48 protein-coding genes and 1 pseudogene (2 of these 49 cut by a window edge) are annotated in these 57671 nt (G+C 54.6%); 28 read left to right on the plus strand and 21 right to left on the minus strand.

The features are described from left to right. Positions 1 to 675, minus strand: the 5' portion of a protein-coding gene (locus HV213_RS05820; RefSeq protein WP_181484999.1) for a LacI family DNA-binding transcriptional regulator. Its footprint begins 321 nt before the window's first position; only the first 675 of its 996 coding nucleotides appear in the window; its start codon is at positions 673 to 675; its stop codon lies beyond the left edge, outside the window. 240 nt (positions 676 to 915) lie between these two features. On the opposite strand from HV213_RS05820, the gene HV213_RS05825 reads away from it, so the two are divergent. From HV213_RS05825 to HV213_RS05835, 3 genes are all read left to right on the plus strand, one after another. Further along, complete coding sequence (locus tag HV213_RS05825; RefSeq protein WP_181485000.1) at positions 916 to 2157, plus strand: MFS transporter; 1242 nt, start codon at positions 916 to 918, stop codon at positions 2155 to 2157. Positions 2158 to 2175: 18 nt separating this feature from the next. Continuing rightward, a complete protein-coding gene (locus tag HV213_RS05830; protein WP_181485001.1) occupies positions 2176 to 3609 on the plus strand; it encodes a glycoside hydrolase family 32 protein in 1434 nt (477 codons plus the stop codon). 113 nt (positions 3610 to 3722) lie between these two features. Then, positions 3723 to 5066, plus strand: coding sequence for a carbohydrate porin (locus HV213_RS05835; RefSeq protein ID WP_181485002.1), 1344 nt, complete (start codon positions 3723 to 3725; stop codon positions 5064 to 5066). Between the two features lie 127 nt (positions 5067 to 5193). On the opposite strand, the gene HV213_RS05840 is transcribed toward HV213_RS05835, so the two are convergent. From HV213_RS05840 to HV213_RS05865, 6 genes are all read right to left on the minus strand, one after another. Next, positions 5194 to 6324, minus strand: coding sequence for an oligogalacturonate lyase family protein (locus HV213_RS05840; protein ID WP_181486339.1), 1131 nt, complete (start codon positions 6322 to 6324; stop codon positions 5194 to 5196). A gap of 63 nt (positions 6325 to 6387) precedes the next feature. After that, positions 6388 to 7674: an ABC transporter substrate-binding protein gene (locus HV213_RS05845; RefSeq protein ID WP_181485003.1), complete on the minus strand. Its 1287-nt coding sequence runs from the start codon at positions 7672 to 7674 to the stop codon at positions 6388 to 6390. A gap of 16 nt (positions 7675 to 7690) precedes the next feature. Beyond that, entirely contained in the window at positions 7691 to 8818 is a 1128-nt protein-coding gene (locus HV213_RS05850) for an ABC transporter ATP-binding protein (RefSeq protein ID WP_181485004.1), read from the minus strand. 12 nt (positions 8819 to 8830) lie between these two features. Continuing rightward, positions 8831 to 9733 (minus strand): carbohydrate ABC transporter permease, encoded by a 903-nt coding sequence (locus HV213_RS05855; RefSeq protein ID WP_110276430.1) that lies wholly within the window; start codon positions 9731 to 9733, stop codon positions 8831 to 8833. Beyond that, positions 9726 to 10616, minus strand: coding sequence for a carbohydrate ABC transporter permease (locus tag HV213_RS05860; protein ID WP_110276431.1), 891 nt, complete (start codon positions 10614 to 10616; stop codon positions 9726 to 9728). The genes HV213_RS05855 and HV213_RS05860 overlap by 8 nt, the downstream gene beginning before the upstream one ends. Before the next feature lie 493 nt (positions 10617 to 11109). After that, positions 11110 to 11436, minus strand: coding sequence for a cupin domain-containing protein (locus HV213_RS05865; RefSeq protein WP_110276432.1), 327 nt, complete (start codon positions 11434 to 11436; stop codon positions 11110 to 11112). Between the two features lie 139 nt (positions 11437 to 11575). Here HV213_RS05865 and HV213_RS05870 point away from each other — a divergent pair, with 139 nt between their 5' ends. Continuing rightward, positions 11576 to 12268 carry an aspartate/glutamate racemase gene (locus tag HV213_RS05870; protein WP_181486340.1) on the plus strand — a complete coding sequence of 231 codons (693 nt, stop codon included), beginning with the start codon at positions 11576 to 11578 and terminating at the stop codon, positions 12266 to 12268. Here the strand turns inward: HV213_RS05870 and HV213_RS05875 are convergent. Beyond that, complete coding sequence (locus HV213_RS05875) at positions 12255 to 13181, minus strand: LysR family transcriptional regulator (RefSeq protein WP_181485005.1); 927 nt, start codon at positions 13179 to 13181, stop codon at positions 12255 to 12257. The genes HV213_RS05870 and HV213_RS05875 overlap by 14 nt on opposite strands. A 134-nt stretch (positions 13182 to 13315) precedes the next feature. On the opposite strand from HV213_RS05875, the gene lysA reads away from it, so the two are divergent. Next, positions 13316 to 14578: a diaminopimelate decarboxylase gene (gene lysA, locus HV213_RS05880; protein ID WP_181485006.1), complete on the plus strand. Its 1263-nt coding sequence runs from the start codon at positions 13316 to 13318 to the stop codon at positions 14576 to 14578. Between the two features lie 136 nt (positions 14579 to 14714). Here lysA and HV213_RS05885 read toward each other — a convergent pair whose 3' ends face one another. Continuing rightward, the gene (locus HV213_RS05885; RefSeq protein WP_181486341.1) at positions 14715 to 15716 is read right to left on the minus strand and encodes a LacI family DNA-binding transcriptional regulator; all 1002 of its coding nucleotides are present in this window, start codon (positions 15714 to 15716) and stop codon (positions 14715 to 14717) included. A 303-nt stretch (positions 15717 to 16019) separates the two neighbouring features. On the opposite strand from HV213_RS05885, the gene HV213_RS05890 reads away from it, so the two are divergent. The 4 genes from HV213_RS05890 (at position 16020) to HV213_RS05905 (ending at position 20109) form a co-directional block, all read left to right on the plus strand. Further along, on the plus strand, positions 16020 to 17357 hold the full coding sequence (locus HV213_RS05890) for a PTS sugar transporter subunit IIC (RefSeq protein WP_110276437.1): 1338 nt from the start codon (positions 16020 to 16022) through the stop codon (positions 17355 to 17357). 7 nt (positions 17358 to 17364) lie between these two features. Further along, complete coding sequence (locus tag HV213_RS05895; RefSeq protein ID WP_181485007.1) at positions 17365 to 18792, plus strand: glycoside hydrolase family 1 protein; 1428 nt, start codon at positions 17365 to 17367, stop codon at positions 18790 to 18792. 67 nt (positions 18793 to 18859) lie between these two features. Beyond that, complete coding sequence (locus tag HV213_RS05900) at positions 18860 to 19633, plus strand: GntR family transcriptional regulator (RefSeq protein ID WP_181485008.1); 774 nt, start codon at positions 18860 to 18862, stop codon at positions 19631 to 19633. Then, positions 19630 to 20109 carry a GNAT family N-acetyltransferase gene (locus tag HV213_RS05905; RefSeq protein ID WP_181485009.1) on the plus strand — a complete coding sequence of 160 codons (480 nt, stop codon included), beginning with the start codon at positions 19630 to 19632 and terminating at the stop codon, positions 20107 to 20109. The genes HV213_RS05900 and HV213_RS05905 overlap by 4 nt, the downstream gene beginning before the upstream one ends. Here HV213_RS05905 and galR read toward each other — a convergent pair. Beyond that, complete coding sequence (gene galR, locus HV213_RS05910) at positions 20070 to 21086, minus strand: HTH-type transcriptional regulator GalR (RefSeq protein WP_181485010.1); 1017 nt, start codon at positions 21084 to 21086, stop codon at positions 20070 to 20072. The genes HV213_RS05905 and galR overlap by 40 nt on opposite strands. Positions 21087 to 21707: 621 nt before the next feature. Here galR and aas point away from each other — a divergent pair. Together aas and lplT are read left to right on the plus strand one after the other, a co-directional pair. Then, entirely contained in the window at positions 21708 to 23867 is a 2160-nt protein-coding gene (aas, locus tag HV213_RS05915) for a bifunctional acyl-ACP--phospholipid O-acyltransferase/long-chain-fatty-acid--ACP ligase (RefSeq protein ID WP_181485011.1), read from the plus strand. Continuing rightward, positions 23860 to 25053, plus strand: a complete 1194-nt coding sequence (lplT, locus tag HV213_RS05920) for a lysophospholipid transporter LplT (protein ID WP_181485012.1) — start codon at positions 23860 to 23862, stop codon at positions 25051 to 25053. Before aas ends, lplT begins: the two co-directional genes overlap by 8 nt. 186 nt (positions 25054 to 25239) lie before the next feature. Here lplT and HV213_RS05925 read toward each other — a convergent pair whose 3' ends face one another. The 5 genes from HV213_RS05925 to HV213_RS05945 all read right to left on the minus strand — a co-directional run bounded on the left by HV213_RS05925 (position 25240) and on the right by HV213_RS05945 (position 28554). Continuing rightward, positions 25240 to 26280, minus strand: coding sequence for an NADP(H)-dependent aldo-keto reductase (locus tag HV213_RS05925; RefSeq protein WP_181485013.1), 1041 nt, complete (start codon positions 26278 to 26280; stop codon positions 25240 to 25242). Between the two features lie 237 nt (positions 26281 to 26517). Further along, positions 26518 to 26736, minus strand: a complete 219-nt coding sequence (locus tag HV213_RS05930; RefSeq protein WP_004867116.1) for a YgdI/YgdR family lipoprotein — start codon at positions 26734 to 26736, stop codon at positions 26518 to 26520. 128 nt (positions 26737 to 26864) lie between these two features. Further along, positions 26865 to 27578 (minus strand): TerC family protein, encoded by a 714-nt coding sequence (locus tag HV213_RS05935; RefSeq protein WP_112213964.1) that lies wholly within the window; start codon positions 27576 to 27578, stop codon positions 26865 to 26867. Between the two features lie 81 nt (positions 27579 to 27659). Continuing rightward, positions 27660 to 28355, minus strand: coding sequence for a DNA mismatch repair endonuclease MutH (mutH, locus tag HV213_RS05940; RefSeq protein ID WP_181485014.1), 696 nt, complete (start codon positions 28353 to 28355; stop codon positions 27660 to 27662). Positions 28356 to 28479: 124 nt separating this feature from the next. Continuing rightward, positions 28480 to 28554 carry a hypothetical protein gene (locus tag HV213_RS05945; RefSeq protein WP_275944292.1) on the minus strand — a complete coding sequence of 25 codons (75 nt, stop codon included), beginning with the start codon at positions 28552 to 28554 and terminating at the stop codon, positions 28480 to 28482. Here HV213_RS05945 and HV213_RS33540 point away from each other — a divergent pair. The 5 genes and pseudogenes from HV213_RS33540 to thyA form a co-directional block, all read left to right on the plus strand. Beyond that, positions 28542 to 28613, plus strand: a pseudogene (locus HV213_RS33540) (hypothetical protein); the annotation flags it as partial. The gene HV213_RS05945 and the pseudogene HV213_RS33540 sit on opposite strands and share 13 nt — an antisense overlap. A gap of 424 nt (positions 28614 to 29037) precedes the next feature. Next, complete coding sequence (gene rppH / locus HV213_RS05950; protein WP_112213962.1) at positions 29038 to 29568, plus strand: RNA pyrophosphohydrolase; 531 nt, start codon at positions 29038 to 29040, stop codon at positions 29566 to 29568. 12 nt (positions 29569 to 29580) lie between these two features. Then, entirely contained in the window at positions 29581 to 31827 is a 2247-nt protein-coding gene (gene ptsP, locus HV213_RS05955) for a phosphoenolpyruvate--protein phosphotransferase (RefSeq protein WP_181485015.1), read from the plus strand. Between the two features lie 220 nt (positions 31828 to 32047). Then, positions 32048 to 32923, plus strand: coding sequence for a prolipoprotein diacylglyceryl transferase (lgt, locus tag HV213_RS05960; protein WP_181485016.1), 876 nt, complete (start codon positions 32048 to 32050; stop codon positions 32921 to 32923). A gap of 6 nt (positions 32924 to 32929) precedes the next feature. Continuing rightward, positions 32930 to 33724: a thymidylate synthase gene (gene thyA / locus HV213_RS05965; RefSeq protein WP_181485017.1), complete on the plus strand. Its 795-nt coding sequence runs from the start codon at positions 32930 to 32932 to the stop codon at positions 33722 to 33724. A gap of 211 nt (positions 33725 to 33935) precedes the next feature. Here thyA and HV213_RS05970 read toward each other — a convergent pair whose 3' ends face one another. Next, complete coding sequence (locus HV213_RS05970; RefSeq protein WP_181485018.1) at positions 33936 to 34376, minus strand: helix-turn-helix domain-containing protein; 441 nt, start codon at positions 34374 to 34376, stop codon at positions 33936 to 33938. 683 nt (positions 34377 to 35059) lie between these two features. On the opposite strand from HV213_RS05970, the gene HV213_RS05975 reads away from it, so the two are divergent. The 10 genes from HV213_RS05975 to recD all read left to right on the plus strand — a co-directional run bounded on the left by HV213_RS05975 (position 35060) and on the right by recD (position 51520). Then, positions 35060 to 36343, plus strand: coding sequence for an HAAAP family serine/threonine permease (locus tag HV213_RS05975; RefSeq protein WP_181485019.1), 1284 nt, complete (start codon positions 35060 to 35062; stop codon positions 36341 to 36343). A gap of 63 nt (positions 36344 to 36406) precedes the next feature. Continuing rightward, on the plus strand, positions 36407 to 37774 hold the full coding sequence (locus HV213_RS05980) for an L-serine ammonia-lyase (protein WP_181485020.1): 1368 nt from the start codon (positions 36407 to 36409) through the stop codon (positions 37772 to 37774). Between the two features lie 228 nt (positions 37775 to 38002). After that, on the plus strand, positions 38003 to 38470 hold the full coding sequence (locus HV213_RS05985) for a prepilin peptidase-dependent protein (protein ID WP_181485021.1): 468 nt from the start codon (positions 38003 to 38005) through the stop codon (positions 38468 to 38470). After that, entirely contained in the window at positions 38461 to 39024 is a 564-nt protein-coding gene (locus HV213_RS05990) for a prepilin peptidase-dependent protein (protein ID WP_181485022.1), read from the plus strand. The genes HV213_RS05985 and HV213_RS05990 overlap by 10 nt, the downstream gene beginning before the upstream one ends. Then, entirely contained in the window at positions 39021 to 39428 is a 408-nt protein-coding gene (locus HV213_RS05995) for a DUF2509 family protein (RefSeq protein ID WP_181485023.1), read from the plus strand. Before HV213_RS05990 ends, HV213_RS05995 begins: the two co-directional genes overlap by 4 nt. Beyond that, entirely contained in the window at positions 39413 to 39736 is a 324-nt protein-coding gene (locus HV213_RS06000) for a prepilin-type N-terminal cleavage/methylation domain-containing protein (RefSeq protein WP_110276454.1), read from the plus strand. Before HV213_RS05995 ends, HV213_RS06000 begins: the two co-directional genes overlap by 16 nt. A gap of 12 nt (positions 39737 to 39748) precedes the next feature. Beyond that, positions 39749 to 43123 carry an exodeoxyribonuclease V subunit gamma gene (gene recC / locus HV213_RS06005; protein WP_181485024.1) on the plus strand — a complete coding sequence of 1125 codons (3375 nt, stop codon included), beginning with the start codon at positions 39749 to 39751 and terminating at the stop codon, positions 43121 to 43123. Between the two features lie 128 nt (positions 43124 to 43251). Further along, positions 43252 to 46137 (plus strand): pitrilysin, encoded by a 2886-nt coding sequence (gene ptrA / locus HV213_RS06010; protein ID WP_181485025.1) that lies wholly within the window; start codon positions 43252 to 43254, stop codon positions 46135 to 46137. Continuing rightward, a complete protein-coding gene (gene recB / locus HV213_RS06015) occupies positions 46134 to 49679 on the plus strand; it encodes an exodeoxyribonuclease V subunit beta (RefSeq protein WP_181485026.1) in 3546 nt (1181 codons plus the stop codon). The genes ptrA and recB overlap by 4 nt, the downstream gene beginning before the upstream one ends. After that, positions 49676 to 51520, plus strand: coding sequence for an exodeoxyribonuclease V subunit alpha (recD, locus tag HV213_RS06020; protein ID WP_181485027.1), 1845 nt, complete (start codon positions 49676 to 49678; stop codon positions 51518 to 51520). The genes recB and recD overlap by 4 nt, the downstream gene beginning before the upstream one ends. A gap of 12 nt (positions 51521 to 51532) precedes the next feature. Here recD and HV213_RS06025 read toward each other — a convergent pair whose 3' ends face one another. The 3 genes from HV213_RS06025 to argA form a co-directional block, all read right to left on the minus strand. Continuing rightward, the gene (locus HV213_RS06025) at positions 51533 to 51844 is read right to left on the minus strand and encodes a hypothetical protein (protein WP_181485028.1); all 312 of its coding nucleotides are present in this window, start codon (positions 51842 to 51844) and stop codon (positions 51533 to 51535) included. 42 nt (positions 51845 to 51886) lie between these two features. Further along, complete coding sequence (locus HV213_RS06030; protein WP_181485029.1) at positions 51887 to 52201, minus strand: hypothetical protein; 315 nt, start codon at positions 52199 to 52201, stop codon at positions 51887 to 51889. A gap of 152 nt (positions 52202 to 52353) precedes the next feature. Next, positions 52354 to 53685, minus strand: a complete 1332-nt coding sequence (argA, locus tag HV213_RS06035) for an amino-acid N-acetyltransferase (RefSeq protein ID WP_110276460.1) — start codon at positions 53683 to 53685, stop codon at positions 52354 to 52356. Between the two features lie 227 nt (positions 53686 to 53912). On the opposite strand from argA, the gene amiC reads away from it, so the two are divergent. Both amiC and cobD read left to right on the plus strand, forming a co-directional pair. After that, entirely contained in the window at positions 53913 to 55166 is a 1254-nt protein-coding gene (gene amiC / locus HV213_RS06040) for an N-acetylmuramoyl-L-alanine amidase AmiC (protein ID WP_112213947.1), read from the plus strand. Positions 55167 to 55182: 16 nt separating this feature from the next. Continuing rightward, complete coding sequence (gene cobD, locus HV213_RS06045; RefSeq protein WP_181485030.1) at positions 55183 to 56262, plus strand: threonine-phosphate decarboxylase CobD; 1080 nt, start codon at positions 55183 to 55185, stop codon at positions 56260 to 56262. A gap of 230 nt (positions 56263 to 56492) precedes the next feature. Here cobD and HV213_RS06050 read toward each other — a convergent pair whose 3' ends face one another. After that, positions 56493 to 57359 carry an L-threonine kinase gene (locus tag HV213_RS06050; protein WP_181485031.1) on the minus strand — a complete coding sequence of 289 codons (867 nt, stop codon included), beginning with the start codon at positions 57357 to 57359 and terminating at the stop codon, positions 56493 to 56495. 284 nt (positions 57360 to 57643) lie between these two features. Further along, positions 57644 to 57671 carry the final stretch of an acetate/propionate family kinase gene (locus HV213_RS06055; RefSeq protein WP_181485032.1) on the minus strand. It continues 1187 nt past the right edge of the window, so only the last 28 of its 1215 coding nucleotides appear in the window; the start codon falls outside the window, past its right edge; the stop codon is at positions 57644 to 57646.

Genomic DNA, 57671 nt, shown 5'->3' on the forward strand with positions numbered 1-57671 from the left:
ATAGTGTTCATCGCCGTAGGCCATATAGCAGTGATCGAGCGCGTCCGGGTCAATCCCCGCTTCCCGGCTGGCGCGTTCCAGCCCCTGACGGCGGCGGACGGTTGCGAGATGGTTAGCCGGTAGATGTAGACACAGTGGACGACGGTAGCCCGCAGCCAGCAAGGCCTGCACCGCCGTGTATTGTCCTTGTTCATCATCCGGAATATAGCTGGCTACCGGATCGTGCAGGCTTTCGCAGTTCGCCAGCACGCAGGGGAGGGTCAACAGCTTGGCCGGAAGCGGTACCTGTCGCAGCCCCATAGTGGTGTAAATGATCCCGTCCGGACGGTGAGAGAGCAGCAGATCGACAATGGTTTCCGGGCTATCGTCGGAGAACATATTGACCACAAAACTGTTCCAGCCGTGGGCACGCGCGGTTTCCTCGATGGAAAGCGTAATCTCCACCGAGAACGGCGTAGTCACGGTATCCAGCGCCAGTACCCCGATGGTGTTTGGCGTAGCGTGAGCGCCGCGGATTTTTTTCGCTGACAGATCGGGGACATAGTTGGTCTGTTCGATAGCCGCCTGGACGCGGGCCAGGGTCTCTGGTTTCAACCTTTCCGGGCTATTCAGCGCGCGGGAAACCGTCATCAGCGACACATTCGCCAGCTTTGCCACATCTTTCAGGGATGCCATATTGAGTGCTCCACCCTCGCCGTCGCAACGGGGTTTAACTAAGTTACTGATGTAAAAGGATCATACGATATTCTATCGTACACGTAGCGCGTGCGCAGGCGAGGAATATTTGATCGCGATCGCACTCTCATTATGTTAACGTTAACTTTTGTAATTAACATCATGAATCTCAGCAAAACGACATGAGTTTCGCTTTTTGTTAACGTTACCATATCAGCATTACTCCAACATGAGAATGTCATGATGAAAGCGCATCGCTCCCACAGCTACCCGTTACTCAGTGCGTTACTGTTCTTCTTTTTTGTCACCTGGTCCTCTTCAGGCTCTCTGCTCTCTATCTGGTTGCATCAGGAAGTGGGTCTGAAACCGGGAGACACCGGTTTTATTTACGCGGTGCTCTCCGTCTCTGCGCTGTTTGCTCAGGTTTGCTACGGCTTTATTCAGGACAAGCTCGGCCTACGTAAGAATCTGCTCTGGTACATCACCGTTCTGCTGATCCTCTCAGGCCCGGCCTATATGCTTTTTGGCTACCTGCTGAAAATTAACGTGTTACTCGGCAGTATTTTTGGCGGGATTTATATCGGCCTGACCTTTAACGGCGGCATCGGCGTGCTGGAATCTTATACCGAACGTGTAGCGCGCCAGAGCCAGTTTGAATTCGGCAAGGCGCGGATGTGGGGTTCGCTGGGCTGGGCGGTGGCGACGTTCTTTGCCGGTTTGCTGTTCAACATCAACCCGCATTTAAACTTTGCGGTAGCCAGCTGCTCCGGCCTGGTGTTCTTTATTTTACTGGCGCGGCTGCGGGTTTTCTCTGCGTCACAGGCGATGGATGAAGCGGTGGCTGGCGGTAAAGTGACGCTGGAGGATGCGCTGCGCCTGCTGACCCTGCCGCGTTTCTGGGCGCTGGTATTCTTTGTGATCGGCACCTGCATCTACGGCGTTTACGACCAGCAGTTTCCGGTCTATTTCTCCTCACAGTTCCCGACGCTGCAGGAAGGGAACGCGATGTATGGCTATCTGAATTCGTTCCAGGTCTTTCTTGAAGCTGCGGGGATGTTCTGCGCCCCGTGGTTGGTTAACCGCATTGGCGCGAAAAACGGCCTGATCTTCGCCGGAATGGTGATGGCGATGCGTATGGTAGCCTCCGGGCTGGTTGAAGGGCCGCTGCTTATCTCCATTACCAAGCTGCTGCACGCGGTCGAGCTGCCGATACTGCTGGTCTCTATCTTTAAATACAACAGCTTAAACTTCGATAAACGCCTCTCTTCCACGCTGTATCTGGTGGGCTTCGCCTGCACCAGCTCGGTTATCGCTACGATACTGTCGCCGCTGGCGGGCTATAGCTACGAGAAATACGGCTTTGCCCAGTCCTATCTGATTATGGGACTGCTGGTGTTCTGCACCACCTTTATCTCCATCTTCTTGTTGCGTTCCACGAAGTCCTCCTCGGACCCGCTGGTCTCGCAGCCCACCGCAATCTGAATCAAAAGAGTGAAGACTATGACGTACACAATTGCCAACGCTGAACAGGAATTACAGGCTAAACGCGAGGCGCTGAACTTGCGCTGGTATCCGCGCTACCACCTGGCCGCCCGCGCGGGCTGGATCAACGACCCGAATGGTCTGGTGTGGTTCGACGGCTGGTATCACGCTTTTTATCAGCATCACCCGTACTCGACCCAGTGGGGGCCGATGCACTGGGGGCATGCGCAAAGTAAAGATCTGGTTCACTGGGAGCATCTGCCGGTGGCGCTGGCCCCGGAAGGCCCGGAGGATAAAGACGGCTGTTTCTCCGGATCGGCGGTCGTTGATGGCGATACGTTGGCGCTGATTTATACCGGGCATAAATTCCACGGTGACGCCAGCGATGAGGCTAATCTCTATCAGGTGCAGTGTCTGGCGACCAGCCGCGACGGTATTCACTTTGAGCGCCAGGGGATCGTGGTCGATACCCCGCCGGACATGCACCATTTCCGCGACCCGAAAGTGTGGCGGGAAGGGGAGTGCTGGTACATGATCGTCGGCGCTCGCGATGGCGACACAGGGCAGGTGCGGCTGTATCGTTCTGCCGATCTGCGCCAGTGGCACGACGCGGGCGTTCTCGACGAGGCAGAGAAAGAGATGGGTTATATGTGGGAGTGCCCGGACTTTTTCACTCTCAATGGTAAACACATATTGATGTTTTCCCCGCAGGGGATTGCGGCAAAAGGCTATCGGAACCGTAACCTTTTCCAGAGCGGCTATCTGCTCGGCGACTGGCGGCCGGGGCAGGCGTTTGTTCGCGAGGGGGAATTTGTGGAGATGGATCATGGGCACGATTTTTATGCCCCGCAGAGCTTTCTCACCCCCGATGGCCGCCGTATCGTCATTGGCTGGCTGGATATGTGGGAATCGCCGCAGCCGGAGCAGCAGGATGGCTGGTCGGGTATGCTTTCGCTACCGCGCGAGCTGAGCCTGAGCGCGGATAACCGTCTGCAAATGCGCCCGGCTAAAGAGGTCGAGGGCATGCGCGGGGCCTGGTTCCCGTGGCCGGTCACAACGCTGAAAAACCAGCAGACGATGATGGTGGAAAACTGTGAAGCCATGGAGGTCATCCTGAACTGGGATTGCGCCAGCAGCAGCGCTGAGCAGTATGGTCTGAGCTTCGGCGATGGTCTGCGTATTTACGTGGACGCGCAGATGCAGCGCCTGGTGCTGGAGCGTCATTATCCGCAGTATGGTCTGTGCGGGGTACGTAGCGTGCCGTTAACCACCGGGGCAGAGCTGAAGTTAAGGATATTCTTCGATAGCTCTTCCGTCGAAGTGTTTGTTAATGATGGTGAGGCTTGTCTCAGTAGTCGTATATATCCGGATGCAGACAATCGCGAATTGGCTTTATTTGCCTGGAGCGGTTCGGCGTTTTTAACTGAAGCGGGAGCCTGGCAACTGGAATAATCGTTATTTCATTGTTTTTAATACTCCGCCTTTGACGATGGGCGGGGTATTATTGTCATCATCGTCGTGTTTTACCTATAAATAAAAACTTAATTTAATAAAAGGGTTTACCGATGAATAAAATCTGGGTCGGGTGTTTTCTGACATCTTTATTTACCCCTCTGGCTAATGCACAGGAGCCATTAACACTCGAAGAACGGCTGGCGCAAATGGAGCAACGGCTGAAAGCGACGGAACAGCGGGCATCCAGCGCGGAGGCGGAGATCCGAGCGCTAAAACGTCAGGAGACGCCAACGGCGGTGGCCAGTACCGCACCCGCTAAGCCCACTTTGCAACTTAATGATTATGGCGAATTAAAATTCTATGGCGACGTTGAGTTTAATATGGACGGTGCCAGTCGCACCGGTAGTTTAACGTCGGTGAAAACCAGTGCTAATAAAAACTGGGCGCCGGGAGATAAAGAACGTTGGGATATTAACGGACGTATTCTTCTGGGCTTTGATGGGTTACGCAAAGGCGCTAACGGGAAATATGCTGGATTCAGCGTCCAGCCGCTGGCGGATATGAATGGAAAAATGAATCTTGATGACGCGGCGTTTTTCTTTGGTCAGGAGAGTGACTGGAAAATAAAAATTGGTCGCTTCGAGGCTTACGATATGTTCCCGCTGAATCAGGATACCTTTATTGAATATTCCGGCAATACGGCGAACGATCTGTATAGCGATGGTTATGGCTATATTTACATGATGAAAGAGGGACGTGGGCGTAGTAGTAGCGGCGGTAACTTCCTGCTGAGTAAAAACCTTGATAATTGGTACTTTGAGGTTAATACGCTAGTGGAAGACGGCAGCTCTCTGTTTGTCGAGCAGAACTATCATGGCAACGCGCTGGATAACCGTAAAAACGTGGTTTACGTGCGCCCGGTGGCGGCGTGGCAGTCCGGTACGTGGTCGGTGGCGGCGGCGCTGGAGAGTAACCTCGTCAATAACGCCTACGGTTATCAGAATCAAAACGGTCGCTGGGTCGATCAGTCCAGCCGCACCGGCTACGGCATGACGCTGAGCTGGAATACGCTGAAAACCGATGCCGAGGATGGGGCGGTGGTAAATTTGAGCACCGCGTATCTGGATGCGGCGGATGAAAAGGATTTCAGTGCCGGTATCAATGCGTTATGGCACCGCGTGGAGCTGGGCTATATCTATGCGCATAATAAAATCGACCGGTTTAATATGTCCGGTGTCAGCGCGGAATGTGACGGCGATTGTGCGATCCTGACGCCGGGGCGCTACGACATCCACACCCTTCACACCTCATGGCTGCTGCCGGATATTATGGATATGCCGAACTTTAATATTTACCTCGGAGCCTATGCGTCGTGGCTGGATTCGTCGGCGGCGAAAAGCGGCAATACCGATGAGCGCTACGGCGCTCGGGTGCGGTTTAAGTATTTCTTCTGATAAGTTTTCCCGGGTTGCGGCGTAAAGCGCCTTACCCGGGCTACCCCATCACAAACTTGCGGCGGACCCGTAGCCCGGGCAGACGCTTTGCGCCGCCCCCGGGGAAGGCCGCAGAGTTGTCGAATGACTACACCTCAGCCAGATACAGCGCGGGCATGCCTTCTTTATCAGAGGTAAACAGCACCCAGCGGTTATCTGGTGAAAATGACGGATGCGGATGCGTTGCCTGACGCTCGCCTTCGATGACTTTCCAGGTCGAATCATGGCGGCAAACCGCTTTTTGCTCACCGGTATGAATATCAAATACCCAGATAAACGGATCGTTAAGCTGAATATCACCGGTGCTGTGCGGCGCGCCGTCACCGGTCACCAGAGAACCATCATGATTGCTCATCAGATGTGAACAAGGGGGGATCGCCATCAACTGTTGGTTTTCCAGCGTTACCGGATCGGCACGATACAGATAACGATGCGGATCGTTTTCCTGATGGGCGACGTAGTAAAGCGCGGAACCATCCGGCACCCAGAACTCATGGGTAAAACTCTCTCCTGGTTGGTGTTGGCGAACCTTACGCATATGGCTACCGTCAGCGTCGATAAGCCACATTCTGGCATCGATCGCATCGCGTGGGCCTTCGTGGCAGAAGGCGATGGTGTTGTCATCAAACGGACGATAAATCGGGTGACCGAGCCAGCGTTTTTCCTGCAATACCACACGCTGTTCACCGCTGTGTAGATCGATATTAATCAGACGACATTCCGGTTCGGTAAAGTAAAAGTCGCGGAATTTGCTCCAGTCGGTCAGCGGCTGCCAGTCGCTTTTTTTGATTTCGATTCCCACCAGTTGGCTGCAATCGCTATTGGCAACCCAGGTACCGTAAGCGACCCACTCGTCGTCCACCTGATAAACAACCTGTTCTTCCAGCGTCTCCAGACTCACGCGGCGCAGCTGTTGGTTGTTTTTCACATACCACAGCGACTGGTCATCCTCGGAGAGAAAACCGCCGAAGGTATTATCGCCCGGCCCGTCGGTAATCTGAGTGGCCTGCTGGGCGGCGATATCGAGTAAATAGTAGTTCCAGTGGCCTTCAAACGCACCGCCGAAAATCAGCTTGCTACCGTCCTGGGTAAAGCATTTTTGATAGAAGTAATTACGGTGACAGATAACATGCGATGGCGTCATCCGGATCACCTGGTGACCGGTTTCGCTGTCCTGCGTGGTCCGAAAGTTCAGCGGGATGATTTTGCCTTTCATGATTGACTCCTTGCTAAAAAAATACCCCGCAGCCGGGGCTGCGGGGTAGGTACTGATAACGAGCAGTTAGCGCATCGCGCGGCGCAGGATACGGTCAGACTGACGCTGGAAATCTGCGGCCGTCTCTTCGACCGTTTTCTGTCCATAATCGATGTACTGCAAAGAGGTGCCGAACTGGGCAACGATCTGCGGGTCATCGAAGTATGGCGACACGGAAAGTTTGGTTGGCAGAGACTGCGCCAGCTTCAGGCCGGATACCGCCGGGTCATCGGCTTTAATGGTGCCGTCTTCGGTCAGGTATTGCACCGCCACCTTACTCAGCGGTACGCCACGCTCCAGGCCCAGGGTATCAACCCCTTCCTTGCTGTTCAGCAGGAAGTTAATGACTTTCGCCGCTGCTTCCGGATTTTTGGTCGATTTACCGATGGAGAGCATCTGCGCTGGTTTAAAGAACAGACCCGCGTCGGTAGCACCCGGCAGCATCGGATAGTTACCCAGATCCAGCTTCGCTGGCGGCTTCAGGTTGTCGGAGTATTTGTTAATGGTGGAGTTCCACATATAGGTCCCCGCCCACTCGCCCTGAATCCACGGCTTCATTTCATACATATTGCTCTTGCCGAACGAGGCGTAGTACTTGGTGTCCGGCATCACGTGGCTGTCGATAAGCTTTTTATACATCTGGAAGAATTCAACCCACTGCTCTTTGCTGTAGGAGAACTTCTTGGTTTTTTCATCGATAGCCGGTTGGTTATATTTCTGAATCATATATGAATTCAGCAACGCCAGGGTGTCCTGGTGCTCCAGCACCACCGGATAATACTGTTTACCCAGCTTGCTTTCGAAGGCTTTGCCCGCCGCCATCAGTTCGTCCCAGGTTTTCGGGTACTCGACGCCGGCTTTTTTCCAGGTCTCATCGTTGAAGTAGAACACGCGGGCGGTGACGGAAATGGGAATACCGTTAAGCTTGCCGTCCACCGTGGTGGTTTGCAGCTCTTTGGCATCGAACTGGCTCAGATCGATAACGTCCTTCATCTTATTCAGATCGTAGAAGCCTTCGCCGTTTTTCGAGAAGATCGGCAGCCAGTTCCAGTTGGTCTGCATCACGTCAGGCTCGGTGCCACCAGCGATCTGTGTGGTCAGGCGCGAAAGGTGACCGTCCCAGCCGGTATACTCCGCTTTGACGTTGATGTCTGGATTTTGCTTGTGGAACTCCTCCAGCGCCTTCAGGGTGACCTGATGGCGGCCGTTGCCGCCCCACCATGACATACGCAGGTCGACATCCTTCGCCATTGACGGTAACGCGGTAAGGCCCAGAGTTGCGGAGATTACGGCGCTTAAAAGCACTTTTTTCATTTTAATACTCCAGTGTTCACAGAGAGATGTTCTGTTCAGTTTTCGCGTCAAAGATATGACACTTGTTGAGATCAAATTTGAAATACACCTTGCGATGAAGCCCTTTCTCAATCATCGGTTTTGCTTCATCGGACGGAACGCGGGCAGTCAGTTCATAATCAGCAACCTTCAGATAAACAAAGAATTCATGTCCCATGTTTTCCACGCGTACCATTTCGCCAGTGCATGAACCTTCAGCAAAAGGTTCATCGGAGATAGAGACGAATTCCGGACGCACGCCAAAGAACACCTGCTGGTTCTTGTGGGTCTCAATTTTGCTTTGCAGCTCGTCGTTGAGCGGCAGTAAGCCATCGCCTACGGTCAGATGCAGGCGACCGGCTTGCTCAACCAACTGGCTGGAACGAATGTTCATCTCCGGCGCGCCGATAAAGCCCGCCACAAACATGTTCTTTGGTTTGTGGTAGAGATTGTCCGGGGTATCAACCTGCATGATATGACCCAGCTTCATCACGCAAATGCGGTCGCCCATGGTCATCGCTTCGGTCTGATCGTGGGTCACATAAACGGTGGTTGCCGGTTTACCGGATGCCTTCAATTGCTTATGCAGGTCAGAGATACGAATACGCATCGAAGCACGCAGCTTGGCATCCAGGTTAGATAACGGTTCGTCAAACAGGAACACGTCTGGCTTTTTCACAATCGCACGGCCTACGGCCACACGCTGAGCCTGACCACCGGAGAGCTGGCGCGGTAGTCTGTCCAGCAAATCGTCCAGTTCGAGGATTTTTGCCGCTTCGTTCACCTGGGCTTCGATCTGATCCTTCGGTAGCTTGCTCAGCTTGAGGCCGAAGGCGAGGTTTTCGCGTACCGTCATATGCGGATAGAGCGCATAGTTCTGGAACACCATCGCGATACCGCGCGCTTTTGGCGCGAGGTTGTTAACGATTTTCTCGCCGATACGCACTTCACCGCCGCTGATGGTTTCCAGCCCGGCCAGCATACGTAGCGTTGTGGACTTAGCGCAGCCCGACGGCCCAACGATGACCATAAACTCGCCGTCAGCGATGGTCAGATCGATACCATGTACCGCTTTGAAGCCGTTGGAGTAGACCTTTTCCAGTTTGTTGAAAATAACTTCAGCCATGATATTTCCCTCTTAACCTTTAATTCCGCTGCTGGTAACGCCTTGAACAAAGTAGCGTTGTGCCAGGAAGAACACGATGATGGACGGCAGAATGGAGATGCTCGCCATTGCCAGAATTTCGTTCCACGGAGCGCCTTCCGTGACGTCGATGGACATTTTTAACGCCAGTGCGATTGGATACTTGTCGACGCTGTAGACGTAAATCAGCGGGCCGATAAAGTCGTTCATTGACCACATGAACTGGAACAGTGCCACTGAGATAATCGCCGGTTTCAGAATCGGTACCACCACGTACCACAGCACCTGGAAGGAGTTGCAGCCGTCAATTTGCGCTGCTTCTTCCATGTCGCGCGGAACGCCGCGCAGGAACTGAATCAGCATGAACACGAAGAACCCTTGGGTGGCGAAAGCCAGCGGCAGGTACAGCGGCAGATAGCTGTTCAGCATGCCCATTTCACGGAACATCAGGTACTGAGGAATCAACAGCACGGTGCTTGGCAGCAGCATGGTGGTGATAAGCGTTGCGAACCAAAACTTCTTCCATGGGATCTCGAAGCGGGCAAAGCCGTACGCCACGATGGTGGAGGAGATAATGGTCAGCAGTACTTTCGGGATCACATACTTGAAGGTGTTCAGCATGTAGTGGCCGAAGTTGTACTCGGTGCCGGTTTTCCAACCGTTGATAAACCCATCCCAGGTCGCGTGGGCAGGCCACAGGCTCAGGGTGGTGAAGATCTCGTGGTTCGGTTTGAACGACGCCGAGAACATCCATACCAGCGGGTAGAGCATCAGCAGGCCAACGAACAGCAGGATCACATAGCGGATACTGGCGTTGATTTTCTCACGACGCAGAGTCCGTGCGACTTCACGTTCGGCAATGTCCCTTGCTTGCGAGATTTGTTGGATATCAGCCATTTTTGCCTCCCTTATCGGCGGAGTAGAACACCCAATATTTCGAAGACTTAAACGCAATGGCGGCAAAGACCGCGACGACCAGGAACAGCACCCATGCCAGCGCCGCGCCGTAACCCATATCGAAGTACTTAAATGCGGTGTCGTAGATGTAGAGCGAGAACAGATAGGTGGAGTAGGTTGGGCCGCCGCCGGTTATGACGTACGGGCCGGTAAACTCCTGGAACGCCTGAGTGGTCTGCATGATGAAGTTGAAGAAAATCACCGGCGTAATCAGCGGCACCGTGACCTTCATAAACATCTGCCATTTGGACGCGCCATCGATCATCGCCGCTTCATATTGTGATTGCGGAACGTTCTGCAAGGCGGCAAGGAAGATAACCATCGCTGAACCGAACTGCCAGACGCGCAGCAGGGTGACGGACATCAGCGCCAGCGAAGGCTCGCCGAGCCAGTTAACCGGGTCGAAACCGAGCACGCCGATAAAGCTGTTCAGCAGGCCGTCGATGGCAAACAGCGCACGCCACAGAACGGCAATGGCGACTGAGCTGCCGAGAATCGACGGAATGTAGTAGGCGGTACGGAAAAAACCGATGCCGCGCAGTTTAAAGTTGAGGACGAAAGCAATCCCCAGCGCGAAAGCCAGTTTTAATGGGATGGTTAAAAAGACATACGCGAACGTCACGCCCATGGATTTCCAGAAGAGGCCATCTTCGGTAAGCATGTAGCGATAGTTTTCGATGCCGTTAAACACCGGTGGACTCATCAAATCGTACTCAGTGAAACTGAGGAAGAAAGATGAAACAAAGGGAAAGGCGGTGAAGATTATCAGCCCGATGATATAGGGCGATATCCATGCCAATCCCAGCATTCTGTTTTCATTCATACATACCTACCTGGCTTACGAGTTTGTAATACGGATTCGGGTTTAGTGCCTTTCCCGCGAGGAGTGTCGCCGGAAAGTTAATGCGTTCCTGGTATGTCAGCGATGAGTCATCCCTTGTTAGCTTTGCGTTTCTGAGCTCTTTTCACTCTAAAAATCCCTACAGAGCATGTGTTTTTTGATTTTGCCTTACCTGGTGTCCTGATTTTGTAAAACACCGTTTTAAATTTATTTTATTGCTATTTATTACAGAGTCATTCAGTTCATCTCGGAAATGTGATCAAAGTCGAAACGATGTTTCAAAAAATGCGAGCGCGCGCATTTTGCAGAGATAGCGGGGAGTTGAGGAGGGGGGTGAAAATGAGAACTGAGGCTGGTCTGGCGGGGTTAATTGCTTTGCTAATGATTGTTATTGAACATACTTTATGACAATTATTTTGGGCGGAAAAGTTCAGAAAATGGTGGGCATGCGAGGCATGCCCTGGTGAGGGGGAAACTATTTTTGCAGAAAATCCTGACGGACAGGGGTAAACGTATCGAGCAGCGTCCCCGGCTTCAGGCAGATACAGCCGTGCATGATTTCCGGTTTCTTGTAGAGCGTATCGCCCGCGCTAACCACATGCTTTTCATCACCGATGGTGAATTCAAACTCACCGGAGAGCACATAGGTGAGCTGCTCGTGAGGGTGGTTATGCATTGGCCCGATGGCGCCCGCTTCGAAGTTCACCTCGACCGCCATCATCTTGCCATCATGCGCAAGAATGCGACGGGTGACGCCATTGCCCAGATCTTCAAGGGTGGTCTCTTTATGAAAAATAAACATCCGCTGATCCTGTAGTTAAATGAAACGTTGTTTTATTTAATTTATCCTACAAAAAACCAAAAGGAAACGATCGTCAGGAGAAGGTGGAAAGTTGATCACAAGTTTGGTTCACTGAAGGACTTCACATAAGGAGCGAATGATGAAAACGATTGGCCTGTTGGGTGGGATGAGCTGGGAATCGACGATTCCCTACTATCGCCTGATTAACGAAGGTATCAAAGCGCGCCTGGGCGGTCTGCACTCCGCCAGCCTGCTGCTGCACAGCGTGGATTTTCATGAAATCGAGGCCTGCCAGTCGTCGGGCGATTGGGATCGTGCGGGCGAGATCCTGGCACAGGCGGCTTTCGGGCTACAGCAAGCGGGGGCCGAAGGCATCGTGCTGTGTACTAACACCATGCATAAGGTCGCCGAAGCCATTGAAACGCGCTGCGACGTGCCGTTCCTGCATATTGCCGATGCCTCCGGGCGAGCGATTACTGCCAAAGGCCAAAGCCGCGTGGCCCTGCTTGGAACGCGCTATACCATGGAGCAGGATTTTTATCGCGGCCGCTTACAGCAGCAGTTCGCCATCGAGACATTGATTCCTGAAGCTGAAGACCGTGAACGTATCAACCAGATCATCTTTGATGAACTGTGCCTGGGAACCTTTAGCGCAGAATCGCGTGACTACTATCTGCAGGTCATTGACGCCCTGGCGGAGCAGGGGGCTGAAGGCGTGATTTTCGGTTGTACCGAAATCGGTCTGCTGGTACCCGCAGAAAGCAGTCCTCTGCCGGTGTTTGATACCGCCGCGATTCATGCGGCGGACGCGGTTGAGTTTATGCTTTCGTAAGCACCGCTTCGAGCGGGGTCAGGATGCGCGGCAGGCTATTTTGCAGATGCAGAGCGAAAGCATCGACCAGCGCAGAGCCGGGGCGGTGCAGTGGGCGAATCAGGCTAATAGTAAATGGCACTTCAATACTAAAGCGGCGCACGACTACGCCGTTTCCGGCGTAGTCGAGGGCGGTGAGCGGGTTGACCACTGAGATCCCCACCCCCGAGCGCACCATGGCGCAAATTGAGGCCGCGCTGTGTGTTTCGACGACCATGCGCCGTTTAACCTCATGTTCAAGGAACAGCGTATCCAGTAATTGACGATAACTGTCCGTGCGCGACAGGCTGATATAGTTTTCGCCGTGAAAATCCGCAGGCGTCAGCTCTTGTTTAGCGGCAAGCGAATGGCCTTGCGGCAGCACGCACACTTCGTTTAGCGTTAGCAGTGGCGTACGCTCGGTTCCGGCGGGGGTATGGAGCGTTTCGGTCAGACCAAGATCGTGGCGCTGAGCTGAAAGCCACTCTTCCAGCAGCGGTGATTCCTGAGGGACGATTTGCAGGCTGACGTCCGGGTAGCGCGCCAGAAAAGGCTGCAACAGCAGCGGTAAGAACGACTGGGAAAAAACCGGCAAACACACCACCGACAGCTCGCCCTGGCGGAATTCGCGCAGGCTTTCTGCCGCGCTAACGATTCTGTCGAGGCCGTACCAGGAACGCTGCACTTCTTCAAACAGGCGCAACCCCTGAACCGTTGGCTGCAGGCGACCGCGGGCGCGGGCAAATAGCGTTAATCCCAGCACCTTTTCGAAACGCGCCAGCTCGCGGCTGACGGTCGGCTGCGAGGTATGCAGCATCCGCGCGGCTTCCGTCAGATTACCGGTGGTCATCACCGCATGGAAAATTTCAATATGGCGCAGGTTGACGGCGGGCATGAGCGATCCTCGGATGATGTAAGCCATATCATTTTTGCATAGACTGGCAATAAAACGATATTTTTTATTCCTTACAGGCTGTGGCGTAATCGTAAAAAAACACAGACAACGCACACACAGCACCGGAGTTCCTTATGCCACGCTCGCTTTACGCTACTAATACCGATCTGACCGCAGAGAACCTGCTGCGGTTGCCTGCCGAATTCGGCTGCCCGGTCTGGGTCTACGACGCGCAGATTATCCGCCGCCAGATTGCCCAGCTTAACCAGTTCGACGTCGTGCGTTTTGCGCAGAAGGCCTGCTCAAATATTCATATCCTGCGCCTGATGCGTGAACTGGGTGTCAAGGTGGACTCGGTGTCGCTGGGCGAGATCGAGCGCGCGCTGGCGGCGGGGTACGATCCGCAACAGCATCCGGAAGATATCGTTTTTACCGCTGACCTGATTGACGATGCAACGCTGGCGCGGGTGAAAGAGTTGCAGATCCCGGTCAACGCCGGGTCTATCGACATGCTAAGCCAACTAGGCGAAGTCTCTCCGGGCCACCGCGTCTGGTTGCGAGTGAATCCGGGCTTCGGTCACGGTCATAGCCAAAAAACCAATACCGGCGGTGAAAACAGCAAGCACGGGATTTGGTACAGCCATTTACCGGCAGCGCTGGAAGTGATGCGCCGCTACCAGCTACAGCTGGTGGGTATTCATATGCATATTGGTTCCGGCGTCGATTACGGCCATCTGGAACAGGTATGCGGCGCGATGGTGCGTCAGGTTATCGAGTTCGGCCAGGATCTGCAGGCGATCTCTGCCGGCGGCGGATTATCGATCCCCTACCATGAAGATGAAGAGGCGATCGATACCGATCACTACTTCGGGTTGTGGAATGCGGCGCGCGAGCAGGTGGCGAAGCATTTGGGTCATCCGGTGAAACTGGAAATCGAGCCGGGTCGCTTCCTGGTGGCGGAATCCGGGGTGCTGGTTTCTCAGGTGCGCAGCGTGAAAGAGATGGGCAGCCGCCACTTCGTGCTAATTGACGCCGGTTTCAACGATCTGATGCGCCCGTCAATGTACGGCAGCTATCATCACATCACCGCTCTGGCGGCAGATGGCCGAGACCTTAGCGCTGCTGGGGAGATTAAAACCGTGGTCGCCGGGCCGCTGTGCGAATCGGGCGATGTCTTTACCCAGCAGGAAGGGGGAACGGTGGAAGCGCGGCTGCTGCCAGCGGTAGTGCCGGGCGATTACCTGGTGCTGCACGACACTGGTGCTTACGGTGCGTCGATGTCCTCTAACTACAACAGTCGTCCGCTGCTGCCGGAAGTGCTGTTCGACAACGGCAAAGCGCGGCTAATCCGTCGTCGTCAGACGATTGAAGAGCTGCTGGCGCTTGAGCTGCTGTGAGTTGATGTGAAGGCGTTTTGCCCATAGTGCCCGCGTTTTTGTCGGGCGGCGGCTAGCGCCTTACCCGGCGGGGATTGTGAATTTCGTAGGCCCGGTAAGGCGCTAGACGCCACCGGGCAATTGCAACTTTAGCTAATTATTTGTAATACGGCCCGGTCGTTACCGATTCGCGCAGTACCAGCGTACCGGTAAAAGGCGGGATCGTCTCAATCGGCTGATCGTTCGCCAGTTTGATCGCCTGATCGATAGCGGTGGTTATCATGTTATCGATAGGTAGATAGACCGTGGACAGCCCCGGTTCCAGCCATTTTGCGCTCGGTGCGTCATCGAAACCGAACAGCGAAATATCCTGCGGGATCCGCAGCCCAGCCTGATACAGCGCCTTCGAAGCGCCCAGCGCCATATCATCGTTACAGGAAAACAGCGCGCTAAACGGCGTCTTCTCTTCTAACAGTTCACGACACAGCTCATAGCCGCGGGTCATGGTGGAGTCGCCATACTTCACTTTGGCCGGATCCCACTCGATACCGTTTTTTTTCAGCGCATTACGATAACCTTCCAGACGGGCTTTACCCGTCGGCGTGTGCATCGGCACGGTAATACAGGCGATATCGCGATGACCCTGGGTAATCAGGTACTCAACGGCCTGAAACGCCGCGTCCTGTTGTTCGAAGAACACGCAGATCTCTCGCGCCTGGCTGACGTCGCGGTTAATGACCACCAGCGGCATGTCGATGGACTCAATCAGCGACATGATTTTCTTTTCGCTCATATGGCGCGTGTAGAGCACGATGGCATCGCACTGGCGATCGGCCAGCATCTGCACCGCTTCTTCTTCACGTTCTGGCGCATCGTGGCCGTCGGTGACGATCAGCTGTTTGCCCCAGGCCTCCGTTTGTCGGGACGCCTGCTGTAGCAAGCGTCCGAAATAGAAACCATCAAAGGTGGAAACCACCAAACCGATGCTATTACTCGTGCGGTTCGCCAGCGAGCGGGCGAGAAAGTTAGGCCGATAGCCCAGCTCTTCCATCGCCTTAAAAACCTGTTGGCGGGTGCTCTCTTTCACCTGACCTGTGCCGTTCAACACGCGGGAAACCGTCGCTTTAGAGACGCCTGCGCGAATTGAGACATCCAGCATTGTTGCCATTCTTACGATTCCTGATATCACGTGGTAACGCGCAGTTTATCACAGACATTCAGGGGGATATGGCCTCAAGGCAGCGTAAAAAACTATCGCGATCACGCTTTTACAGGAATTGATCGTCTGAAAAAATCAAATGGCAAATGCGGTATGCCAATTTTGCGTTATTTGGAATGCCAGTAGAGAGGTTGCGAGCTTAGTCACAGAACTTTTTCTCACCAGTGATTATTTTTGGTATGCCAATAGGTGTTTGGCTGTACACCTGGTGCGCTAAAAGCCCTTAAACCTGAGGTATCCTCTATGGCATTGCAGGACAAACTGATCGACTCTCTGGGGAGTTTCGCCACGAAATTCAACAGCTATCGCTACATCATGGCAATAAAGTCTGCCTTTATTACCCTGATGCCAGTGATCATTGTCGGTGCCTTTTCGGTGCTGATCTCCAACATGGTGCTGGATCCTAAAAACGGACTGGCCAGTTTTCAGTCGCTCTCTTTTCTGGCGGCGCTAAAACCGATCACCAGCGCGATTAACTACGCGACGCTTAACTTTCTCAACATCGGTGCGGTCTTTCTTATCGGTATCGAGCTCGGGCGGATTAACGGTATCAAGAGCCTGTTTCCTGGGCTGCTGGCGGTAATCTGTTTTATCTGCGTCACGCCGACCACCGTTGAAATGATGGTCGACGGGCAAATGCATGAAGTGAAAGATGTGCTGCTGCGCCAGTTCTCCGATACCCGCAGCTTGTTCCTCGGCATGTTTATCGCCATTCTGTCGGTGGAGATCTACTGCTGGCTGGAAGGGCGTAAGGGGCTGAAGATCAAGATGCCGGATACCGTACCGCCCAACGTATCGGCGTCGTTTTCCGCTCTGATCCCATCAATTATCACCACTACGCTGATTGCCACCTTTGGCTTTATTTTTCATCAGACCACCGGCATGTATCTCTATGACGCGGTTTATCAAGTGGTGCAGCAGCCGCTGGAGCGCGTGGTACAAAGCCTGCCAGGGATCCTGCTGCTGATGTTCGTAGCGCAGCTGTTCTGGGTTATCGGCATACACGGTAACCAGATGATCAAACCGATCCGCGAGCCGCTGCTGCTGGGGGCGATCACCGTCAATATGAGCGCCTTTGAGCAGGGTAAAGAGGTGCCGAATATCATTACCATGCCGTTCTGGGATGTTTATATGAGCATCGGCGGTTCGGGGTTGACGATTGGTTTGTTGATTGCGGTGATGATCGGCACGAAACGCAAAGAGATGAAAGAGATCGCCAAACTGTCGATTGGTCCCGGGCTGTTCAATATCAACGAGCCGGTGATTTTCGGCATGCCGATCATGCTCAACCCGATCCTCGCGATCCCCTTTATTATCACTCCGCTGGTGACCGGCAGCATCGGTTACTTCGCCACCGCAGCCGGTTTTGCCGGTAAAGCGGTGGTGATGGTGCCGTGGACCACGCCGCCGCTGATTAACGCCTGGCTCTCTACGGCGGGCTCGATGGGCGCGGTGGTAACGCAGCTTATCTGTATCGTAACCGCGGTGCTTATCTACCTGCCGTTCGTCAAAATTGCCTCCCGCCGTGCGGACACCGCTCAGCGCCAGGCGGAAAACGCGCAAGTCAGCCAAAACGCATGAGGACACTATGAGCACAGTAAGGATGGCGATTCCCCACGACTTTATCCTCGGTGCTGCCGCTTCGGCATGGCAAACCGAGGGCTGGAGCGGCAAGCAAGAGGGCCAGGATTCATGGCCGGATCTCTGGTACAAGAACGACCGCCACGTCTGGCATAACGGCTATGGTCCGGCGGTAGCGACCGATTTTATCAATCGCTTTCGCGAAGATGTGCAGTTGATGAAGCTGGCGGGCCTGACCCATTACCGGACCTCAATCAACTGGTCGCGCTTTCTCATCGACTATGAAAACGTCACTGTCGATGAAGCGTATGCGACGTATTACGACCAGTTGTTTGATGAGCTGCTGGCGAACGGCATTGAGCCGATGATCTGCCTTGAGCACTATGAACTCCCGGGCTATTTGCTGGAGCAGTACGGCGGCTGGGCATCGAAAAAAGTGGTGGAGCTGTTTGTGCAGTACGTAGAGAAGGTTTTTGCCCGTTATCACCACAAGGTGACGCGCTGGTTTACCTTCAATGAGCCGATTGTGGTGCAGACCCGGGTTTACCTGGATGCGCTGCGCTGGCCCTACGAACAGAACACCGGTACCTGGATGCAGTGGAATCACCACAAAGTGCTGGCGACGGCGAAAGTGGTCAGGCTGTTTCGCGAGAAGGGCTATCGCGGTACGGTAGGTTGTATTCTCAACCCGGAGGTCACTTATCCGCGTTCCAGAGCGCCCCATGACGTGCGCGCCGCCGAAATCTACGATCTGTTTTATAACCGAGTATTCCTCGATCCGCTGGTTCACGGTGAATACCCGCCGGAGCTGTTTACCCTGCTCGAACAGCATGATGTTGCCTGGGATTATCATGCGCAAGAGCTGGCAATAATCCGTGAAAACACCATCGATGAGCTGGGGATTAATCTCTACTACCCACATCGCGTTAAGGCCCCGTCGCGCGCCTGGCACCCGCAAACGCCATTCCATCCGGCTTACTATTATGAGCCCTTTGAACTTCCGGGACGGAAGATGAACAGCTCCCGCGGTTGGGAAATCTATCCGCAAATCGTTTTTGATATGGCGATGCGCATCAAACAGGATTATCGCAATATCCCGTGGTTTGTGGCGGAAAGCGGTATGGGCGTGGAGAACGAAGGGCAGTTTCGTAACAGCGAAGGCACCATCGCTGACGACTACCGCATTCGATTTATCAGCGAGCATCTGTGGCAAACCCTGCGCGCGCGCGAAGCGGGGGCCAACTGTCACGGCTATATGCTGTGGGCGTTTACTGACAACGTTTCGCCGATGAACGCCTTCAAAAATCGCTACGGTCTGATTGAAATCGATCTGCAAAATAACCGGGCGCGACGACCGAAGGCTTCCGCCAGCTGGTTCCGTCAACTGCGGGAGAGTCGTGAGTTAACGCTGGATATTGACGATGAGTGGCGCTAGCCGGGCTTAAATTTTGCTAAGATAGCGCCGATATTGACTCGCAGGCTCAAAACGCACAGGTGATATTGTGGAGAAGGCTATCATTCCGCCGGAAAAGAAACCCTACCAGGAAATTGGTGATGATTTACGCGCACAGATTGCGCAGGGGCGCTATCCCATCGGGTCGCGCCTGCCGCCGGAACGCAATATCGCCGAAACCTACGGTGTGAGCCGGACGATAGTCCGCGAAGCGCTGCTGATGCTGGAGCTGCAGGGGACTGTCGATATTCGCCAGGGCTCTGGGGTGTACGTTATGCGCATTCCGCATGAGGACGATAGCGAGGAAGAACAGATGCTGAGCAGCGACGTCGGGCCGTTTGAAATCCTGCAGGCCCGCCAGCTGCTGGAGAGCAACATCGCCGCTTTTGCCGCCAAAATGGCTACCCGCGCCGATATCGATAATCTGAAAAGGATCATCGAACAGGAGCAACGGGCCATCGCCGCTAACGACACCACTCAGGACAACGCCCGACTGTTTCACCTGTTGCTGGCCGGAGCGACGCAAAACCAGATGCTGCTGGCGACGGTTGAGCGCATCTGGCTGCAAATGGACAGCAGCCCGCTGTGGCAGCAGTTCAACGTGCATATCGCCAGCCGCGCTTATCGCCTGAAGTGGCTTGGCGACCGGCAAACGCTCCTCGCCGCCCTGCGCCGTCGCGACGTGATGGGGGCCTGGCAGGCGATGTGGCAGCATCTCGAAAATGTGAAAAATAGCCTGCTGGAGCTTTCCGATGAAGACGCGCCGGACTTCGACGGCTATCTGTTTGAGTCGGTGCCGATTTTTCAGGGAAAGCTGGTGTGATTATTCAGCCTCTTTACGCCGGGGTGCAGCACGCCGAGCAGGTGACGGAGTGGCTGTGGCAGGCGTTTGGCGGCGATACGCTGCCGCAGGCCTTTTTCGCCAGCATCGTTGAACACAGCCAGACGCCCGGTGCGCTGCCACTTACTTTTATTGCTGTTGAAGATGGGAAACTGCTGGCAACCGTTGGGCTATGGCGCTGCGACTTAATCAGCCGTCAGGACCTGTATCCGTGGATGGCGGCGCTGTACGTTGCGCCAGAGGCGCGCGGGAAGGGGCTGGCAGGAAAGCTACAGCAGCACGTTATCGAATATGCCCGGACGCTGGGTTATTGCGAGCTGTTTCTCTACTCCGCTTGCCGCGATTTTTATGAACGTTTTGGCTGGCAATATATCGGCGATGGCCTGGATTATCCGGCCACCGCCGTCAGTTTATACCGCTACGATTTGTCGCCATCAAGCGGCGCGATCACCGAATGACGGCGGACCAGCGTCGGGCTGAAAAGGTGGGTAATTTCTGGCGGCGGACGATGTTCCGCCAGCGCTAACGCCAGTTCGGCAGCCTGAGTCGCCATGGTCACTATCGGGTAGCGCACGGTGGTCAGACGCGGGCGCACGTAGCGCGAAATCAACACATCATCAAAGCCAATCAGCGAAATCTCACGCGGCACATCAATACCGTTATCGTTTAACACGCCCATCGCACCAGCGGCCATCGAGTCGTTATAGCAGGCCACGGCGCTAAAGTTTCGCCCGCGCCCCATCAGCTCGGTCATCGCCAGTTCGCCGCCGCTCTCGTCGGGTTCTGCGAACGTCACCAGCCGGTCGTTGCACGGCAGACCGCTCTCTTTTAAGGCATCGTAATACCCTTGCAGACGATCTTCGGCATCAGAAATGGCGTGGTTGGAGCACAGGTAGCCAATGCGTGTGTGCCCTTGTTGAATCAGATGGCGGGTCGCCAGCCATGCGCCGTAGCGGTCGTCCAACGCCACGCAGCGCTGCTCGAAGCCGGGTAAAATACGGTTGATTAATACCATGCCGGGAATTTGTTTCATCAGCGAGGCCAGTTCGTCATCAGGGATGATTTTGGCGTGAACGACCAGCGCGGCACAACGATGGCGAATCAGTTGTTCAATCGCCTGGCGCTCTTTATGGACGCTGTGATAGCCGTTACCGATCAGCAAAAAATTGCCGGTATTGTAGGCCACCTGTTCGACGGCCTTGACCATCGCGCCGAAGAAGGGGTCGGAAACATCGCCCACCACCAGACCGACGGTTTCCGTTGACTGCTGCGCCAGCGCGCGGGCGTTGGCGTTTGGATGATAATTTAACGTTTCCATTGCCGCGCCTACCGACTGGCGAGAGGCTTCGCTGGCTTTTGGTGAGTTGTTGATAACGCGGGAGACGGTAGCGACAGAAACTCCTGCGAGTCGGGCTACATCCTTTATAGTCGCCATACCAGGCCTTTTAGGGTAAACGCTTACATATCGGTTATGTTACGGGAAAGTGCGGCAGATTCAAGGCTCGGTACTATTGGGTTAGCGCAATTGTGATGCAGATTAGCCTTGCTGGTGAAAAAGTTACCCACAGGCATTCTGACGAATGATACAGGAAGGGATAATTCACACCTTTGCTTACACTTTGCGATTAGCTGTTGCGAATGTTCGCTGGTTTACCCATTCAGGGCATTGATATTCTGGTTATCCCAGAGGTATTGATAGGTGGAGTCGACTTCAGGTTGACTACTCTAATTACACCAGCCTGCGCAGATGCGCAGGTTTTTTTTTACCCGCCGTTAGCCATTGTTACAGTTACCGAAAATAGCAATAACTGGTTGCACTTAGGCTCATTCCCTTGCGTTTTATGACTGGTATCGGTGGGTGAAAAAACGAGACAATCAGGATCCCAGAGGTATTGATAGGTGAGTTTTTTAAGTACGCTTTTCGTACTGATTATCTTGCACCGACCTGCGCAGATGCGCAGGTTTTTTTTGCTCTGAATTCCGCTACCTATACTGCATTTTCCATGCCTTCTCGTGTAACCTGCTTTGACTGATTAACCGGTCAAACGGAGTTGTTATGCTTTTAGGATTTTTTAGACTGCTATTCAAAGGATTGTACCGGGTAAAGCTAACCGGTGACACGCAGGCGCTGTACCAGCAAAAGGTACTGATTACGCCAAACCACGTCTCATTTCTTGATGGCGTACTGCTGGCTCTCTTCTTGCCAGTGCGCCCCGTCTTTGCGGTGTACTCCTCGATTACCGATCGCTGGTTTATGCGTGCGCTAAAGCCAATTATTGATTTCGTCCCGCTGGACCCGACCAAACCGATGTCAATCAAGCATCTGGTGCGCCTGATTGAACAGGGGCGTCCGGTGGTGATTTTCCCGGAAGGGCGGATCTCGGTGAGCGGCTCGTTGATGAAAATTTATGACGGCGCAGCCTTTGTGGCGGCGAAGTCGCAGGCGACGATTGTGCCGCTGCGAATAGAAGGTGCTGAACTCACGCCCTTTAGTCGCCTGAAGGGCTTGGTTAAGCGCCGCCTGTTCCCGCGCATTCAGTTGCATGTACTGCCACCGACGCATCTGGTGATGCCGGATGCGCCGCGCGCCCGCGACCGGCGTAAAATCGCCGGTGAAATGTTGCATCAAATCATGATGGAAGCGCGGATGGCGGTGCGCCCGCGCGAAACGCTGTATGAGGCGCTGCTGGCGGCTCAGGACCGTTACGGCGCGCGCAAAAACTGCGTGGAAGATATTAATTTTCAGCCGGACACCTACCGTAAACTGCTGACCAAAACGCTGTTTGTGGCGCGTATTCTGGAAAAATACAGCGCGCAGGGCGAAAAAATCGGCCTGATGTTACCGAATGCCGGGATTAGCGCGGCGGTGATTTTTGGCGCTATCGCCCGTGGGCGCATTCCGGCGATGATGAACTACACCGCCGGGATAAAAGGCCTGAGCAGCGCCATTACCGCTGCGGAAATCAAAACCGTATTTACCTCTCGTACCTTCCTCGACAAAGGTAAACTCTGGCATCTGCCGGAGCAACTGACTCAGGTGCGCTGGGTATTCCTCGAAGATTTAAAAGGTGACGTCACCGCTGCCGATAAGCTGTGGATTTTCAGTCGCTTGCTGATGCCGAAGCTGGCGCAGGTTAAGCAGCAGCCGGAAGACGCGGCGATGGTTCTGTTTACCTCCGGCTCGGAAGGCAACCCGAAAGGGGTGGTGCATAGCCACAAGAGCCTGCTGGCCAACGTTGAGCAGATTAAAACCATCGCTGACTTCACCGCCAACGACCGCTTCATGTCGGCATTGCCGCTGTTCCACTCCTTTGGCCTGACAGTGGGCCTGTTGACGCCGCTGTTTACCGGCGCAGAAGTCTTTCTCTATCCCAGCCCGCTGCATTACCGCGTGGTGCCGGAGCTGGTGTACGACCGCAACTGTACGGTGCTGTTCGGCACCTCGACCTTCCTCGCCAACTACGCCCGCTTCGCTAATCCGTATGATTTTTATCGCCTGCGTTACGTTGTCGCCGGGGCAGAGAAGCTGCAGGAAAGCACGAAGCAGATCTGGCAGGACAAGTTCGGCCTGCGCATTCTTGAAGGCTACGGTGTCACCGAATGCGCGCCGGTCGTCTCAATTAACGTGCCAATGGCGGCGAAAGTGGGCACCGTTGGCCGCATTTTGCCTGGCATGGACGCCCGTCTGCTGGCGATGCCTGGTATTGAAGAGGGGGGCCGTTTACAGCTCAAAGGCCCGAATATCATGAAAGGCTATCTGCGGGTAGAAAACCCTGGCGTGCTGGAAGCACCGACGGCGGAAAATCAGCACGGCGAAGTGGAAACCGGCTGGTATGACACCGGGGATATCGTCGGCTTTGATGAGCAAGGCTATGTGCGAATTCAGGGCCGTGCCAAGCGCTTTGCCAAAATCGCTGGTGAGATGGTGTCGCTGGAGATGGTCGAGCAGCTGGCGCTGGCGATTTCGCCGGACAAAATGCACGGCACGGCGATTAAACAAGATGCCAGCAAGGGCGAGGCGCTGGTGCTGTTTACCACCGATAATGAACTGAATCGTGAAAAACTGCTGCGCTATGCCCGTGAACACGGCGTGCCGGAGCTGGCGGTACCGCGCGACATTCGCTGGCTTAAGCAGCTCCCGTTATTGGGCAGCGGCAAGCCGGACTTTGTCACCCTCAAAGGTATGGTAGAACAGACGGAACATTCCCATGAGTGAGTCAGTACACACTAACAATTCGCTGTACTCGAAAGGGATGGTGGCGGTTATCTGCGCCCAGTTTCTCTCGGCGTTTGGCGATAATGCGCTGCTGTTCGCCACCCTGGCGCTGATGAAACAGCTGTTCTACCCGGAGTGGAGCCAGCCGGTATTGCAGATGTTGTTTGTGGGCGCTTACATTCTTTTCGCGCCGTTTGTCGGGCAGTTTGCCGATAGCTTCGCTAAAGGGCGGGTGATGATGGTCGCTAACGGACTGAAGCTTATCGGCGCAGGCTGCATCTGCTTCGGCGTGAACCCGTTTATTGGCTACACGTTAGTGGGCATTGGCGCAGCCGCCTATTCCCCGGCTAAATACGGCATCCTCGGCGAGCTGACGACTGGCGATAAGTTAGTGAAAGCTAACGGCTTGATGGAGTCCTCTACTATTGCGGCGATACTGCTTGGCTCAATGGCTGGCGGTGTTCTGGCTGACTGGCATGTTGTTGCGGCGCTCAGCGTCTGCGCGGTGGTGTATGCCGGAGCGGTGGTGGCCAACTTGTGGATCCCGAAGCTGCCCGCGGCGCGTCCGGGGCAGTCATGGCGCTTTAAGCCGATGACTCACAGTTTCTTTAGCGCCTGCACCACACTATGGCGCAACAGCGAAACCCGCTTTTCGCTGGTGGGTACCAGCTTATTTTGGGGGGCGGGCGTTACGCTGCGCTTCCTGCTGGTGTTGTGGGTGCCGGTGGCGCTGGGGATCACCAGCAACGCGATGCCGACTTATCTCAACGCGATGGTGGCAGTAGGGATTGTGCTGGGGGCCGGTGCGGCGGCGAAGCTGGTGACGCTGGAAACGGTGTCCCGCTGTCTGCCTGCCGGTTTCTTAATTGGCGTTGTCGTGGTCTTCTTTGCCATTCAACACGCTTTGTTACCGGCGTTTGGTCTGCTGTTGCTGCTCGGCGCGTTCGGTGGTTTCTTTATCGTACCGTTGAATGCGCTGCTCCAGGAGCGCGGGAAGCATACGGTTGGCGCAGGTAACGCGATCGCGGTGCAGAACCTCGGCGAGAACGTGGCGATGCTGCTGATGCTGGGCCTCTATTCCCTGGCGGTGAGCATCGGTATTCCGGTTGTCGGCGTAGGGATTGGCTTCGGCACGGTCTTTGCCCTGGCGATCGCCGCCCTGTGGGTTTGGGGACGGCGCAAATAATCTCTCGGTGGCGCTGAACTGGTATTTTCCCGGAGGCGGCGCATTGCGCCTGTCCGGGCTACAAGTTCGCGTGGTTTTGTAGCCCGGACAGATGCGTAGCATCGCCTCCGGGAAAGAAGCCTGCGCGGTTCTGGAATTTTGTAGCCCGGGTAAGGCGTTTACGCCGCGACCCGGGGCTTTCCTGTCTTACGGTGCCGGGTAGGTATAAACCTGATGCACCGCTTCAATCTCTGCTAATACTTCTGCGCTTAGCTCCAGATGCAGGCTCTCGACGTTAGTCTTAAGCTGCTCCATGGTCGTCGCCCCAAGCAGGGTGCTGGCGACAAACGGTTGGCGACGCACGAAGGCCAGCGCCATCTGAGCCGGGTCAATATTGTGACGCTTAGCGATATCGACATAGGCTGCCACCGCTTTCTGCGTCTGCTCGCCGCTATAGCGAGTAAAGCGGCTGAACAGCGTATTGCGCGCTCCGGCCGGTTTCGCGCCATTAAGGTATTTCCCGGTCAGCGTACCGAACGCCAGACAGGAATAAGCCAGCAGCTCGACACCTTCATATTGACTCACTTCCGCCAGACCCACTTCATAGCTGCGGTTCACCAGACTGTACGGATTCTGGATGGTCACAATGCGCGGCAGGTCGTGTTTGTCTGCCAGGTGCAGATAACGCATCACGCCAAACGCCGTTTCGTTAGAAACGCCGATATAGCGAATCTTCCCGGCGCGCTGGAACTCAGTGAGCGCCTCCAGCGTATCCAACAGAGTGACGACCGGAGCGGAGTCGGCCCAGGTATAGCCCAGCTTGCCAAAACAGTTGGTTGGGCGCTGCGGCCAGTGGACCTGGTAGAGGTCGAGATAATCGGTTTGCAGGCGCTTCAGGCTGTCGTGTAGCGCCTCGCGGATGTTTTTACGATCCAGCTTATGGTCAGGACGGATGCTGCTGTCGTTGTTGCGAGAAGGGCCGCTAACTTTAGAGGCGATAATCAGCTTCTCGCGATTGCCGCGCTTAGCCAGCCAGTTACCAACGTAGGTTTCCGTCAGGCCCTGGGTTTCCGGGCGCGGTGGGACGGGATACATTTCAGCGACATCAATTAGATTGATACCCTGACTGACGGCATAGTCGAGCTGCTCGTGTGCGTCTGCCTCGCTATTCTGCTCACCAAACGTCATTGTGCCCAGCCCCAGCGTGCTGATTTCAAGAGAACTGTGTGGGATACGGTGATACTGCATAGCCAGCTTCCTTTTTTATCTACAAGGTCAGGCGTTCCCCGACAAAGGAATATAAAAATGGCAGAGGGGGAGAAAAAGAGGAAGTAAAAAGATCAAAAAAGCCGGGCTTGCGAAACGTAGCCTGATTTATCCCTGCGGATGCATCAGATTTTCCCGACTCTTTTTTGAAAACTGAAGGATGTTGAAGAGGCAGCGCAGCCACGCGATGAATGACAAGCTGCTGGTCAACGAAATATCTTAACGTTTAATAATCTGGGAAACGTCATCACGATTGATCTGCATTTTGTTACCTTGCTGATCTTCGTAACTGATTAGACCGGTATCATCATCTACTGCGGGTTTACCATCAGTCAGAATCATACGGCCATCTTTGGTCGCCATCACGTAATCGCTGCTGCAACCGGAAACCGAGAACGCCAGTCCTACGGCGGAAATCAATACTGCCCATTTTTTCATTGTTGTTACCTCTATTATTTATGGCCGCACCTCGTACCAGTATATTAATAGCCTGATTTGTGAGACATAAAAAGTAGTTAAGTCTTAAAAAAGGATTGCAGCCCGTTTCAGGGCTGCATTTTAGCGGGTTACAGCGGGTTTTTTTTATTTCGCAGCAGGTTGAGGCTTTCAACCGCAATGGAAAAGAACATCGCGAAATAGATGTAACCTTTCGGCACGTGCACGTCGAAACTTTCGAGCATCAGCGTGAAGCCGACGAGAATCAAAAACGACAGCGCCAGCATTTTGACTGAAGGGTGGCGGTCAACAAAATCGCCTATTGAACGCGCGGCAAACATCATCACCAGCACCGAGATAATGACCGCAGCCATCATAATAAACAGATGATCCGACAGCCCAACGGCGGTGATCACCGAATCGAGGCTGAAAATGATATCCAGCAGCATAATCTGCACAATCGCGCCCATAAATGAATGGACGTTGGTTTTCAGCCCTTCTTCTTCCCCTTCGATCGATTCGTGAATCTCTTTACTCGCCTTCCAGATAAGGAACAGCCCGCCGAGCAGCAGAATCAGATCGCGAAAAGAGACCTCCTGGCTGAACACAGTAAACAGTGGATTGGTGAGCTTGACGACCCATGCTATTGACGCCAACAGCGCCAGACGCATGATCATCGCCCCCATTAACCCGATGCGGCGGGCATGAGCCCGTTGCGCGGTGGGGAGTTTTGCGACAACCAGAGAGAGGAAAATAATATTATCGATCCCAAGCACTATCTCCAGCAGCGTCAGCGTACCAAGTGCCAGCCAGGCGTTAGGATCGGTTACCCATGCAAATAACATCGTTCAAAGTCCTGCAAAATAGAAAGATGCAATTATATGCAACCATGGCGGCAGAACAAAAAATTAATCATCTTCTGGTCGTTATTTAGAGGAGAGAAGGAAATGGCGGGCCAGCAGGGCGGCGGTGAAATTTTTCTTTAGATAAAACCCGCGCGGTAGAGTGAGGATGGGCTCGCCGTGAGTACCGATGGCTTCGGTTAGCGCTTTACTGTTCGCCGCTTTTGGACGCAACTGCAGTACTTCGCCATGGCGAGCGGTGATACGCTCAACCTGCCCCAGAACGATCAGGTCCATTAACTCTTCCCAATCCATGCGCAGCTGGCGATCTTCCTCTTCGCTCGGGCTCCACAGCAGCGGCGCTCCGACGCGGCGCTCGGCAAGCGGGATCGTGCGCGCGCCTTCAACGGGTACCCACAATACGCGCTTAAGCTTATGGCGCACGTGGCTACTCTCCCAGGTGACGCCGCTATTGCCGGTAAGCGGTGCAACGCAGACGAAGGTGGTCTCCAGCGGACGGCCCTGAAAGTCGACCGGTATCGTTTTAAGCTCAACGCCCAGCGCGGCGAAGTCCTGCTCGGGTTTACTGCCCGCGCTGGCTCCTAGCCAAATCTCCAGTAGGATGCCGATCCACCCTTTATCACGTTTTAAATCGCGTGGGATCGGAATGCCCGCCAGTGCGGCCAATTCACCTAACGAATAACCTGCCAACTGCTGCGCCTGGGCCAGCAGTTGCTCCTGGCTTTGCGGTGGTGATGGGAGCGGCGCAATGATTGGCATAACATGAAACCTCTGTCTAAAAAATGAGCGGTAATTTAATCCGTTGTGGATAGAGTTTACCTTTTCTGGGGTAAGTATGACAATGTGATGATTCGTATGACTTTTTTTTCTATTTTTTACCGCTTTAAAAATTGTTAAAACGAGTTTTCCAGAACTGGTCACTGGCAATGAACAGGATCTTACACCATGTTATCCACAGAAAACTGGGATAACTGGGGAAAAGCCCCACTACTGTTTCCATTTACAGCCTTGACGTGCGGGTAAAATCGAGTTTTTAGACGAAATATGCTCAGCTGGCTTGCTTAAGCTGTGGATAAAACCAACATTGCTCGATCTTTCATCAGTTCCAGGATCTCATATGTGATGATCATCACGTTATGCTATGGTTTATGAAAGTTTTTCATTATAACTTAATGAAAAATATGTCATTATTTATTTGTGTTATCACTACGCCGTTCGGATTACTCTGGGTTTTCCCTGGTTAATTCCATACTTCTTCACAACTCTATCCACAGAAAAAGTGAATAAAATCGCCCGGAGATGGCTGTCGCTGTTTATAACTCGGGGTATTACTGTGAGTTATTCAAATGTTATTCGATCTCATCGTGCTAACAGAGTGGTTTACCGTTTCCAGCGAGTGTGAAACAATCATTCACATTGAAGCTTATTTTGAGGTAGTCCGGTGATTGATGACGATGGCTACCGCCCAAATGTCGGCATTGTAATCTGTAATCGCCAGGGCCAGGTCATGTGGGCCAGGCGCTATGGTCAGCACTCGTGGCAGTTCCCGCAAGGGGGCATTAATCCAGGAGAATCAGCAGAGCAAGCGATGTATCGGGAATTGTTCGAAGAAGTTGGGTTAAGCCGCAAAGATGTGCGGATCCTGGCTTCAACCCGTAACTGGTTGCGTTACAAATTACCTAAGCGTTTGGTGCGTTGGGACACAAAGCCGGTATGTATCGGCCAGAAACAGAAGTGGTTTCTCCTGCAATTGATCGGCAGTGATGCGGATGTCAATATGCAAACCAGCAGTACACCTGAGTTTGATGGCTGGCGATGGGTAAGTTACTGGTACCCGGTGCGCCAGGTGGTGTCGTTTAAGCGCGACGTTTACCGCCGGGTGATGAAAGAGTTTGCCAGCGTCACTATGGCGCTAGCGGAGAGCGCGCCTAAGCCGCAAAGCGCGCCTGCATATCGACGTAAAAGAGGTTAAGCCACGCACATTATGCTCACTCGGTTGCGAGAAATAGTCGAGAAGGTCGCGAGTGCGCCGCGTTTAAACGAGGCGCTGGATATCCTGGTAACCGATATCTGCGCCGCGATGGAGACGGAAGTCTGTTCGGTTTATCTGGCTGACAACGACCGACGCTGCTATTACCTGATGGCGACTCGCGGGTTGAAAAAGCCCCGCGGGCGCATTGTTGCGCTCGCTTTTGATGAAGGCCTGGTCGGTCTGGTTGGCCGCCTGGCGGAACCCATTAACCTTGCCGACGCGCAAAAGCACCCCAGCTTTAAATATATTCCTGCGGTAAAAGAGGGCCGTTTTCGCGCCTTCCTTGGTGTACCGATCATCCAGCGGCGTCAGCTGCTGGGGGTACTGGTAGTACAGCAGCGCGAGCTGCGTCAGTTCGATGAAAGCGAAGAGTCTTTTCTTGTCACTCTGGCCACGCAAATCGCCGGCATTCTCTCTCAATCTCAGCTGACCGCGTTGTTCGGTCAATATCGTCAGACCCGCATCCGCGCGCTGCCCGCTTCATCGGGCGTCGCGATTGCCGAAGGCTGGATGGACGTCAGCCTGCCGTTGATGGAGCAGGTCTACGAAGCCTCGACGCTTGATACGGCTTCAGAGCGCGAACGGTTGACCGGCGCGCTGGAAGAGGCAGCCAACGAATTTCGTCGCTACAGCAAACGCTACTCTGCCGGGGCGCAAAAAGAGACCGCGGCAATCTTTGACCTCTATTCACACCTGCTTTCCGACGCGCGTCTACGCCGTGAACTGTTCGCCGAAGTCGATCAAGGCGCGGTGGCTGAGTGGGCGGTGAAGAAGATTATCGAGAAGTTTGCCGAACAGTTTGCCGCGCTCAGCGATGGGTATCTGAAAGAACGCGCGGGCGATCTGCGTACGCTAGGCCAGCGGCTGCTTTTTCACCTTGATGACAGCATTCAAGGTCCGAATACCTGGCCAGAGCGCATTGTGCTGGTGGCCGATGAGCTGTCAGCGGCGACTCTGGCGGAAGTCCCCCAGGAGCGTTTAGCGGGCGTGGTCGTTCGCGACGGCGCGGCGAACTCACACGCTGCGATTATGGTCCGTGCTCTGGGCATTCCGACGGTGATGGGGGCGGATATTCAGCCTTCGCTGCTGCACGGACATACCCTGATCGTCGACGGCTATCGCGGCGAGCTGCTGGTTGACCCGGAGCCGGTGCTGCTGCAAGAGTATCAGCGCCTGATCAGCGAAGAAAACGAACTCAGTCGCCTGGCTGAAGACGATCTCGAACGCGCATCCGAACTGAAAAGCGGTGAGCGGGTAAAAGTGATGCTCAACGCGGGCCTGAGCCCTGAGCACGAAGAAAAACTTGGCAATTTTGTCGACGGCATTGGTCTGTATCGCACCGAAATCCCCTTTATGCTGCAAAGTGGCTTCCCCTCTGAAGAGGAGCAGGTTGCGCAGTATCAAGGGATGTTGCAGATGTTCAACGAGAAATCGGTGACCCTGCGCACGCTTGATATCGGGGCGGATAAACAGCTGCCATATATGCCGATTAGCGAAGAAAATCCGTGCCTTGGCTGGCGTGGCATTCGGATCACGCTCGATCAGCCGGAGATCTTTCTGGTTCAGGTGCGCGCGATGCTGCGTGCCAACGCGGCGACCGGCAATCTCAGCATTTTGCTGCCGATGGTCACCAGCCTGGATGAAGTGGATGAGGCCCGCCGTCTTATCGATCGCGCCAGCCGTGAAGTGGAAGAGATGATCGGTTATGCCATTCCACGTCCGCGTCTTGGCGTGATGCTGGAAGTGCCCTCGATGGTCTTTATGCTGCCGCAACTGGCCAGCCGCGTCGATTTTATCTCCGTTGGCACTAATGACCTGACGCAGTATCTTCTCGCCGTGGATCGTAACAATACCCGAGTCGCCAGTATGTACGATAGCCTGCACCCGGCGGTACTGCGTGCGCTGGCGATGATTGCCCGTGATGCCGAGCGTTTTGGTATCGACCTGCGTCTTTGCGGAGAAATGGCGGGTGATCCGATGTGCGTGACGATCCTGATTGGTCTTGGCTATCGCCATCTGTCGATGAACGGTCGTTCGGTAGCGAGGGTGAAATACCTGTTGCGCCGCATTGATATCAACGAGGCTCAGGAGCTTTCTCACCGCAGTCTGGAAGCGCAAATGACTGCGGAAGTTCGCCACCAGGTTGCCGCCTTTATGGAGAGACGCGGTCTGGGCGGCCTGATTCGCGGTGGCCGCTGAACGGGCTACGGGTTTTGTAGCCCGGACAGGTGCGCAGCACCGCCTCCGGGAAATGCCTCGACGCTCATTCGCATTCGTATACATATCTTTTACATGTCCGGCGCGGATCGTCCTTAACGCTTATGCTATCATTCGCAGCCTTTGGAGCGCCCGTTTTTGGCGGGCGCGAACGATAACCGCTGTCCACTTTCGGCGGAATAACAAGTGTTTATGGTGACAGATGAATAGTGGCTACCTGCATTTTCCGGAGTTTGATCCGGTAATATTTTCCATTGGACCGCTCGCCCTCCACTGGTACGGCATGATGTACCTGGTTGGGTTTATTTTTGCGATGTGGTTGGCCACCCGTCGGGCCAATCGTCCGGGCAGCGGTTGGACGAAAAACGAAGTTGAAAACCTGCTGTATGCCGGGTTCCTCGGGGTCTTCCTCGGTGGTCGTATTGGCTATGTATTTTTCTATAACCTGCCGGTATTCCTCGACGATCCGCTCTATCTGTTCCGCGTCTGGGACGGCGGGATGTCCTTCCACGGCGGCCTCATCGGTGTGATTCTGGTGATGATCATCTTCGCCAAACGCACGAAGCGCACTTTCTTCCAGGTCTCTGATTTTATTGCGCCGCTGATTCCATTTGGCCTGGGTGCCGGGCGTCTGGGCAACTTTATCAACGGCGAACTGTGGGGACGCGTCGATCCGAGCTTCCACTATACGATGATTTTTCCCGGCTCCCGTGCAGAAGATCTGGCGCTGCTGCCGTCGCATCCTGAGTGGCAATCGCTGTTCGACACTTACGGCGCGCTGCCGCGTCACGCTTCGCAGCTCTATGAAATGGCGCTGGAAGGCGTGGTGTTGTTCCTGATCCTGAATCTGTTTATCCGCAAACCACGCCCAACCGGTTCGGTCTCTGGCCTGTTCCTGATTGGCTACGGCCTGTTCCGCATCATCGTGGAATTCTTCCGCCAGCCCGACGCGCAGTTCACTGGCGGCTGGGTACAGTACATCAGCATGGGGCAGATTCTTTCCATCCCGATGGTGCTTGCGGGTATCATAATGATGGTCTGGGCGTACCGTTGTCGTCCGCAGCAACAAAACTCTTGAGGAACCATGAAACAGTATCTTGATTTGATGCAGAAAGTGCTCGCTGAGGGCACGCAAAAAAATGACCGCACCGGAACTGGCACAGTCTCTATCTTCGGCCATCAGATGCGTTTTAACCTGCAGGAAGGATTCCCGTTGGTGACGACCAAGCGCTGTCATTTACGCTCCATCATCCATGAACTGCTGTGGTTCCTGCAAGGTGATACAAACGTTGCGTATTTGCGCGATAACAACGTCACCATCTGGGACGAGTGGGCGGATGAGAATGGCGATCTGGGACCGGTCTATGGCAAACAGTGGCGTTCATGGCCTGCGCCGGATGGCCGTCATATCGACCAGATCAGCACCGTGATGGAACAGCTGAAAAACGACCCGGATTCGCGCCGCATCATCGTCTCGGCATGGAACGTCGGCGAGCTGAACAAAATGGCGCTGGCACCGTGCCACGCGTTTTTCCAGTTCTATGTAGCGGATGGAAAGCTCTCTTGCCAGCTGTATCAGCGCTCTTGCGACGTGTTCCTCGGCCTGCCGTTCAATATCGCCAGCTACGCACTGCTGGTGCATATGGTCGCACAGCAATGCGACCTCGAAGTAGGTGATTTTGTCTGGACTGGCGGCGACACTCACCTGTACAGCAACCATATGGAGCAGACGCATCTGCAGCTGAGCCGCGAACCGCGCGCGCTGCCGAAGCTGGTCATCAAACGCAAACCGGCGTCGATTTTTGACTACCGTTTTGAAGACTTCGAAATTGAAGGCTATGACCCGCATCCGGGGATCAAAGCGCCTGTGGCGATTTGATCTGGAAGTGACGACGAAAAACCGCTGATACTTGAAGTGAACCCCGAAAGTTGGATATCCAGCAAGTAGGGGTTTGTTGTTTATGGGACACAAAAACTATTCAGTCAGATTCAAGCAATCTGTTGCCCTTTATTTCCTCTCTGGAAAGGATTATACCGGAGGGATATCAAGGCTATTTGGCGCTAGCAACGGCACCGCTCCCCAAAGCTGACTACCCTTTTTTCTCTGCGTCAGGTGGCTGGAAAGACCACACCACGCTGTGAGAGGCCGATGAGGTGTACCATTCGTTAATGGTAGCGTTTGCCTCCTTGGTCTGTGCGGTCGCGGCAAATTTCTCTTTTGGCTGATGTGTTTTTTTCCGAATACGGATACGGGAAGGTGTCGTGGTATTGATTTGCGCGTTAAAGGTACGAATGTGTGAATCGAATAAAACAGACTCCAACTGATGCAGACGATCCAGACCGCGTAAAATACCAATAAGCGTACTGAGAGTAACGGACTCGCCTAATTCAACGCGTTTGATAGTTGCAGCGCCGACCTGTGCGCGCTCGGCCAGCTCAATCTGTGACAGCCCAAGCTGTATACGCGTTTCTTTAATTCTGCGGCACAATTCAGAAATAATTTCACTGTCGGGCATCGTACTGAAACGCATTTCAATTCCTCTACTACGTAATAAATCCTGACAGATTATTTAGCATATTAAATTATAAATAAAGCAGATAATTTATCTTTTGCGATAGTCACAACATTGTTTTTTTTGTAGCGCCTTTAAATAGTTGGATGTTGTTATATTCTTCAGTTATTTAAGGTACTTCTGCGGTGACGGTTACTGTCCATTGCCTTCGTGGCGATGTTGATGCTGTTTACCGGGCTGGCAGAGGCTCAAATTCGGATATTTCCTCAGAAACCTGGCACGATAACGGTTCATTGGGACGCCGTTATGGTATCGCCCGGTGTGGAAACCTGCCACGGTTGCTCAGTCTGGCAGCCATCAGCCATCTGAAATATTTAAATCAGCGAGAATATTTTTGATTTTTTTATTAATTGTATGACAAATATGATTTGTTATCTCTGAAATTAAAATATATAAATATATGGGTAATTGAAGTGGGTGCTGAAATAATAACGTATTAAAAATGATACTTTAAAAAATATTAAATCTTTGGTGCTATTTTTGATGCGTTAAAAGTCCTCTCTATAAATCAGGTTATGTGATCGCGGTTAGTGAATCAGCTTAGTTGTATTTAATAAAATAGCCAAATAAACACAGCACATTTATTACCTAAATCAGAGTCAAATAAATCTGACACTACTCTATATTACTGAGGCAATACTATGGAAACCGTTCAAAATACCCTCGTTGCTCGCGAGAGCAGCGGCTGGAGAAAAAGTGATACCGTCTGGATGCTGGGTCTGTACGGTACTGCGATTGGCGCAGGGGTACTTTTCCTGCCGATTAACGCCGGGGTTGGGGGCTTAGTTCCGTTGATCATCATGGCAATTATCGCATTCCCTATGACGTTTTTTGCCCACCGTGGTTTAACCCGTTTTGTTCTCTCGGGCAAAAATCCGGGTGAAGATATTACCGAAGTGGTTGAAGAGCATTTCGGCACTGGTGCGGGTAAGCTTATTACGCTGCTCTACTTCTTCGCTATTTATCCGATTCTGCTGGTCTATAGCGTCGCAATTACCAACACGGTTGATAGCTTTATTACTCACCAGCTTGGCCTGGCGTCTCCGCCGCGCGCTATTTTGTCGCTGATTTTGATTATCGGCATGATGGGCATTGTCCGCTTTGGCGAAAAAATGATTGTTAAGGCCATGAGTGTGCTGGTATTTCCGTTCGTGTTTGCGCTGATGCTACTGGCGCTGTATTTGATCCCGCAATGGAATGGTGCGGTACTGGATACCCTGTCGCTGAGCAGCGCTTCGGTTACGGGTAATGGCCTGTGGATGACCCTGTGGCTGGCGATTCCGGTAATGGTTTTCTCCTTTAATCATTCGCCGATCATCTCCTCTTTTGCGGTGGCAAAACGTGAAGAATACGGTCAGGACGCTGAGCGTAAGTGTTCCCGTATCCTGGGCTTTGCCCACATCATGATGGTGCTGACCGTGATGTTCTTCGTGTTCAGCTGCGTGCTGAGCCTCTCTCCGGAAAACCTGGCGGAAGCGAAAGCACAGAACATCTCCATCCTCTCTTACCTGGCAAACCACTTTAACGCGCCGGTTATCGCCTGGATGGCCCCGATAATTGCGATGATTGCTATCACCAAATCCTTCCTCGGCCACTACCTCGGTGCGCGTGAAGGTTTCAACGGTATGGTGATTAAGTCCCTGCGCGGTAAAGGGAAATCAATAGAAATCAACAAACTGAACAAGATCACTGCGTTGTTCATGTTGGTGACCACCTGGATTGTAGCGACACTGAACCCGAGTATCCTGGGCATGATTGAAACGCTGGGCGGCCCGGTTATCGCGATGATTCTGTTCCTGATGCCGATGTATGCCATCAATAAAGTGCCGGCCATGCGCAAATACAGTGGTCACATCAGCAACGTTTTTGTGGTTGTGATGGGGTTGATTGCCATCTCCGCCATCTTCTTCTCTCTGTTCAGCTAAGTTTTCAGCGCCGCCTGTCGCAGGCGGCACATCCGTTTTGCTTTGTAACCGCATGGGTGCCACATGATTAGCGTTTTCGATATTTTCAAAATCAGCATTGGGCCGTCCAGCTCACATACTGTTGGGCCGATGAAAGCAGGAAAACATTTTGTTGATACCCTGCAGGAAAAAGGCCTGCTGCATAAAGTGACTCGTCTGGTGGTGGATGTGTATGGCTCCCTGTCATTAACGGGTAAAGGCCACCATACCGATATTGCAATTATTCTTGGGCTGTCCGGGTATTTACCGGATACCGTTGATATCGACGCCATTCCCGGCATTATTTGCGATGTAAACACCATGCATCGTCTGTTTATTGAAGAAGGCCAGCGAGAAATTCAGTTCCCGGTGGCAGAATGCATGCGTTTTCACAATGAGTTTCTGCCGCTACATGAAAATGGCATGAGTATTACCGCGTTTTGCGACGGTAAAATCGTCCATTTTCAGACTTACTATTCCATTGGTGGCGGTTTTATCGTCACGGAGGAAAACTTTGGCAAGAATCAGGACGCGGAGGTCGATATTCCATTCCCGTTCTATTCTGCCCGCAACCTGTTGGCACACTGCCAGGACAACTGCCTGTCAATTTCTGCGGTGATGATGAAAAACGAGATCGCCCGCCACGGCAGGGAGAGCGTTGAGCAAAATATGGCGAAAATCTGGGAGACCATGAGAAACGCTATTAACCGGGGTATGAACACGGAAGGCATTTTGCCTGGACCACTAAAAGTGCCACGTCGTGCTTCTGCGCTGCACCGCGTGCTGGCACCGCAGAGCCAGTCGATTACACCACTGAGTGCGATGGATTGGGTCAATATGTTCGCGATGGCGGTAGGGGAAGAGAACGCTGCGGGCGGGCGAGTCGTTACCGCACCGACCAACGGTGCCTGCGGAATTATCCCGGCGGTACTGGCCTATTACGATCGCTTTATCAAGGCGGTGACGCCGGAAATCTATATGCGCTACTATCTGACCGCGGGTGCGATTGGCATTCTGTACAAGATGAATGCGTCTATTTCCGGGGCAGAGGTTGGTTGCCAGGGGGAAGTGGGGGTGGCCTGCTCGATGGCGTCTGCCGGACTGGCAGAGCTGCTGGGCGGCAGTCCGGATAAGGTATGCATTGCCGCGGAAATCGGCATGGAACATAACCTTGGTCTGACCTGCGATCCGGTGGCCGGACAGGTTCAGGTACCGTGCATTGAGCGTAACGCGATTGCGGCAGTGAAGGCCATTAACTCGGCCAGCATGGCGATGTATCGTACCAGCGATCCAAAAGTCTCACTGGATAAAGTCATCGAAACGATGTTTGAGACAGGCAAAGATATGAATGCCAAATATCGTGAAACAGCACGAGGCGGTCTGGCGATTAAAGTCGCGGTGTGCGAATCCTGAGACCTGGAAAATCGCCTGCAGAATGGAGTTCACTTCATCCTGCAGGTGGTTTTTTATGCGCCAACCCAGCTGAACGACGGCTATAAACCGTGATCAGAACCCGCTTTTTGCGAGCCGGTTTCCCGCACCTTTGCAACCCATTGCAACGCTTTAAATACTCTCCGACGCGCGACGCAAACCCTCACTTTGCCGTTCGTATCAGTCATCAATGATACGCATACTCGGCCCATGAACAGAGAACATGGCTATACCCTGATTGAAACTCTGATAACGATGATGCTGGTTGTCATTCTTAGCGCCAGTGGGCTATACGGATGGCAGAGCTGGCGACAGCAGCAGCGCCTGTGGCAAACCGCTTGCCAGGTCCGGGACTATCTTGTGCTGTTGCGCGACGACGCCAACTGGCACAACCGCGACCGGATATTAGACGTCGGGCAAAGCGCGGAGGGTTGGTGCCTGAGTGCCACCGGTGCGGCGGCCAACTGTAGCGTAAAGAACGCTTTCACGTTGCAACCGCTGTGGCCGGACGTTTCGCTTAGCGCGATCACACCAGGTCTTGGGTTTTACGGCCTGCGCAATACCGCCTGGGCCGGGCATATCAGGCTGCAAAGCGCAGCGGGCGGCTGGAATATTATTGTTTCCAACTGGGGGAGAATCCGCCTGTGTCGCGGCGAGGAGACGACATCATGTCAGTAATTCATCGTGGCTTTTCTCTACCCGAAACGCTGATAGCGATGGCGATTAGCTCCGTTTTACTACTCGGAAGCGCCCGCTTTTTGCCCTCTTTGCAACGAGTGGTTCTGAACCAGACCCAGCAGCAGTCTCTGGAAAATGAACTCTGGCAGCGTCTCTATACCGTGGCGAAGCATCTGCAACGCGCCGGTTATTGCCATGGACGCTGTAGCGGGGAAGCGCTGCACATTACAGGCAGCGGTGATTGTGTGCTCCTGCGCTGGGATGGCAACAGCGACGGGGTCTGGAATGCTTCTCCGTCGTCGGAATCTGATACAACAGGCTTTCGGCTACGCGACGGCGCGCTGGAAACCTTACGCGGGGCGAGTGACTGTAGCGGCAAGGGCTGGGAGAGAATGACCAACCCGGCGGCGATTAAAGTCACCACGTTTCAGATTACCCGGCAGGGCAGGACGGATTATCCCCCTGAGCTATCGATAACGCTGGCGGCGCAATCCGTTGCTGACTCGCGAATTCACGCGCAGGCGGAATACAGCGTAACGGGATATAACCTGTGAATCGCCAGCGCGGTCTCTCTTCGCTGCTGATGGTGCTCCTGCTGTTAGCGCTCGGTAGCCTGCTGCTTCAGGGGTTAAACCAGCAGCAGCGTTCTTTGTTGGCACAAACGGCCAGCGAAACGCAGGCGCTTCGCGATACTGCTGGTGCGCATTCCGCACTACAGTGGGGAAAGGGGCTCTCCTGGCCGTTGCAGGATGCAGTGAACTGCCAGCAGAATGGCGAATTTGGTTGGCGCGCTTGCCTGCGCATTTTCAGCGACGCATCGGTATTGCTGATAGGCGGCAGCGGCACCATGCTGTTGTGGCAATCCGGTATTGTTGAACAAAACCGCCTGCGTTTTTCTCCCCACGGATGGAGCGATTTTTGCCCATTGAAGGAGGCCAACTTATGCCAGATGCCCTAAGGCGACAAAAGGGATTTAGCCTGCCGGAAACCCTACTGGCTTTAGTGCTCCTGATCATGACCGTTACCGCGCTGGCGGGATATCAACGTGGGCTGGCTAATGGTTTTATGCAGCTCAATCAGTATCGTCAGCTGTGGCGTGACGCATGGCGATTCGGGCAGCTTAGCCCTGCCGAGATTCCGGCAAACCGACAGGTATCCCGTGTGCAGACATCGGTGCAAAGATGTGTCAGCATCACGGTAACGATCACGATGCCCACCGCAAGGCGGGCGCAGATGACCCGGCTGCATTGCCCGGTCAGTCAGTAGCCAGGAGCGAATATGTTAAGGGTGTACCACTCAAACCGTCTGGATGTGCTTGAAGCGTTGATGGAATTTATCGTCGAGCGCCAGCGGCTGGATGACCCTTTCATTCCTGAAATGGTGCTGGTGCAGAGTACCGGGATGGCGCAATGGCTACAGATGACGCTGGCGAAGCGATTCGGGATCGCGGCCAATATTGAATTCCCTCTGCCAGCCAGTTTTATCTGGGATATGTTCGTACGGGTGCTGAAAGATACCCCCGGGGAAAGCGCGTTCAGCAAACAGAGCATGAGCTGGAAGCTGATGACCCTGCTGCCTCAGCGTCTTGACGATGAAGCCTTCACGCTGCTGCGCCACTATCTGAGCGACGACAGTGACAAGCGCAAACTGTTCCAACTGGCGACAAGGGTGGCAGATCTCTATGACCAGTATTTGGTTTATCGCCCTGAATGGCTAATGCGCTGGGAGGCTGACGGGCGCGTGGACGGCCTTGGCGAGGCACAGGATTGGCAAGCGCCGTTGTGGAAAGCGCTGGTGGAGTACACTGCGGAACTGGGTCAGCCGCTGTGGCATCGCGCCAACTTGTATCAACGTTTTATCAGCGCGCTTGAATCCGCTGAAGAGCCTCCAGCCGGGCTGCCGTCGCGGGTATTTATTTGTGGGATTTCGGCGCTGCCGCCGGTGTACCTGCAGGCGCTACAGGCGCTGGGTAAGCATGTTGATGTTTACGTCCTCTTCACTAACCCTTGCCGCTACTACTGGGGTGACATCAAAGATCCAGCATTTTTGGCCAGACTGATGTCCCGTCAGCGTCGCCATCATCGTGAAACGACCCGAGAGCTGCCGCTGTTCCGTGATACTGAACAGGCACCCGGATTATTTAATGATTCCGGGGAGCAGGATGTCGGCAACCCAATGCTGGCCTCGTGGGGCAAGCTGGGGCGTGACTATATTTACTTACTGGCGGGTCTGGAACGCTATGAAGAGCTGGATGCTTTTGTTGATATCGTTCCTGACAACCTGCTGCATAATCTTCAGGCTGACATCCTCGATCTGCGCAATGCCGCGGTGGCCGGGCGTAGCGCCAAGGAGTTCGCCAACAGCCGCAGCAAGCGCCCTTTAGCGCTGGACGATCGCAGCCTGATGATTCATGTCTGCCACAGCCCGCAGCGCGAGGTCGAGGTGCTGCACGACAGGCTGCTGGCGATGCTCGAAGAGAATCCTGAACTGACGCCGCGCGATATTATCGTTATGGTCGCGGATATCGATAGCTACAGTCCCTATATCCAGGCCGTCTTCGGCAGCGCCAGCGGCGAACGCTGGCTACCATGGGCGATTTCTGACCGTCGCGCCCGTGAATCGCATCCTGCGCTACAGGCATTTATTACCCTCCTTTCACTGCCCGATAGCCGCTTTGCCAGCGAAGACGTGCTGGCGCTGCTGGACGTTCCGGTGCTGGCGGCGCGGTTTAATATTGACGAAGAGGGGCTACGCTACCTACGCCAGTGGGTTAACGAATCCGGTGTGCGCTGGGGGATGGATGACGACAACGTTCGTGAGCTGGATCTCCCGGCAACTGGTCAGCACACCTGGCGCTTTGGCCTGACGCGGATGCTGTTGGGCTATGCGATGGACAGCAGCGAAGGGGAGTGGCGCTCGGTTCTGCCATACGATGAGTCGAGCGGGCTTATCGCCGAACTGGTGGGTAACCTGGCATCCTTGCTAATGCAGCTTAATCTCTGGCGTCGCGGGCTGGCTCAGGAGCGCCCTCTGGCGGAGTGGCTGCCGGTATGCCGCGACCTGCTGAACGACTTTTTCCTGCCTGATAGCGAAACGGAAGCGGCTCTGGCGCTCATTGAACAACAATGGCAGGCGGTGATTGATGGCGGCGTTGAGGCCCAGTACGGCGAAGCGGTGCCGCTGTCGCTGCTTCGCGATGAACTCTCCCAGCGCCTCGATCAGCAGCGCATCAGCCAGCGCTTCCTTGCCGGCCCGGTGAACATCTGTACCCTGATGCCCATGCGCTCGATTCCTTTTAAAGTGGTCTGCCTGCTGGGAATGAACGACGGCGTTTATCCGCGTACTCTGGCACCGCTGGGCTTTGACCTGATGAGCCAGAAACCGCAGCGTGGCGACCGAAGCCGTCGTGATGATGACCGTTATCTGTTCCTCGAAGCGCTGATGTCGGCCGAGCAGAAGCTGTATATCAGCTATATTGGTCGCTCTATTCAGGATAATAGCGAGCGCTATCCTTCCGTTCTGGTCCAGGAGCTGGCGGACTATATCGGTCAAAGCCACTGTCTGGTGGGCGATGAGTCGTTGGATTGCGATGCCAGCGAGCGTCGTGTCAAAGAGCACATCACTCATTTGCATACGCGCATGCCTTTTGATGCCGCCAACTTTCAAGACAACGAAGATCAAAGCTATGCCCGGGAATGGCTGGCAGCCGCCAGCCAGCAGGGGGAGGCGCACGGTGATTTTATCCAGCCGCTACCCGCCCCGGAAATTGACCACCTCCCTTTCGAACAGTTGCTGCGTTTCTGGCAGCATCCGGTTCGCGCCTTCTTCCAGCAGCGGCTGCGGGTTAATTTCCGCTCGGAAGAGAGCGAAATCCCCGACGATGAACCTTTCACCCTTGAAGGGCTCAGCCGCTATCAGCTGAACCAACAGCTGCTGAATACGCTGATTGAGCAGCAGGATGCCTCGGTGATGTATCGCCGTTTCCGTGCCGCCGGAGAGTTACCCTATGGCGCTTTCGGCGAGCTGGCCTGGGAGACCCAGCGGCAAGAGATGCAAAACCTGGCGGAGCGGGTTATTGCCAGCCGCAAACCGGGGCAGAGTCTGGAAATCGATCTGCAATGTAACGGAGTCAACATTACTGGGTGGTTGCAGCAGGTACAATCCGATGGTTTGCTGCGCTGGCGGCCATCGCTGCTGAGCGTGGCGCAGGGAATGCAACTTTGGCTGGAGCATCTTGTCTATTGTGCAAGTGGCGGTATCGGCGAAAGTCGACTGTTTGTGCGCAAAGACGGGAAGTGGCATTTCCCTCCACTGGCGCAAGAGCAGGCTCAAGGATACCTGAATGAACTGGTCGACGGTTATCTGCAAGGGATGTCTAAACCGCTACTGCTGCTGCCAGAAAGCGGAGGTGCATGGCTAAAAGTCTGTTACGACGCCGAAAAGGATGTCATGTTAATGGATGAAGAGACGCAGCAGAAAGCGCGCAGTAAATTTCTTCAGGCCTATGAAGGGAACATGGTGGTCAGTGGTGAGGGTACCGACGTTTGGTATCAGCGCCTGTGGCGCACTCTGGAGCCGGAATACTATGAAGAGATTATCGCGCAAACGCAGCGCTATTTGCTGCCGGTATTTCGTTTCCATCAGTCCGAATAAAATTTTAATAGTATAAAAATTGCGCAATATATAGCTGTTCATTTATGATGCGCAACGAATCACGGACTGATGTTTTATTAAGGCTGCATACCGTGCAGCGCCAGGTTTGTTAATGATGAGGTCCGTGAATGCCCCGCAGTTTATGGTTCAAGGTTATTGTAGTTCTGGCCGCCCTTTGGGCACCGTTAAGTCAGGCAGACACCGGATGGCAACCGATTCAGGAAACCATTCGTAAAAGCGAAAAAGATACCCGTCAATATCAGGCGATTCGCCTGGATAATGGCATGGTGGTTCTGCTGGTTTCCGATCCGCAAGCGGTGAAATCGCTGTCGGCGCTGGTCGTCCCTGTGGGTTCGCTACAGGATCCCGTGGAGCATCAGGGACTGGCTCACTTCCTGGAACATATGACGCTGATGGGCTCGCAGAAATATCCGCAGCCTGACAGCCTCGCCGAGTTCCTCAAAATGCACGGCGGCAGCCACAACGCCAGTACTGCGCCGTATCGCACCGCGTTCTATCTTGAAGTGGAAAACGATGCGCTGGACGGCGCTGTTGACCGTCTGGCTGACGCCATTGCTGCACCGCTGCTGGATAAAAAATATGCCGACCGCGAGCGTAATGCAGTTAATGCCGAGCTAACGATGGCGCGAACCCGAGATGGGATGCGGATGGCGCAGGTTAGCGCTGAAACCATCAACCCGGCGCACCCGGGCTCGCATTTTTCCGGCGGTAACCTCGAAACGCTGAGCGACAAGCCCGGCAAGCCGGTGCTCGATGCGCTGCATACCTTCCGCGATAGCTGGTATTCCGCCAACCTGATGAAAGCGGTGATCTACAGCAACAAACCTCTGCCGGAGCTGGCGAGCATCGCCGCAGCTACCTATGGTCGCGTGCCGAACCATAATATTAGCAAGCCGGAAATTACCGTGCCGGTGGTGACCGATGCGCAAAAGGGCATCATCATTCACTATGTCCCGGCGATGCCGCGTAAAGTGCTGCGCGTTGAGTTCCGCATCGATAACAATAGCGACCAGTTCCGCAGTAAAACCGACGAACTGGTGACCTATATGATCGGCAACCGTAGCCCGGGCACGCTTTCTGACTGGCTGCAAAAGCAAGGACTGGTTGAAGGTATCCGTGCCGATTCCGACCCGGTGGTTAACGGCAACAGCGGGGTGCTGGCTATTTCCGCAACCCTGACGGATAAAGGCCTGGCGCATCGTGATGAAGTCACCGCGGCCATTTTCAGCTACCTCAATCTGCTGCGTAGTCAAGGAATTGATAAGCGCTATTTCGATGAACTCGCCCATGTGCTGGCGCTCGATTTCCGCTACCCGTCAATTAACCGCGATATGGATTACGTCGAATGGCTGGCTGATACCATGATCCGCGTGCCGGTTGAGCATACTCTGGATGTCGTCAACATTGCCGACCGTTACGACCCGCAGGCGATTAAAGACCGTCTGGCGATGATGACGCCGCAAAACGCCCGCATCTGGTATATCAGTCCGAAGGAACCGCATAACAAGACGGCCTACTTCGTTAACGCGCCTTATCAGGTGGATAAAATCAGCGCGCAGACCTTTGCCGACTGGCAGAAGAAATCCAGCGCCATCGACCTCAAGCTACCGGTGCTGAACCCCTATATTCCTGATGATTTCACCTTAATCAAAAGCGACAAGGCTTATCCGCATCCACAGCTGATCGTTGATGAGCCGACGCTACGTGTGATTTACGCGCCGAGCCAGTACTTCGCCAGTGAACCGAAGGCGGATATTTCGCTGGTCCTGCGTAACCCGCAGGGCATGGACAGCGCCCGTCGTCAGGTGATGTTTGCCCTTAATGATTATCTGGCGGGTATCGCGCTTGACCAGCTTAGCAACCAGGCGGCGGTCGGCGGCATCAGCTTCTCCACCGGTGCTAATAATGGGCTGATGGTTAACGCCAACGGCTACACGCAGCATCTTCCGGAACTCTTTAACGCGCTGCTGGATGGTTACTTCAGCTATACGCCGACCGAAGAACAACTGGAGCAGGCTAAATCCTGGTACGCCCAGATGATGGACTCGGCGGATAAAGGTAAAGCCTACGATCAGGCGATCATGCCAGTTCAGATGATTTCACAGGTGCCGTATTTCCAGCGCGAAGAGCGCCGGGCGCTGCTGCCCTCGATTACGCTTAAAGAGGTGCTGGAGTACCGTGATAATCTCAAAGCCAAAGGGCGTCCGGAGCTGTTGGTGATTGGTAATCTCACCGCCGATCAGTCAACTGCCATGGCGCGGCAGATTCAAAAACAGCTGGGGGCAGACGGCAACGAATGGTGCCGTAATAAAGACGTGCTGGTAAACAGCAAACAGCTGGCTATTTTTGAAAAAGCGGGCAACAGCACGGACTCCGCGCTGGCTGCCGTCTTCGCGCCGCCGAACGTGGATGAATACACCAGTTCTGCGGCGAGTTCTCTTCTCGGGCAAATCGTGCAGCCGTGGTTTTACAACCAACTGCGCACGGAAGAACAATTGGGCTATGCGGTTTTTGCCTTCTCAATGAACGTTGGCCGCCAGTGGGGAATGGGCTTCCTGCTGCAAAGTAACGACAAGCAGCCTGAATTCCTGTGGCAGCGTTTCCAGGCCTTCTTCCCGACGGCGGAAGCCAAATTGCGGGCGATGAAGCCGGAAGAGTTTGCGCAGATTCAGCAGGCGGTTATCAGCCAGATGCAGCAGGCACCGCAGACCCTGGGCGATGAGGCATCAAAGCTGAGCAAAGATTTCGATCGCGGTAATATGCGTTTTGATTCACGTGATAAAGTAGTGGCTCAGATTAAACTGCTGACGCCGCAAAAACTTGCTGACTTCTTCCATCAGACGGTAGTGGATCCGCAAGGCATGGCGATACTTTCCCAGGTTTCCGGGAGCCAGAACGGCAAGACGGAATACGCACATCCGCAGGATGGCAAAGTCTGGGAAAACGTCAGCGCATTGCAGAAATCCTTACCCCTGATGCGAGAGAATGAATGACCGAAACCGCCGAGTCTCTTGACCCCCTGCGTTTGCCCCTGACGGGCGAGCGCCTGATAGAAGCCTCTGCGGGCACCGGAAAAACCTTTACCATTGCCGCGCTCTATTTGCGGCTGCTGCTGGGGCTGGGCGGTGAATCCGCCTTTCCCCGGCAGGTCAGCGTTGAAGAACTGCTGGTGGTGACCTTTACCGAAGCGGCGACCGAAGAGCTGCGCGGGCGTATTCGTAGCAACATCCACGAGTTGCGCATCGCCTGCCTGCGTGACAGTACCGATAACCCTCTCTACGCCGGACTGCTGGCGGAAATACCTGACAAAAACCTCGCCGCGCAAACGCTGCTGCTGGCGGAACGCCAAATGGACGAAGCGGCGGTGTTTACCATTCACGGATTCTGCCAGCGGATGCTGAGCCTCAATGCTTTTGAATCCGGCATGCTGTTTGAACAGCAGCTTATTGAAGATGAATCCCGCCTGCGCTATCAGGCCTGCGCCGACTTCTGGCGTCGCCACTGCTATCCGCTGCCGCGGGATATCGCCGCGGTTATTCACGAAGCGTGGAAAGGCCCCCGTGACCTGCTGAAATCAATCGACCGCTGGCTGCAGGGCGAAGCGCCGCAGCTAAAGTCTCCGCCGCCCGCTGAAGAAACGCTGTCTGAACGCCATCAGCAAATTATTGGGCGTATCAACGCGCTCAAGCAGCAGTGGCAGGAACAGGCGGGTGAGATTGAGGCTGTGCTGGAAAATTCAGGCCTCGACCGGCGCAAATTCAATCGCGGAAATCAGGGAAAGTGGCTGGAGAAAGTGCATGCCTGGGCGCAGGAAGAGACCCTGAGCTACCAGCTTCCGGATGCGCTGGAAAAGTTCTCTCAGGCCTTTTTGCTTGAACGTACCAAAGCGGGCGGCGAATCGCCAGTACATCCGCTGTTTAGCGCGGTAGAGAACCTGTTGGCTTCACCGTTAACGTTGACCGATCTGGTTATCGCCCGGGCAATGGTCGAAATCCGTGAAGCAGTGGCCCGGGAGAAACGTCGCCGCGGCGAGCTGGGCTTTGACGATATGCTCAGTCGCCTTGATGATGCTCTGCGCGGGGATAGTGGAGAAGCGCTGGCCAGCGCGATTCGTCAGCGTTTTCCGGTAGCGATGATCGATGAATTTCAGGATACCGACCCGCAGCAGTATCGTATTTTTCGCCGTATCTGGCGACAGCAGGCAGACACCGCGCTGCTGCTGATTGGCGACCCGAAGCAGGCGATTTACGCCTTCCGCGGCGCGGACATTTTTACCTACATGAGAGCGCGTGGCGATGTGAGCGCCCACTATACGCTGGATACTAACTGGCGCTCCGCGCCGGGAATGGTTGAAAGCGTCAATCGCCTGTTTAGCCTCAGCGATAATCCCTTTATGTTTCGCGAAATCCCGTTCCTGCCGGTCAAATCGGCGGATAAAAACCAGGGGCTGCGATTTACTGTTGATGATGCCGTGATCCCCGCAATGAACGTCTGGCTGATGCCGGGCGAGGCCGTTGGCTCGGGGGATTATCAAACATTTATGGCGCAGATTTGCGCCGGGCAAATTCGCGACTGGCTCAGCGCGGGTCAGCAGGGTAAAGCGCTGCTGTGGCGTGGCGAAAAATCCACTCCGGTTCAGGCCTCGGATATCACGGTGTTGGTGCGTAACCGCCAGGAGGCCTCGCTGATCCGCGACGCCCTCCAGCTGTTGTCGATACCTTCCGTCTACCTTTCCAATCGCGATAGCGTATTTGAAACGCCGGAAGCGCAGGAGCTGCTATGGTTGCTGCAGGCGGTGCTGGCGCCCGAACGCGAAAATACCCTGCGCAGCGCTCTGGCGACCTCAATGTTCGGCCTGAACGCGCGGGATATCGAAAATCTCAATCAGGATGAACGGGCGTGGGATGAACTGGTTGAGGAGTTTAGCGGCTACCGGCAAATCTGGCGTCAGCGTGGGGTCATGCCGATGCTGCGCGCGCTGATGACCGCGCGACGTATCGCCGAAAATCTGCTCGCTACAAACGGTGGCGAACGACGCCTGACCGATATTCTGCATATCAGCGAGCTACTTCAGGAAGCTGCCAACCAGCTTGAAAGTGAACATGCGCTGGTACGCTGGCTGGCGCAGCATATCGCCGAGCCGGATAGCAATGCCTCCAGCCAGCAGATGCGCCTGGAAAGCGACAAGCACCTGGTGCAGATTGTCACCATTCACAAATCAAAAGGTCTGGAATATCCACTGGTCTGGTTGCCGTTTATCGCGCGTTTTCGTAAACAAGATCAAGCGTTTTATCACGACAGAAGTTCCTTTGCGGCGGTCCTCGACCTCGGGCAGGATGACGGCAGCATGGAGCTGGCGGAGGCCGAGCGTCTGGCTGAAGATTTGCGCCTGCTGTACGTGGCGCTGACCCGTGCGGTCTGGCACTGTAGCCTTGGCGTTGCGCCGCTCAGTACTCGCCGTAGTGATAAACCCGGTGCCAGCGATTTTCACCACAGCGCACTGGGCCGCCTGATCCAGGGCGGGGAGGCGATGGAAGCCGCAGGGCTAACGGCTCGTTTACAGACTTTCTGCTGCGATGATATTGCTCTGCAACGTCCTGCGCTTACGGATCCGATGCCCTGGCAAGCTCCGCAGACGGAACTGCCGCCGCTTTGCGCGCGTATGCTTGAGCGCACGGTGGTTGACGACTGGCGAGTCACCAGCTACTCCGGTTTACAGCAGCACGGCCACAGCGCGGCGCAGGATCTTCTGCCGCGCCTGGATGTTGATGCCGCAGGCGTTGGCGAAGTAACGGAAGAGCCGCAGCTCACGCCGCACCAGTTCCCGCGCGGCGCATCTCCGGGGACGTTTCTGCATAGCCTGTTTGAAGATATTGATTTCACCCAGCCGGTGCCCGCCGACTGGATGGCGGAGAAACTACAGCTGAGCGGGTTCGAGGAGAAATGGACGCCAGTACTGACCGAATGGCTCGACGGCGTGCTGCGCACCCGCCTGCCGGGGGCGGAGATCGCCCTGAATCAGCTTAGCGAAAGTGATAAGCAGGTGGAGATGGCCTTTTATCTGCCCATCGAACAGCCGCTGAACCCGTTGCTTCTGGATGCGCTCATCCGTCAGTACGATCCGCTCTCCGTTGATACCCCAACCCTCGATTTCCGTCAGGTACGCGGCATGTTGAAAGGCTTTATCGACCTGGTTTTTCGCCATAATGGTCGCTATTACCTGCTGGATTACAAATCAAACTGGCTGGGGCAAGATCGCGAGGCCTATACCCAGGACGCCATGATGCAGGCAATGCGCACGCATCGTTATGATTTGCAATATCAGCTCTACAGCCTGGCGCTGCACCGTTATTTACGCCATCGTATTGCGGACTACGACTATGAACACCATTTTGGCGGCGTGATTTATCTCTTTTTACGCGGCATGGACGGGCAGGACGGCGGGCAGGGGATCTTTACCACCCGTCCGGTGCTGCCGTTGATTGACGGCCTTGATGCGCTGTTTGCCGGGGAAACGCAGGAGGTGGCGCTATGACTATGGACGAACTGTTGCTGGAGGCCGCTGAGCAGCGCCTGCTGCGCCCGCTGGATGTCCAGTTTGCGCTGATGGTAGCGCAAGAAGCGCATCCGGCAGTGAAACTGGCCGCCGCGATCCTGAGCCGCGATGCGGGTGAAGGGCACGTCTGCTTGCCGATCTCTCGTCTCGAAGATGATGAGCTGCTGAGCGGAAAAGCGGCGGGCCTGCGCGAGCAAATCCTTGAGCTGACAGGTACCCCGGACGACTGGTCAACGCTGCTCCTTAGCTCTGAGGCGGTCAGCCGCGGCGAGCGGCCGACGCCCATCATTCTCTGCGGCGAACGGCTTTACCTCAACCGTATGTGGCGCAATGAACTGACCGTCGCGCGCTTTTTCAACGAAGCCAATCAGGTACTGGATGTTGATGAAGCCCGGTTGGCTTCAACGCTGGATGCGTTGTTTCCGCCAGGGGATGATATTGACTGGCAAAAAGTGGCCGCAGCGGTTGCTCTGACCCGACGGATTTCGGTGATCTCCGGCGGCCCCGGTACCGGAAAAACCACCACCGTCGCCAAACTGTTGGCGGCGCTGATTCAGACGCACGCCAGCCCGCGCTGTCGCATCCGCCTGGCGGCGCCAACCGGCAAAGCCGCGGCTCGCCTGACCGAATCCCTTGGCGCTGCGCTGCGCCGTCTGCCGTTAACGGACGAGCAAAAGGCGCTGGTGCCGACCGAAGCCAGCACCCTCCATCGCCTGCTCGGCGCTCAGCCGGGGAGCCAGCGGCTGCGCTATCACGCCGGAAACCCGCTGCATCTTGACGTGCTGGTGGTCGATGAAGCCTCAATGATCGACCTGCCGATGATGTCGCGTCTGATTGACGCTCTACCTGAACATGGGCGGGTCATTTTCCTTGGCGACCGCGATCAGCTGGCCTCGGTAGAAGCCGGGGCGGTGCTCGGTGATATTTGTGCCTGGGTAAATGCGGGATATACCCCCGAACGCGCGGCCCAGTTGGGGCGATTAACGGGTCAGCCGGTGCCTGCGGGCGAGAGCGAAGCGGCGGGGGCGCTGCGCGACAGCCTGTGCCTGCTGCAAAAAAGCTACCGTTTTGGCCGTCATTCCGGCATCGGTAATTTGGCTTATGCGGTGAACAGCGGCGAACGTAGCGCGGTACGATCGACACTGCGCCAACCGTTCGATGACATCACCCTGCATCCGCTAAGTACCACCGAAGAGTACGAGGCGATGCTTATCCAGGCGCAGGCAGGCTACGGCCGTTTCCTGCAACTGCTGCGCGAACGAGCCGAACCCGAAGAGATGATTGCCGCATTCGGTGAGTTCCAGTTGCTGTGTGCGCTGCGTGATGGTCCCTACGGCGTTAGCGGCGTGAATGAACAGCTGGAGCAGATGCTAAATCGCAAGCGGGCGATTACCCTGCCGCGCCATTCACGCTGGTATGAAGGGCGTCCGGTGATGATCTCCCGCAATGATAGCGCGCTGGGGCTGTTTAATGGCGATATCGGCATTGCGCTGGAAAGAGATGACGGCCTGCGCGTCTGGTTCCCGATGCCCGATGGCAGCATCAAGTCGGTACAACCGAGCCGCTTGCCGGAGCACGATACCGCCTGGGCGATGACAGTGCACAAATCGCAGGGCTCGGAGTTCGATCACGCGGCGCTGATCCTGCCTTCCCGCAGCGTGCCGCTGTTGACGCGTGAACTGGTTTACACCGCCATTACTCGCGCCAAACAGCAGCTGTCGATTTATGCCGATGAGCAAGTGCTGACTCAGGCGGTTGTCGCACGTACCGAACGCCGCAGCGGGCTGACGGAGATCTTTGCGGGGCAGGGACATCTCTGAGTCTGCCGGGCGCTAATAAGGGGCGACTAAAGGCATTATCCACAGTAGCGATATGGAGTTCATGGCGAAGAAATACTTCGCCGAACCCTTTGCAAGCGGTGGGGTTGAGACGTTGGCCACCACGAGGACAATGGCTGAAATCACCAGGTTAATAACGGAGAGGATCATAAAGATAAAGAAAATAAACAGCCCGGCACCGTAAGCGCTTCCTGACGAGCCGCCGCTCCCCATCATCATCAGCAGAATGAGCAGCCAGGGGTAGAGCGAAATAACGGTGACGATTAATTTTATATTCTTCACAAACCCGTTTGGTGATTTCTTCATAATGAATACAGCTCCTTTGTGTTCAGTTTGAATATGAAAAGGTCATAGACTGAATACGGGAAAAATCATCCATAGTAAAGAAATAGAGTTTATTGCGAAGAAATAACCGGCGGATCCTCTTTTGGTATCGGTGATATATATATTAGCCAGCACAATAAAAATCACAGAAATAATAAGGTTGATAAATGATAATCCCGCCAGCGTCAGGGCAAACGCAGCGCCTGCGCAAAAAAATCCGCCTGCAGGTTTATGTCTTACGTCGAGAAAGGTCAGCAATATTATCAGCCAGGGATACAAAGAGAGGATTGCGATCATCACTCTTGTGTAGCGGGTAAACCAGTTTCCCGAGTTGTCCATTAATGGTGCTCTCCGTATTTATATTTTTAATTCCATTTTAGCAAAATATAGGCAAGAAAGGTCTAAAGGGGAAGTGATAATAAAGTAGGTCGATAGTCGGAGAAAAAGAATGATCCCCGGTCACGTATGCGTTTTCCGGGGGGAGGAGGGAATTAACTCAAGTCCGCCATCAGCACTTTTGAACGGCGCTGATAGTTGTACATCTCTTTCTTGCTCTCCGGCAGCAGGTCGACGTCTACTGGGGTAAAGCCGCGCTCCTGGAACCAGTGAATGCTTCGGGTTGTCAGCACGAACAGCTTACTCAGGCCCATTTGCCTCGCCTGAGCGGCAATGCGCTCGAGCAGCACTTCTCCGCGCGATGAGCTACGGTAATCCGGATGCACCGCCACGCAGGCCATTTCACCGATTTTCTCTTCCGGGAACGGATAGAGGGCAGCGCAGGCGATAGTGGTGTTGTCACGCTGAATAATGGTGAATTTATCGATTTCCATCTCCAGTTGTTCGCGAGAACGCCGTACCAGGATGCCCTGTTGCTCCAGTGGGCTAATCAGTTCAAGGATCCCGCCGATATCGTTGATGGTGGCGCGACGGATCTGTTCGGCGCTCTCCATCACAATCTGGGTACCGATACCGTCGCGCGAGAACAGTTCCTGCAACAGCGTGCCGTCTTCCTGATAGCTGATCAGGTGACAGCGACGCACGCCGCTACGGCAGGCTTTGACCGCCCCGCGCAGGAAGCGCACCGTGCCGGAATTATAATCTTCGTCTGCTTCCAGCTCCTCAACCCGCGCCTGAGCTTCGTTGGGGAACAGTTCGGGAACGATATCGCCATTCTGGTCGTAGACCCCTTGCGACGAGCAGAAGCCGATCATTTTTTCGGCTTTCAGCTTAATCGCCAGTTGAGTGGCAATCTCTTCGGAAGTGAGGTTAAAGCTTTCGCCAGTGACCGACACCGCAACTGGCCCCATCAGCACAATCGCGCCGTTATCCAACTGGCGGTGAATGGCTTCTTCATCAATGCGCCGAATGCGTCCGCTGTGGCAATAATCCACGCCGTCATCTACCCCTAACGGCTGCGCGATCAGGAAGTTGCCGCTGACCACGTTGATATGGGCACCCTGCAACGGCGTGTTGTTCAGGCTCATAGACAGGCGAGCGGTAATTTCCAGCTGCAGCATGCCCGCCGCTTGCTTAACCAGCTCAAGCGTTTTGGCGTCAGTCACTCGGGTCTGTTTGTGATAAACCGGCTCGTGACGATGCTCTGCCAGGTTGGCGTCAATCTGCGGGCGTGCGCCATAGACCACCACCAGGCGAATACCCAGGCTGTGAAGAAGGCCAATGTCATTGACTATACTAGAAAAATTATCATGCTCGATGGCTTCTCCGCCCAGCATGATGACAAACGTTTTACCCCGATGGGCGTTAATATAGGGGACAGAATGGCGGAATCCCTCTACCAGTTCGGTGCGACGTTCCTTCACCATGACACAACCTCAATGCATGATTATTCGTAATTAGTGTATTTTTATTCTGTTTTGCCGGTAAACGCAAGCGCCAATTTGTTGCTGAGTTGAGAAAGTAGTGTGAGCTAAATCAGGGTGTCAAAGATTGTTTACCCTTTTATAGATGACAGGTTATACGCCTTTCGTTAAAGTTTCTGGTCAATCTGTTTGTTTTAAATACCAATGATTTCTTACTGCTTGGGAGTGGCATGTCGGGATACAAGTCAGAATTAAGCCGCCGCCGTTTTTTACAAGGGGCGGGCGCCATGTGGTTAATGAGTGTGAGTCCGGTTGGGTTGGCTGCCGCGGCGCAGGTTGTTGCCGTGCGCGTCTGGCCATCGTCGACCTACACGCGCGTCACCGTGGAGTCCAATCATATTCTGAAGTATCGGCAGTTTGCGCTCAGTAACCCTGAACGACTGGTCGTGGATCTGGAAGGCGTTAACCTCAACTCGGTGTTAAAAGGAATGGGCGGGCAGATTCGCGGCGACGATCCTTATATTCAGTCCGCTCGCGTGGGTCAGTTCGATCCGCAAACCGTGCGTATGGTCTTTGAGCTGAAACAGAACGTGAAACCTCAGCTCTTTGCGCTGGCCCCGGTTGCTGGTTTTAAAGAGCGTCTGGTGATGGATCTCTACCCCTCCAATGCCACCGATGTGCAGGATCCGCTGCTGGCGCTGCTTGAGGATTACAATAAAGGCGATCTTCAGCGTCAGGTTCCCCCTGCGGAAAGCGGGCCGAAACCGGGTAAAGCCGGGCGCGATCGGCCGATCGTGATTATGCTCGACCCCGGCCACGGTGGTGAAGACTCTGGTGCTGTGGGGAAATATCGCACTCGCGAAAAAGACGTGGTGCTACAAATTGCCCGACGGCTGCGCGCGCTGATCGAGAAAGAGGGCAATATGAAGGTCTATATGACCCGCAACGAGGATGTCTTTATCCCGCTGAAGGTGCGCGTTGCCAAGGCGCAAAAGCAGCGTGCCGACCTGTTTGTCTCTATTCACGCCGATGCATTTACCAGCCGACAGCCCAGCGGCTCTTCGGTCTTTGCGCTGTCGACCAAGGGGGCCACCAGTACTGCGGCGAAGTTTCTGGCTCAGACCCAGAACGCCTCGGATCTGATTGGCGGCGTAAGCAAAAGCGGCGATCGCTACGTCGATCACACAATGTTCGACATGGTGCAGTCGCTGACCATCGCCGATAGCCTGAAGTTTGGCAAGGCGGTGTTGGAAAAGATGGGCAATATTAATAACCTGCACAAGAATCGCGTTGAGCAGGCGGGCTTCGCGGTGCTGAAAGCGCCGGATATTCCATCGATTCTGGTGGAAACCGCGTTTATCAGTAACGTCGAAGAAGAGCGTAAATTGAAAACGGCGAAATTCCAGCAGCAGGTTGCTGAGTCGATTCTGGCAGGGATTAAAGCCTACTTCGCCGACGGCGCGACGCTGGCAAGGCGAGGGTAACGCAACAGGAATGTAAATGGCTCTATTGAAGAGCGCGCACGGCGGAAACGTCCGCGAGGCCGCCGCGCTATTGGGTATCTCTGCGGAACAATTGCTGGATTTTAGCGCCAATATAAATCCACTGGGGATGCCGGAAAGTTTAAAGCGTGCCATCATCGACAATATGGCCTGTGCTGAACGCTATCCTGATGTTGAATACCAGCAACTGCATCTCGCGCTGGCGGAGCATCACCAGGTTCCCGCCTCATGGATCCTCGCCGGAAATGGCGAAACCGAAGCGATCTTTACCCTCGTTCAGGGTCTGAAGCCGCGACAGGCGATGATCGTTACGCCGGGCTTTGCTGAGTATCGCCGGGCGCTGCAATCTGTCGACTGCACGGTGCGGGAGTTTCTTCTGCATGAAGAGGATGGTTGGCAGCTGACTGGCGCTATCCTTGATGCCCTGACGCCGGATCTGGACTGCTTATTCCTCTGCACGCCAAATAACCCGACCGGACTGCTACCCGAACGTCGTCTGCTCGAATTAATTGCGCAGCGTTGTCAATCGTTGGGAATCGCGCTGATTCTTGATGAAGCGTTTATCGATTTTATTTCCGATGAGCCGGGATTTATTCCGCTTCTGCGCGATAACCCACACGTATGGGTGTTGCGTTCGCTCACCAAGTTTTATGCCATCCCCGGCCTGCGCCTGGGGTATCTGGTCAATGGTGATGAACGGGCGGTGGCGCGAATGCGCGAGCGACAGATGCCGTGGTCGATTAACGCCTTTGCTGCGCTGGCGGGTGAAATCATTCTTCAGGATAGCGACTATCAACAGAAAACCTGGCTGTGGCTGGAGGAAGAGGGGCAGCGTTTTTACCATCAACTGCGCCATATTCCCGGCCTGACGGTTTATCCTGGCCGGGCCAACTATTTGTTTTTGCGTTGCGACGTGCCGGACCTTGACCTGCAATATGCCATGCTGCAACAGCATATCTTGATCCGCAGTTGTGCCAATTATCCGGGGCTGGACGGGCGCTACTTCCGCGTCGCGATCCGCAGCCAGCAGGAAAACACCCAGTTGCTAACGGCTTTCAGTCGGGTATTTAGCGGGTAGATACCTGCCTGTTATATCGCCGGGGCTATACCCGCCATGCGTGGATTTTCCCGGCTTGCGCTGCGCTTAGCCGGGCTACCGATTCACAGTCGCCTACGGTCCGGTAGCCCGGGTAAGGCGTTTACGCCGCGACCCGGGAATTCCGGCCACGAGTTCGTGTAGTTTGGGGTCTGGTAGCCCGGACAGGTGCGCAGCACCGCCTCCGGGAATATGGTCGCAGGAGAGTGGCGCTAGCGCCGCTCGACGCCGCCCTGCACCATGCGCAGCAGGTGTTGCTCGGGCCAGTATTCGCTTAGCCGTGTTTCCACCAGCCGCCGCTGCAAATACTCAATATCGTGACGTTCACGGTCGAGCATCAGGCCAACAACGCTACCGCTGTGCGCCACGTTCAGGCCGTATAAATCACACTCTTCCACCAGCGCCAGCAGCGCATTAAACCCCGGTTTTGGCAGCAGGTGCTGGCTGGCGATGGCGCTGAGCGTTGCCGCTTCTCCCATGCAACGGGGGTCATCCGTCTGACAGGCCTGCTGGATTTTCTCCCAAGCCTGTTGCAGGGCGGCAGAATGAGCGTGCAGCTTTTCAAGTCTGGGAAGGCGGTGATAATCAGTAGTCAGCAGCGTGGCGGGGCTTTCAAGTACCAGCAGATCAAGCTGAGGCTGAGAATGGCAGGCTATTTGCGTTTCGGCGGTGTTGTGATCGAACAGCGTAAGCTGACGGAACAGGGTGCTGTCGGTCGGTTCCAGAGAAACGCACAGTTGGGCAAGGGTGGTTTCATCCAGCGGATGACCGAGATGATGCGCGGTAGCTACCGCCGTTGCGGCGATATCCGCAGTGCTGCTGGCCATGCCTTTGGCAACCGGAATGGTGGAGAAAATGTCGATGCGAATCTCTTTGCTGAGGTCAGCCGGATAGCGCCAGTAGTTCAGTAGCCTGTCGACCATTGCCCGTGAAAGCGGACGCTCATCCGCACGAGGTGAACCGTAGTCCACCTCGACGGTGCTGTACCAGTCAACGGGGCAGGATACCAGCTTCTCGCTGCCGAGGATCCAGCCCTGGATGAGTTCGCCACAGGAGGCGGGGCATTGCGCAACAGCCACGTTTTCACCTTTTACCCGTCATACTTCAAGCTACATATGCGTTGGCTGCTCTCATTCACCCCAGTCACTTACTTATGTAAGCTCCTGGGGATTAATGAGAGGCTCCTGCCTCTCACCGGAGGCCAGCCTTCGGCTGGTCAAATTCGTTCCCGACGAATTTGTCACTCGCTTGCCGCCTTCCTGTAACTTGAATTATTTAGGGTAAATCATCAGAATTTAAAACGCATAGTGTCATGCCGATCCCGCTATTTCCATGATTCACCGCAACTTGCCGGGCGACGAACTCAGGCTGAAACGGTTAACGTCTGCGCC

Origin of the sequence: Klebsiella sp. RHBSTW-00484 (assembly GCF_013705725.1) — a bacterium.
Taxonomy (GTDB): Bacteria; Pseudomonadota; Gammaproteobacteria; order Enterobacterales; family Enterobacteriaceae; genus Klebsiella.

Coding starts and splice junctions, on each gene's coding strand:
- HV213_RS05850 (WP_181485004.1), bottom strand. CDS start 8,818: ATGGCTGAAGTTATTTTCAACAAACTGGAAAAGGTCTACTCCAACGGC.
- aas (WP_181485011.1), top strand. CDS start 21,708: ATGCTTTTAGGATTTTTTAGACTGCTATTCAAAGGATTGTACCGGGTA.
- HV213_RS05830 (WP_181485001.1), top strand. CDS start 2,176: ATGACGTACACAATTGCCAACGCTGAACAGGAATTACAGGCTAAACGC.
- HV213_RS05875 (WP_181485005.1), bottom strand. CDS start 13,181: ATGCCCGCCGTCAACCTGCGCCATATTGAAATTTTCCATGCGGTGATG.
- HV213_RS05825 (WP_181485000.1), top strand. CDS start 916: ATGATGAAAGCGCATCGCTCCCACAGCTACCCGTTACTCAGTGCGTTA.
- HV213_RS05985 (WP_181485021.1), top strand. CDS start 38,003: ATGAACAGAGAACATGGCTATACCCTGATTGAAACTCTGATAACGATG.
- HV213_RS05885 (WP_181486341.1), bottom strand. CDS start 15,716: ATGCTGGATGTCTCAATTCGCGCAGGCGTCTCTAAAGCGACGGTTTCC.
- HV213_RS05890 (WP_110276437.1), top strand. CDS start 16,020: ATGGCATTGCAGGACAAACTGATCGACTCTCTGGGGAGTTTCGCCACG.
- HV213_RS05835 (WP_181485002.1), top strand. CDS start 3,723: ATGAATAAAATCTGGGTCGGGTGTTTTCTGACATCTTTATTTACCCCT.
- cobD (WP_181485030.1), top strand. CDS start 55,183: ATGGCTCTATTGAAGAGCGCGCACGGCGGAAACGTCCGCGAGGCCGCC.
- HV213_RS05930 (WP_004867116.1), bottom strand. CDS start 26,736: ATGAAAAAATGGGCAGTATTGATTTCCGCCGTAGGACTGGCGTTCTCG.
- lgt (WP_181485016.1), top strand. CDS start 32,048: ATGAATAGTGGCTACCTGCATTTTCCGGAGTTTGATCCGGTAATATTT.
- HV213_RS05895 (WP_181485007.1), top strand. CDS start 17,365: ATGAGCACAGTAAGGATGGCGATTCCCCACGACTTTATCCTCGGTGCT.
- mutH (WP_181485014.1), bottom strand. CDS start 28,355: ATGCCAATCATTGCGCCGCTCCCATCACCACCGCAAAGCCAGGAGCAA.
- HV213_RS05935 (WP_112213964.1), bottom strand. CDS start 27,578: ATGTTATTTGCATGGGTAACCGATCCTAACGCCTGGCTGGCACTTGGT.
- amiC (WP_112213947.1), top strand. CDS start 53,913: ATGTCGGGATACAAGTCAGAATTAAGCCGCCGCCGTTTTTTACAAGGG.
- HV213_RS05975 (WP_181485019.1), top strand. CDS start 35,060: ATGGAAACCGTTCAAAATACCCTCGTTGCTCGCGAGAGCAGCGGCTGG.
- galR (WP_181485010.1), bottom strand. CDS start 21,086: ATGGCGACTATAAAGGATGTAGCCCGACTCGCAGGAGTTTCTGTCGCT.
- HV213_RS05925 (WP_181485013.1), bottom strand. CDS start 26,280: ATGCAGTATCACCGTATCCCACACAGTTCTCTTGAAATCAGCACGCTG.
- HV213_RS06025 (WP_181485028.1), bottom strand. CDS start 51,844: ATGAAGAAATCACCAAACGGGTTTGTGAAGAATATAAAATTAATCGTC.
- HV213_RS05855 (WP_110276430.1), bottom strand. CDS start 9,733: ATGGCTGATATCCAACAAATCTCGCAAGCAAGGGACATTGCCGAACGT.
- HV213_RS05870 (WP_181486340.1), top strand. CDS start 11,576: ATGAAAACGATTGGCCTGTTGGGTGGGATGAGCTGGGAATCGACGATT.
- HV213_RS05970 (WP_181485018.1), bottom strand. CDS start 34,376: ATGCGTTTCAGTACGATGCCCGACAGTGAAATTATTTCTGAATTGTGC.
- ptrA (WP_181485025.1), top strand. CDS start 43,252: ATGCCCCGCAGTTTATGGTTCAAGGTTATTGTAGTTCTGGCCGCCCTT.
- HV213_RS05845 (WP_181485003.1), bottom strand. CDS start 7,674: ATGAAAAAAGTGCTTTTAAGCGCCGTAATCTCCGCAACTCTGGGCCTT.
- recB (WP_181485026.1), top strand. CDS start 46,134: ATGACCGAAACCGCCGAGTCTCTTGACCCCCTGCGTTTGCCCCTGACG.
- HV213_RS05860 (WP_110276431.1), bottom strand. CDS start 10,616: ATGAATGAAAACAGAATGCTGGGATTGGCATGGATATCGCCCTATATC.
- HV213_RS05980 (WP_181485020.1), top strand. CDS start 36,407: ATGATTAGCGTTTTCGATATTTTCAAAATCAGCATTGGGCCGTCCAGC.
- lplT (WP_181485012.1), top strand. CDS start 23,860: ATGAGTGAGTCAGTACACACTAACAATTCGCTGTACTCGAAAGGGATG.
- HV213_RS05865 (WP_110276432.1), bottom strand. CDS start 11,436: ATGTTTATTTTTCATAAAGAGACCACCCTTGAAGATCTGGGCAATGGC.
- ptsP (WP_181485015.1), top strand. CDS start 29,581: ATGCTCACTCGGTTGCGAGAAATAGTCGAGAAGGTCGCGAGTGCGCCG.
- argA (WP_110276460.1), bottom strand. CDS start 53,685: ATGGTGAAGGAACGTCGCACCGAACTGGTAGAGGGATTCCGCCATTCT.
- recD (WP_181485027.1), top strand. CDS start 49,676: ATGACTATGGACGAACTGTTGCTGGAGGCCGCTGAGCAGCGCCTGCTG.
- HV213_RS06030 (WP_181485029.1), bottom strand. CDS start 52,201: ATGGACAACTCGGGAAACTGGTTTACCCGCTACACAAGAGTGATGATC.
- HV213_RS06000 (WP_110276454.1), top strand. CDS start 39,413: ATGCCAGATGCCCTAAGGCGACAAAAGGGATTTAGCCTGCCGGAAACC.
- HV213_RS05990 (WP_181485022.1), top strand. CDS start 38,461: ATGTCAGTAATTCATCGTGGCTTTTCTCTACCCGAAACGCTGATAGCG.
- thyA (WP_181485017.1), top strand. CDS start 32,930: ATGAAACAGTATCTTGATTTGATGCAGAAAGTGCTCGCTGAGGGCACG.
- lysA (WP_181485006.1), top strand. CDS start 13,316: ATGCCACGCTCGCTTTACGCTACTAATACCGATCTGACCGCAGAGAAC.
- recC (WP_181485024.1), top strand. CDS start 39,749: ATGTTAAGGGTGTACCACTCAAACCGTCTGGATGTGCTTGAAGCGTTG.